At 33.3% G+C, this 54357-nt stretch carries 86 protein-coding genes and 2 pseudogenes (2 of these 88 only partly in view); 80 read left to right on the top strand and 8 right to left on the bottom strand.

Annotated features, from left to right (window positions below):
- The 9 genes from ASG46_RS10590 to ASG46_RS10555 form a co-directional block, all read left to right on the top strand.
- Positions 1-1378, top strand: partial view of a DUF4942 domain-containing protein gene (locus ASG46_RS10590; protein ID WP_056704519.1) — the 3' portion only. 230 nt of this gene lie to the left of the window's left edge; 1378 of the gene's 1608 nt are visible here — the last part of the coding sequence; the start codon falls outside the window, past its left edge; it ends in the stop codon at positions 1376-1378.
- A 122-nt stretch (positions 1379-1500) separates the two neighbouring features.
- On the top strand, positions 1501-1734 hold the full coding sequence (locus ASG46_RS10585) for a hypothetical protein (protein WP_056704517.1): 234 nt from the start codon (positions 1501-1503) through the stop codon (positions 1732-1734).
- A gap of 33 nt (positions 1735-1767) precedes the next feature.
- Complete coding sequence (locus ASG46_RS10580; RefSeq protein ID WP_056704515.1) at positions 1768-2040, top strand: hypothetical protein; 273 nt, start codon at positions 1768-1770, stop codon at positions 2038-2040.
- 222 nt (positions 2041-2262) lie between these two features.
- Entirely contained in the window at positions 2263-2502 is a 240-nt protein-coding gene (locus ASG46_RS10575; protein WP_056704514.1) for a hypothetical protein, read from the top strand.
- Positions 2503-2609: 107 nt separating this feature from the next.
- Positions 2610-3203, top strand: coding sequence for a hypothetical protein (locus ASG46_RS10570; RefSeq protein ID WP_156376666.1), 594 nt, complete (start codon positions 2610-2612; stop codon positions 3201-3203).
- Between the two features lie 222 nt (positions 3204-3425).
- The gene (locus ASG46_RS10565) at positions 3426-3662 is read left to right on the top strand and encodes a hypothetical protein (RefSeq protein ID WP_056704510.1); all 237 of its coding nucleotides are present in this window, start codon (positions 3426-3428) and stop codon (positions 3660-3662) included.
- A gap of 134 nt (positions 3663-3796) precedes the next feature.
- Positions 3797-3955 carry a hypothetical protein gene (locus ASG46_RS20970; protein WP_156376665.1) on the top strand — a complete coding sequence of 53 codons (159 nt, stop codon included), beginning with the start codon at positions 3797-3799 and terminating at the stop codon, positions 3953-3955.
- Positions 3956-4224: 269 nt separating this feature from the next.
- Positions 4225-4449, top strand: coding sequence for a hypothetical protein (locus ASG46_RS10560; RefSeq protein ID WP_056704509.1), 225 nt, complete (start codon positions 4225-4227; stop codon positions 4447-4449).
- Between the two features lie 30 nt (positions 4450-4479).
- Positions 4480-5109: a hypothetical protein gene (locus tag ASG46_RS10555; protein ID WP_056704507.1), complete on the top strand. Its 630-nt coding sequence runs from the start codon at positions 4480-4482 to the stop codon at positions 5107-5109.
- A gap of 158 nt (positions 5110-5267) precedes the next feature.
- On the opposite strand, the gene ASG46_RS21120 is transcribed toward ASG46_RS10555, so the two are convergent.
- Entirely contained in the window at positions 5268-5432 is a 165-nt protein-coding gene (locus ASG46_RS21120; protein ID WP_186365687.1) for a hypothetical protein, read from the bottom strand.
- A 151-nt stretch (positions 5433-5583) separates the two neighbouring features.
- On the opposite strand from ASG46_RS21120, the gene ASG46_RS10550 reads away from it, so the two are divergent.
- The 8 genes from ASG46_RS10550 (at position 5584) to ASG46_RS10520 (ending at position 11497) form a co-directional block, all read left to right on the top strand.
- Positions 5584-6741, top strand: a complete 1158-nt coding sequence (locus tag ASG46_RS10550) for an AimR family lysis-lysogeny pheromone receptor (protein WP_056704505.1) — start codon at positions 5584-5586, stop codon at positions 6739-6741.
- 28 nt (positions 6742-6769) lie between these two features.
- Positions 6770-6895 (top strand): hypothetical protein, encoded by a 126-nt coding sequence (locus tag ASG46_RS21450; protein ID WP_254966001.1) that lies wholly within the window; start codon positions 6770-6772, stop codon positions 6893-6895.
- Between the two features lie 291 nt (positions 6896-7186).
- The gene (locus tag ASG46_RS10545) at positions 7187-7372 is read left to right on the top strand and encodes a hypothetical protein (RefSeq protein ID WP_024428225.1); all 186 of its coding nucleotides are present in this window, start codon (positions 7187-7189) and stop codon (positions 7370-7372) included.
- A gap of 12 nt (positions 7373-7384) precedes the next feature.
- Complete coding sequence (locus ASG46_RS10540) at positions 7385-7693, top strand: hypothetical protein (RefSeq protein ID WP_056704503.1); 309 nt, start codon at positions 7385-7387, stop codon at positions 7691-7693.
- Between the two features lie 58 nt (positions 7694-7751).
- Positions 7752-7934 carry a helix-turn-helix domain-containing protein gene (locus tag ASG46_RS10535; protein WP_056704500.1) on the top strand — a complete coding sequence of 61 codons (183 nt, stop codon included), beginning with the start codon at positions 7752-7754 and terminating at the stop codon, positions 7932-7934.
- Between the two features lie 13 nt (positions 7935-7947).
- Positions 7948-9030 carry a tyrosine-type recombinase/integrase gene (locus ASG46_RS10530; RefSeq protein ID WP_056704498.1) on the top strand — a complete coding sequence of 361 codons (1083 nt, stop codon included), beginning with the start codon at positions 7948-7950 and terminating at the stop codon, positions 9028-9030.
- A gap of 86 nt (positions 9031-9116) precedes the next feature.
- Positions 9117-10505, top strand: a complete 1389-nt coding sequence (locus ASG46_RS10525) for a DNA sulfur modification protein DndB (RefSeq protein WP_056704495.1) — start codon at positions 9117-9119, stop codon at positions 10503-10505.
- A 2-nt stretch (positions 10506-10507) separates the two neighbouring features.
- Positions 10508-11497, top strand: coding sequence for a tyrosine-type recombinase/integrase (locus ASG46_RS10520; RefSeq protein ID WP_056704493.1), 990 nt, complete (start codon positions 10508-10510; stop codon positions 11495-11497).
- Between the two features lie 154 nt (positions 11498-11651).
- Here the strand turns inward: ASG46_RS10520 and ASG46_RS10515 are convergent, their stop codons facing one another.
- Positions 11652-11870 carry a helix-turn-helix transcriptional regulator gene (locus ASG46_RS10515; protein WP_056704490.1) on the bottom strand — a complete coding sequence of 73 codons (219 nt, stop codon included), beginning with the start codon at positions 11868-11870 and terminating at the stop codon, positions 11652-11654.
- A gap of 186 nt (positions 11871-12056) precedes the next feature.
- Between ASG46_RS10515 and ASG46_RS10510 the strand changes: the two genes are divergently transcribed.
- From ASG46_RS10510 to ASG46_RS10435, 18 genes are all read left to right on the top strand, one after another.
- On the top strand, positions 12057-12275 hold the full coding sequence (locus ASG46_RS10510; RefSeq protein ID WP_056704489.1) for a hypothetical protein: 219 nt from the start codon (positions 12057-12059) through the stop codon (positions 12273-12275).
- Positions 12276-12669: 394 nt separating this feature from the next.
- Entirely contained in the window at positions 12670-12840 is a 171-nt protein-coding gene (locus ASG46_RS20965; RefSeq protein ID WP_156376663.1) for a hypothetical protein, read from the top strand.
- Between the two features lie 212 nt (positions 12841-13052).
- Complete coding sequence (locus ASG46_RS10500) at positions 13053-13199, top strand: hypothetical protein (protein ID WP_156376662.1); 147 nt, start codon at positions 13053-13055, stop codon at positions 13197-13199.
- The gene (locus tag ASG46_RS10495) at positions 13174-14370 is read left to right on the top strand and encodes an ATP-dependent DNA helicase (RefSeq protein WP_082515486.1); all 1197 of its coding nucleotides are present in this window, start codon (positions 13174-13176) and stop codon (positions 14368-14370) included. Before ASG46_RS10500 ends, ASG46_RS10495 begins: the two co-directional genes overlap by 26 nt.
- A gap of 17 nt (positions 14371-14387) precedes the next feature.
- Entirely contained in the window at positions 14388-14837 is a 450-nt protein-coding gene (rnhA, locus tag ASG46_RS10490; RefSeq protein WP_056704480.1) for a ribonuclease HI, read from the top strand.
- A 34-nt stretch (positions 14838-14871) separates the two neighbouring features.
- Positions 14872-15087, top strand: coding sequence for a hypothetical protein (locus ASG46_RS10485; RefSeq protein ID WP_056704478.1), 216 nt, complete (start codon positions 14872-14874; stop codon positions 15085-15087).
- Positions 15084-15332 (top strand): hypothetical protein, encoded by a 249-nt coding sequence (locus ASG46_RS10480; RefSeq protein WP_056704476.1) that lies wholly within the window; start codon positions 15084-15086, stop codon positions 15330-15332. Before ASG46_RS10485 ends, ASG46_RS10480 begins: the two co-directional genes overlap by 4 nt.
- Positions 15333-15407: 75 nt before the next feature.
- Entirely contained in the window at positions 15408-15818 is a 411-nt protein-coding gene (locus ASG46_RS10475) for a hypothetical protein (RefSeq protein ID WP_056704474.1), read from the top strand.
- A 48-nt stretch (positions 15819-15866) separates the two neighbouring features.
- Positions 15867-16460: a hypothetical protein gene (locus tag ASG46_RS10470; RefSeq protein ID WP_056704472.1), complete on the top strand. Its 594-nt coding sequence runs from the start codon at positions 15867-15869 to the stop codon at positions 16458-16460.
- A 35-nt stretch (positions 16461-16495) separates the two neighbouring features.
- On the top strand, positions 16496-17170 hold the full coding sequence (locus ASG46_RS10465; RefSeq protein WP_082515481.1) for an SLOG family protein: 675 nt from the start codon (positions 16496-16498) through the stop codon (positions 17168-17170).
- 46 nt (positions 17171-17216) lie between these two features.
- Complete coding sequence (locus ASG46_RS20960; protein WP_156376661.1) at positions 17217-17381, top strand: hypothetical protein; 165 nt, start codon at positions 17217-17219, stop codon at positions 17379-17381.
- A gap of 55 nt (positions 17382-17436) precedes the next feature.
- Complete coding sequence (locus ASG46_RS10460; RefSeq protein WP_056704470.1) at positions 17437-17631, top strand: hypothetical protein; 195 nt, start codon at positions 17437-17439, stop codon at positions 17629-17631.
- A 23-nt stretch (positions 17632-17654) separates the two neighbouring features.
- Positions 17655-18263 (top strand): hypothetical protein, encoded by a 609-nt coding sequence (locus ASG46_RS10455; RefSeq protein ID WP_056704469.1) that lies wholly within the window; start codon positions 17655-17657, stop codon positions 18261-18263.
- A 152-nt stretch (positions 18264-18415) separates the two neighbouring features.
- Positions 18416-18607, top strand: a complete 192-nt coding sequence (locus ASG46_RS10450) for a hypothetical protein (protein ID WP_056704467.1) — start codon at positions 18416-18418, stop codon at positions 18605-18607.
- A gap of 26 nt (positions 18608-18633) precedes the next feature.
- Positions 18634-18792 carry a hypothetical protein gene (locus ASG46_RS20955; protein WP_156376660.1) on the top strand — a complete coding sequence of 53 codons (159 nt, stop codon included), beginning with the start codon at positions 18634-18636 and terminating at the stop codon, positions 18790-18792.
- 32 nt (positions 18793-18824) lie between these two features.
- On the top strand, positions 18825-19043 hold the full coding sequence (locus tag ASG46_RS10445; RefSeq protein WP_056704465.1) for a hypothetical protein: 219 nt from the start codon (positions 18825-18827) through the stop codon (positions 19041-19043).
- Positions 19009-19335: a hypothetical protein gene (locus tag ASG46_RS10440; protein ID WP_156376659.1), complete on the top strand. Its 327-nt coding sequence runs from the start codon at positions 19009-19011 to the stop codon at positions 19333-19335. Before ASG46_RS10445 ends, ASG46_RS10440 begins: the two co-directional genes overlap by 35 nt.
- Before the next feature lie 32 nt (positions 19336-19367).
- Entirely contained in the window at positions 19368-19760 is a 393-nt protein-coding gene (locus ASG46_RS10435; RefSeq protein ID WP_056704461.1) for a hypothetical protein, read from the top strand.
- A 34-nt stretch (positions 19761-19794) separates the two neighbouring features.
- Here ASG46_RS10435 and ASG46_RS10430 read toward each other — a convergent pair whose 3' ends face one another.
- Positions 19795-20607, bottom strand: a complete 813-nt coding sequence (locus ASG46_RS10430; protein ID WP_056704459.1) for an ATP-dependent DNA ligase — start codon at positions 20605-20607, stop codon at positions 19795-19797.
- Between the two features lie 135 nt (positions 20608-20742).
- On the opposite strand from ASG46_RS10430, the gene ASG46_RS10425 reads away from it, so the two are divergent.
- The 7 genes from ASG46_RS10425 (at position 20743) to ASG46_RS20950 (ending at position 24189) form a co-directional block, all read left to right on the top strand.
- A complete protein-coding gene (locus ASG46_RS10425; RefSeq protein ID WP_056704458.1) occupies positions 20743-20958 on the top strand; it encodes a hypothetical protein in 216 nt (71 codons plus the stop codon).
- A 53-nt stretch (positions 20959-21011) separates the two neighbouring features.
- Complete coding sequence (locus ASG46_RS10420) at positions 21012-21683, top strand: hypothetical protein (protein WP_056704456.1); 672 nt, start codon at positions 21012-21014, stop codon at positions 21681-21683.
- A 284-nt stretch (positions 21684-21967) separates the two neighbouring features.
- A complete protein-coding gene (locus ASG46_RS21340) occupies positions 21968-22306 on the top strand; it encodes a hypothetical protein (protein WP_235562231.1) in 339 nt (112 codons plus the stop codon).
- A 190-nt stretch (positions 22307-22496) separates the two neighbouring features.
- Entirely contained in the window at positions 22497-22802 is a 306-nt protein-coding gene (locus ASG46_RS10410; protein WP_056704454.1) for a hypothetical protein, read from the top strand.
- A 2-nt stretch (positions 22803-22804) separates the two neighbouring features.
- Positions 22805-23194, top strand: a complete 390-nt coding sequence (locus ASG46_RS10405; protein ID WP_056704452.1) for a hypothetical protein — start codon at positions 22805-22807, stop codon at positions 23192-23194.
- A 57-nt stretch (positions 23195-23251) separates the two neighbouring features.
- Entirely contained in the window at positions 23252-24031 is a 780-nt protein-coding gene (locus tag ASG46_RS10400; protein ID WP_056704451.1) for a hypothetical protein, read from the top strand.
- A gap of 11 nt (positions 24032-24042) precedes the next feature.
- Positions 24043-24189 carry a hypothetical protein gene (locus ASG46_RS20950; protein ID WP_156376658.1) on the top strand — a complete coding sequence of 49 codons (147 nt, stop codon included), beginning with the start codon at positions 24043-24045 and terminating at the stop codon, positions 24187-24189.
- 147 nt (positions 24190-24336) lie between these two features.
- Here the strand turns inward: ASG46_RS20950 and ASG46_RS10395 are convergent, their stop codons facing one another.
- On the bottom strand, positions 24337-24927 hold the full coding sequence (locus tag ASG46_RS10395; protein WP_056704449.1) for a hypothetical protein: 591 nt from the start codon (positions 24925-24927) through the stop codon (positions 24337-24339).
- Between the two features lie 120 nt (positions 24928-25047).
- On the opposite strand from ASG46_RS10395, the gene ASG46_RS10390 reads away from it, so the two are divergent.
- The 32 genes and pseudogenes from ASG46_RS10390 to ASG46_RS10240 all read left to right on the top strand — a co-directional run.
- Positions 25048-25761 carry a metallophosphoesterase family protein gene (locus ASG46_RS10390; protein ID WP_056704448.1) on the top strand — a complete coding sequence of 238 codons (714 nt, stop codon included), beginning with the start codon at positions 25048-25050 and terminating at the stop codon, positions 25759-25761.
- Positions 25762-25771: 10 nt separating this feature from the next.
- On the top strand, positions 25772-26164 hold the full coding sequence (locus tag ASG46_RS10385; RefSeq protein WP_056704447.1) for a hypothetical protein: 393 nt from the start codon (positions 25772-25774) through the stop codon (positions 26162-26164).
- Positions 26157-26717 carry a guanylate kinase gene (locus tag ASG46_RS10380; protein ID WP_056704445.1) on the top strand — a complete coding sequence of 187 codons (561 nt, stop codon included), beginning with the start codon at positions 26157-26159 and terminating at the stop codon, positions 26715-26717. The genes ASG46_RS10385 and ASG46_RS10380 overlap by 8 nt, the downstream gene beginning before the upstream one ends.
- A gap of 110 nt (positions 26718-26827) precedes the next feature.
- Positions 26828-27631, top strand: coding sequence for a hypothetical protein (locus ASG46_RS10375; RefSeq protein ID WP_056704443.1), 804 nt, complete (start codon positions 26828-26830; stop codon positions 27629-27631).
- Between the two features lie 388 nt (positions 27632-28019).
- Positions 28020-28331, top strand: a complete 312-nt coding sequence (locus tag ASG46_RS10365) for a hypothetical protein (protein ID WP_056704441.1) — start codon at positions 28020-28022, stop codon at positions 28329-28331.
- Between the two features lie 28 nt (positions 28332-28359).
- Complete coding sequence (locus ASG46_RS10360) at positions 28360-29277, top strand: hypothetical protein (RefSeq protein WP_056704439.1); 918 nt, start codon at positions 28360-28362, stop codon at positions 29275-29277.
- Between the two features lie 49 nt (positions 29278-29326).
- Entirely contained in the window at positions 29327-30298 is a 972-nt protein-coding gene (locus ASG46_RS10355) for an ATP-binding protein (protein WP_056704438.1), read from the top strand.
- Positions 30299-30345: 47 nt separating this feature from the next.
- Positions 30346-30813 carry a hypothetical protein gene (locus ASG46_RS10350; protein ID WP_056704436.1) on the top strand — a complete coding sequence of 156 codons (468 nt, stop codon included), beginning with the start codon at positions 30346-30348 and terminating at the stop codon, positions 30811-30813.
- Positions 30814-30827: 14 nt separating this feature from the next.
- Positions 30828-32351: a replicative DNA helicase gene (locus ASG46_RS10345; protein ID WP_056704434.1), complete on the top strand. Its 1524-nt coding sequence runs from the start codon at positions 30828-30830 to the stop codon at positions 32349-32351.
- A gap of 14 nt (positions 32352-32365) precedes the next feature.
- Positions 32366-33493, top strand: coding sequence for a hypothetical protein (locus tag ASG46_RS10340; RefSeq protein ID WP_056704432.1), 1128 nt, complete (start codon positions 32366-32368; stop codon positions 33491-33493).
- Complete coding sequence (locus tag ASG46_RS10335; RefSeq protein WP_056704431.1) at positions 33494-35218, top strand: DHH family phosphoesterase; 1725 nt, start codon at positions 33494-33496, stop codon at positions 35216-35218. It abuts the gene before it with no gap.
- Positions 35219-35228: 10 nt separating this feature from the next.
- Complete coding sequence (gene dnaE, locus ASG46_RS10330) at positions 35229-39143, top strand: DNA polymerase III subunit alpha (RefSeq protein WP_056704429.1); 3915 nt, start codon at positions 35229-35231, stop codon at positions 39141-39143.
- Positions 39143-39823, top strand: coding sequence for a 3D domain-containing protein (locus ASG46_RS10325; protein ID WP_056704426.1), 681 nt, complete (start codon positions 39143-39145; stop codon positions 39821-39823). Before dnaE ends, ASG46_RS10325 begins: the two co-directional genes overlap by 1 nt.
- A 17-nt stretch (positions 39824-39840) precedes the next feature.
- The gene (locus tag ASG46_RS20945) at positions 39841-39996 is read left to right on the top strand and encodes a hypothetical protein (protein ID WP_156376657.1); all 156 of its coding nucleotides are present in this window, start codon (positions 39841-39843) and stop codon (positions 39994-39996) included.
- 159 nt (positions 39997-40155) lie between these two features.
- Positions 40156-40662, top strand: a complete 507-nt coding sequence (locus ASG46_RS10320) for a deoxynucleoside kinase (protein ID WP_056704425.1) — start codon at positions 40156-40158, stop codon at positions 40660-40662.
- Between the two features lie 33 nt (positions 40663-40695).
- Positions 40696-40977, top strand: a complete 282-nt coding sequence (locus ASG46_RS10315; protein ID WP_056704423.1) for a hypothetical protein — start codon at positions 40696-40698, stop codon at positions 40975-40977.
- Positions 40978-41186: 209 nt separating this feature from the next.
- Entirely contained in the window at positions 41187-41396 is a 210-nt protein-coding gene (locus ASG46_RS10310; RefSeq protein WP_056704421.1) for a hypothetical protein, read from the top strand.
- Positions 41393-41764, top strand: coding sequence for a hypothetical protein (locus ASG46_RS10305; protein WP_056704420.1), 372 nt, complete (start codon positions 41393-41395; stop codon positions 41762-41764). The genes ASG46_RS10310 and ASG46_RS10305 overlap by 4 nt, the downstream gene beginning before the upstream one ends.
- Positions 41765-41778: 14 nt before the next feature.
- Positions 41779-42096, top strand: a complete 318-nt coding sequence (locus ASG46_RS10300; RefSeq protein ID WP_056704418.1) for an IDEAL domain-containing protein — start codon at positions 41779-41781, stop codon at positions 42094-42096.
- 216 nt (positions 42097-42312) lie between these two features.
- On the top strand, positions 42313-42474 hold the full coding sequence (locus tag ASG46_RS20940) for a hypothetical protein (RefSeq protein ID WP_156376656.1): 162 nt from the start codon (positions 42313-42315) through the stop codon (positions 42472-42474).
- 81 nt (positions 42475-42555) lie between these two features.
- The gene (locus ASG46_RS21030; protein ID WP_056704416.1) at positions 42556-42783 is read left to right on the top strand and encodes a hypothetical protein; all 228 of its coding nucleotides are present in this window, start codon (positions 42556-42558) and stop codon (positions 42781-42783) included.
- 309 nt (positions 42784-43092) lie between these two features.
- Positions 43093-43404, top strand: coding sequence for a hypothetical protein (locus tag ASG46_RS10290; protein ID WP_056704415.1), 312 nt, complete (start codon positions 43093-43095; stop codon positions 43402-43404).
- Between the two features lie 182 nt (positions 43405-43586).
- Positions 43587-44372, top strand: a complete 786-nt coding sequence (locus ASG46_RS10285) for a DNA-methyltransferase (RefSeq protein ID WP_056704412.1) — start codon at positions 43587-43589, stop codon at positions 44370-44372.
- Positions 44373-44480: 108 nt separating this feature from the next.
- Complete coding sequence (locus tag ASG46_RS10280; protein ID WP_056704410.1) at positions 44481-44843, top strand: hypothetical protein; 363 nt, start codon at positions 44481-44483, stop codon at positions 44841-44843.
- Between the two features lie 20 nt (positions 44844-44863).
- On the top strand, positions 44864-45055 hold the full coding sequence (locus ASG46_RS10275; protein ID WP_056704409.1) for a hypothetical protein: 192 nt from the start codon (positions 44864-44866) through the stop codon (positions 45053-45055).
- Between the two features lie 34 nt (positions 45056-45089).
- Entirely contained in the window at positions 45090-45293 is a 204-nt protein-coding gene (locus ASG46_RS10270; RefSeq protein WP_235562230.1) for a DUF1653 domain-containing protein, read from the top strand.
- Positions 45294-45609: 316 nt separating this feature from the next.
- Positions 45610-45876 (top strand): hypothetical protein, encoded by a 267-nt coding sequence (locus tag ASG46_RS10265; RefSeq protein WP_056704407.1) that lies wholly within the window; start codon positions 45610-45612, stop codon positions 45874-45876.
- Between the two features lie 39 nt (positions 45877-45915).
- Complete coding sequence (locus ASG46_RS10260; RefSeq protein ID WP_056704405.1) at positions 45916-46275, top strand: hypothetical protein; 360 nt, start codon at positions 45916-45918, stop codon at positions 46273-46275.
- A complete protein-coding gene (gene nrdI, locus ASG46_RS10255; RefSeq protein WP_056704403.1) occupies positions 46275-46661 on the top strand; it encodes a class Ib ribonucleoside-diphosphate reductase assembly flavoprotein NrdI in 387 nt (128 codons plus the stop codon). The genes ASG46_RS10260 and nrdI overlap by 1 nt, the downstream gene beginning before the upstream one ends.
- A pseudogene (locus ASG46_RS10250) lies at positions 46639-47361 on the top strand (ribonucleotide reductase N-terminal alpha domain-containing protein); the annotation flags it as partial. The gene nrdI and the pseudogene ASG46_RS10250, both read left to right, overlap by 23 nt.
- 101 nt (positions 47362-47462) lie before the next feature.
- The gene (locus tag ASG46_RS10245) at positions 47463-48146 is read left to right on the top strand and encodes an HNH endonuclease (RefSeq protein WP_082515479.1); all 684 of its coding nucleotides are present in this window, start codon (positions 47463-47465) and stop codon (positions 48144-48146) included.
- Between the two features lie 154 nt (positions 48147-48300).
- Positions 48301-49680: pseudogene (locus tag ASG46_RS10240) on the top strand (ribonucleoside-diphosphate reductase subunit alpha); the annotation flags it as partial.
- Here the strand turns inward: ASG46_RS10240 and ASG46_RS10235 are convergent.
- Positions 49664-50002 carry a hypothetical protein gene (locus ASG46_RS10235; protein WP_056704401.1) on the bottom strand — a complete coding sequence of 113 codons (339 nt, stop codon included), beginning with the start codon at positions 50000-50002 and terminating at the stop codon, positions 49664-49666. The pseudogene ASG46_RS10240 and the gene ASG46_RS10235 overlap by 17 nt on opposite strands.
- Positions 50003-50081: 79 nt before the next feature.
- Here ASG46_RS10235 and nrdF point away from each other — a divergent pair, with 79 nt between their 5' ends.
- The 4 genes from nrdF (at position 50082) to ASG46_RS10215 (ending at position 52184) form a co-directional block, all read left to right on the top strand.
- On the top strand, positions 50082-51059 hold the full coding sequence (gene nrdF, locus ASG46_RS10230) for a class 1b ribonucleoside-diphosphate reductase subunit beta (protein WP_056704400.1): 978 nt from the start codon (positions 50082-50084) through the stop codon (positions 51057-51059).
- A gap of 83 nt (positions 51060-51142) precedes the next feature.
- Complete coding sequence (locus ASG46_RS10225; RefSeq protein ID WP_056704398.1) at positions 51143-51361, top strand: hypothetical protein; 219 nt, start codon at positions 51143-51145, stop codon at positions 51359-51361.
- On the top strand, positions 51361-51726 hold the full coding sequence (locus ASG46_RS10220; protein ID WP_056704396.1) for a hypothetical protein: 366 nt from the start codon (positions 51361-51363) through the stop codon (positions 51724-51726). Before ASG46_RS10225 ends, ASG46_RS10220 begins: the two co-directional genes overlap by 1 nt.
- 29 nt (positions 51727-51755) lie before the next feature.
- Positions 51756-52184 (top strand): dUTP diphosphatase, encoded by a 429-nt coding sequence (locus tag ASG46_RS10215; RefSeq protein ID WP_056704394.1) that lies wholly within the window; start codon positions 51756-51758, stop codon positions 52182-52184.
- A 62-nt stretch (positions 52185-52246) separates the two neighbouring features.
- On the opposite strand, the gene ASG46_RS10210 is transcribed toward ASG46_RS10215, so the two are convergent.
- Both ASG46_RS10210 and ASG46_RS10205 read right to left on the bottom strand, forming a co-directional pair.
- Positions 52247-52678, bottom strand: a complete 432-nt coding sequence (locus ASG46_RS10210) for a hypothetical protein (RefSeq protein ID WP_056704391.1) — start codon at positions 52676-52678, stop codon at positions 52247-52249.
- A gap of 162 nt (positions 52679-52840) precedes the next feature.
- Positions 52841-53119, bottom strand: coding sequence for a hypothetical protein (locus ASG46_RS10205; protein ID WP_056704389.1), 279 nt, complete (start codon positions 53117-53119; stop codon positions 52841-52843).
- A 112-nt stretch (positions 53120-53231) separates the two neighbouring features.
- Between ASG46_RS10205 and ASG46_RS10200 the strand changes: the two genes are divergently transcribed.
- Complete coding sequence (locus ASG46_RS10200) at positions 53232-53489, top strand: hypothetical protein (protein ID WP_056704387.1); 258 nt, start codon at positions 53232-53234, stop codon at positions 53487-53489.
- Here ASG46_RS10200 and ASG46_RS10195 read toward each other — a convergent pair.
- Entirely contained in the window at positions 53479-54153 is a 675-nt protein-coding gene (locus ASG46_RS10195) for a DUF1643 domain-containing protein (RefSeq protein WP_056704385.1), read from the bottom strand. The two genes, ASG46_RS10200 and ASG46_RS10195, sit on opposite strands and share 11 nt — an antisense overlap.
- On the opposite strand from ASG46_RS10195, the gene ASG46_RS10190 reads away from it, so the two are divergent.
- On the top strand, positions 54135-54357 hold the start of the coding sequence (locus ASG46_RS10190; RefSeq protein WP_327019551.1) for a thymidylate synthase. It continues 662 nt past the right edge of the window; 223 of the gene's 885 nt are visible here — the first part of the coding sequence; the start codon lies at positions 54135-54137; its stop codon lies off the right edge, out of view. The two genes, ASG46_RS10195 and ASG46_RS10190, sit on opposite strands and share 19 nt — an antisense overlap.

Below are 54357 nucleotides of genomic sequence, written 5' to 3'. Positions count from 1 at the left end.
AGGTAAAGATTTCAGAGTTATTTCAGATGATTTTCTAACTTTTAATACATACAAGAAATATGATCTTATATTTATGAATCCGCCGTTCAGCAATGGGGAAAAGCATTTATTAAAGGCCATTAATTTAATTGAATCACAACATAGAACGGGTCAGATAGTCTGTTTACTAAACGCTGAAACATTAAATAACCCTTATTCTAATGACAGGAAATATCTCGTTAGAAAGTTGACCGAGCTTGATGCAGATGTCGAATTTATAAAAGATGCCTTTGTTAGTTCTGAAAGAAAGACAAGTGTAGAGACAGCTTTAGTTTATATAAAAATTGATAACGGTGAATATAACAGTGTTCTTTTAAATGAATTGAAAAAGGATGAAAGCCACATACTTAAAAATGATTATAAATCAACTCAATTAATTGATTCTGATTACATAAGGGGAATTGTTGAGCAATTTAACTATGAGCTTAAAGCAGGCTTGAAACTTATAAATGAATACAATAGCATGAAACCGTTAATCTTAAATAGCTTTAAAGAAACTTCTAAACCGATACTAAAATTAGAATTGGATTCTTCTGCAAATAACTATACAGAAGATATGGAAAACGAATTTATTAAAAGTGTAAGGCAAAAGTATTGGAATACACTGTTTAATAATGCTGAATTCATGAGTCTTTTTACAAGCAATCTAAAGCAAAAATATTTGCAGCATGTCGAAGAGTTAAAGGATTATGATTTCTCTTTATTCAACATATACACATTAAGAATACAAATGAGTAAAGAAATGATTCAAGGAGTCGAAGAAACCATTCTAAATTTGTTTGAAGAGTTCAGCCATAAACACTATTATGATAAAACATCAAAAAATGTTCACTTATATAACGGATGGAAAACAAACAAATCTTATAAAATAAACAAAAAAGTTGTAATTCCACTAAATGGTTATGGTACTTGGGATGGTAATTATGATCCAACTTACTATACTGTTATGGATAAACTCAAAGATATCGAAAAAGTGTTTAACTACCTAGACAATGGCCTTACTGAAGATGTTAATATTGATGAAGTTCTAAAAATGTCTAAACACTATGGAGAAACGAAAAAAATTGATTTGAAGTATTTTTATTTAACGTTTTACAAAAAAGGGACATGTCATATTGAATTTAAAAATGATGAGATTTTAAAAAAGTTCAATATTTTCGGAAGTCAGAAAAAAGGGTGGTTGCCACCATCATACGGTAATACAGAGTTTACTGAAATGAACGAAGAGGAAAGAGCGGTTATCAATGAATTCGAAGGTGAGAGAGAATATAACAAGACAATGAAAAACAAAGGTTATTATATGTTAGATACATCAAAAGTTTTAATGCTAGGAAATTAAAGTACAAATAACACACATTTTTTATTGATTAAAGTACAAATAACATATATAATATAGTTATAAGATACAACGGAAACGGTTGATAAAAATTCTAGCGTTTTAAAAAAGGGGATGTAAAAATTATGGAGCAAGTAATTAAAAGAATTTTAGATGCAGATGTTGATGGTTTAAAAGGAACGGTAAAATACTCAATAAATGAAATGTATGATGTAATTGACGAGGAAGGAGTCGGTGAAATCAATTTTAGACTTATTGATGAGTTCACAATGACATTTAAAGAGATTGGTGAAGAAGAAGAGCGGCAAGGGCATAGTATGAAAGAAGAAATATACAAAGCATATGGAATAGTCGAATAAAATTCTAATTTTATGCAGGAAAGAGGAGAAGTGATGTTAAAAATAAGTCTTTATAAAGATGGAAGAATTGAGAAAGAAGAGGTTGATCGATCTGATTATGAAAAATGGATGAAAAATCAACATGTTGGAGGTCTTTACAATTTCAATACATCTAAGGGTGATCGTGAAATAATTCTTCTAGATGGAGACGACAAGAAAAGAGATTTTGAAAGGGTTATGAAATCGAAGTTTAAAAGAATAGATGAGGAAATAAAGAAGCTTAATGATCGTAAAAAGAGAATATTAGATTTAAGTCTAACACTTTAACCAATGTGTTTAAATAATTTTAAATACGAAAAAGGGCACTGTGTGATGATTAACAGTTTTACATATGTAGTCCTTAAATCATCTGATAAAGAAGTATACCTAACGCATATAAGTGATCCGAAAGGAAGAAATGGTCGATGGATTGATATTAATAAATTACCCAATCCTCACGCAAAAATTAATATAAAATGTTGATTTTCTACAGAAAGGAGAATGGAAAATATGACAAAAGAAAATAAAAACTTAGTTATGCTTGAAGCAGAAAGAGAGATTGCTAAAAATAGATTGCAAGAACAGATTATTATTATTAAAAGAACATTGGACAATCTTGAATTTAAGCTAAAGAAAGATGACAAGTATTTATTTTCGGCTGACGGGCTGATGGATAATAGTATTGATATCTATTTAAATCAAGTTGTTGCATACGATCGAGCAATTGAATTATTGAAAATTGAAAGTTAAATAAAATGTTTCTTTTATTTAATCCTTTATAAGAAATGAGCAAATTAATGGAAATATTATCAACATTTGTTTATAGTCTTAGTATAAAAATGAAAAGGAATGAGAAAATGAAAAGATTTATTATGAAGATTGGAAGTGTTTTGGGTAAAGAGCAAAGTTTTCCTATAGAGAATTTCGAAGCTTATTTCAAAGAAAAGTGGAATGATAATCCTAATTTTAAAAGATTTATGATTGGTTTCATAAGAAGGGACAAGAACGCTCCTGGGAATGTTCTTGAAGCAATGGGACACGGTGAACCGATATTTTTTTCTAGAAGAATGGATAATGATAATAGACTTTTTGTTCAAACAGATAGCGAAATCTTCTTAAGTTTTACAAATGAAGAACTTGATTTTGTTGAAATACCGAAACCTTTAAAGAAGTTTGAATCATTTATCTACTCCTCTAATTTAGAATCTGTAAATAAATTAGTATTAGATAGCATATTCACATTTGTTAATTCAAGAATAACAAATTATTTTTCTGTTCCTGAATTGCAAACCTTTAAACACATCAGAGATCAGCTAAATGAATTAAATGAGATGCTGACAGAAGTAAGTGGCCAAATCTCTTTAGAATTATCACCAATTAAAGAACAAATATTAGAGATACTCCCAGCTTTAAAAGAATGGGTTGATGTAGAAGAATCTAAGTATTTTTAAACCTATAAGGCTGAGTCGTCTTATGACGACTTCCTTTTAAATAATCACAAAAATTACATATACGTTAAAGTATTCGAAGTTTAGAAGTTAAGTGTATTGTTAATAGATTAAAATTAAATTAGGTTTCTTTGTACGTAGTACACAAGAGAAGTGTATATTACAAATTAAATAAAACATGAGTTTTAAACAAATAAATAACATATACTAAAAGGGGCGTTAATTATGGATTACAAAAAAATGTTTGAAGTGAAAGAAGAGATTAGAAAAAGTTTAGAGGACGTAGCTGAAAGAGCGGCAAGGAGTGTATTTGCAAAAGTTGATAAACAATCCCTAGAAGGCGCAGTTATAACAGGCCATATCGCAAAACAAGAATTTTTAGATGCATTTGATCTTGAGTATATGTTCTTGTTTAATCAATATGATGAAATTGAAACTGATGTTGTAAGTGGAAAAGAATGAAAACGATCCAAGAGAGGTTACTAAAACGGCGGGATGATTTGATCAGTATTGCTGTATTTAGTCTATTGGCCATTATGCTGCTTTGTGCATTTATTTATTCTGGATAAATTACATATACGTAAGGGGTGGATGATATGCGAGAATTAATTAAGAAAGAACTTTCAAAACCAAACATGCACAATATGTTTAAATGTTGGGCTGATCAGGAACAAATTTTAGATGAACTTGAAGTAGGGTATATAGGTTTTGATGGCAGCGTAGAGGAATACTTAAACAACAAATTAAATTATTGAGACTGTACATAAAAGAAGGTACTGTATTCTAAAAGCGTGTTGCATCCTGTAACGTGCATTATGATTGATTACAGGCCAAATAAAATGATGTTTTTAACATGAGCTAAGAGTGGGATTCCTTCCCTCATTGAAATAGCAGTTAATAAAAGACATCATAATTTAGTACTTAATGTGAAATTCAGATCATATGCAAAGGGAAATAAAATGAAAAAATGGTGAGTATTGATTAACCGTATGATAAAATAATCCTATTGAAAAGGGGTGTAGTGATGAATTTAAATACGATTATTTTTGGCGGGGGATTTGCAGTTTGGCTGGTATTCATCCTATTCGGCCCAATTATGGGCGTGCCAGTAATGTTTGTATACATGTATGCTATCTTCAATAAAATAACTGGTGGAAGACAAGCGCAAAATCAACAGTATGAAGAGTACATTGCAGAATTAGAGGAAGAGAATAGAAGATTAAAAGAGAGACAAAAGTTTTTCGAATGAAATCATTCTTCTAATGAAAGGCGAGATCAAATGAAATTTACATTATTAGATAATGCTGTAGATTCCCTTAACGCAACGCATAGTTCAATTCAGGTAATGATGGAATTGACTGAGGGACACGATCATAGAATTAAAGATGCAATACTATCCATAAATCATGCTGCTGAATTGCTTTTTAAATATTTATTAAAAAGTAAGAACGAATATCTAGTCTTCAAAGACCTTACTTCATATATGAAAGCAAAAGAAGAAATGATTAAACAAAAGAAAAATAGCATTTTTGAAGTCTCCCCCAATATACAAACTGTTGGTTTTTCTGAAGCGATTAGGAGACTTGAACTTCTTTGCGATATAGAAGTGCCCCCAAAATTAAAAGAGGCAATGACATATCTAAACAAAAAGAGAAATGAAATTATGCATTATGAAATTAATTTGAGTATGGAAGAAGCAGTAAAAGTATACATCCAATTAATAAATTGTTATGAGCTATCAATTGAATATTTTTCAAAACATATTCCTAACTTGGCAGATATGGTCGGTGAAGCAAGGTTTGAGTTGCATAATGATGACTTATTTGATGAGCCAGATGTTGAAGCAATGGTTAAAGATGCATATTATGATAGTCTTGATGAGCGGTCAGGAGAGAATGTAAAAGAGTAATGCTTAATCTAATTTGATAAGTTGGATTTGTAATAAAAGAAGTATTTCATTTAGAAGGTGGTTGAAAATGATTATTGAAGCAATTAAAGTAGGAGGCTAATAGGGGGAGGTGAGTTAATGGCTGATATTCGTCCAGGAGGATAAGAGTGGAGGAGGGATTAAACCCTCTTTTTCATTCCACATTTGGCACATTGACGAATAAATTCTCCTTTGGAAATTGTAGACTTGAATTGTGCTGTGTCGCAATTATCGCAGCGGCCACTATGTTTATCAGGATATTCTCGTATGTCGTAAATCTTATCAAGATCAATTTCTTTCAACATGATTTAATTTCTCCTTAGATACAGTATTCAAGTGTTTATTATAGTATATGATCAAACAAAATTAAACTCCTTATAATAAACAACAAATAACAAATATTTAGTTGACAATGAATTGAAATTATAGTAAATTTATTGTAGGGAGTGGGGTCATATGAATCTTAAAACATACATAAAAAATAAATGTGAAGATGATTCTTCTTTGGCTATGAAACTAGCTAAGATAGCGGGCTATTCGGATAGAACTGGCCTTTACAAATTTTTAAATAGCTCTAACAAAGAGATGGATGACTTGAGCAATCTTATAAATTTAGTTAGAGAAGTTGATCAAGAAAGAGAAATTGAAATAATTAGCACCTATATCACAACACTCGACCCTAACAAGTCAGCTGCTAGACAAGCTGTAGAATATTTAGATGCTAATCAACTTGGGGAAGAAACAGATGAACTTGTTGATAAATTATGCAACGCCAGCAACGCATTAAGCAAAGAGTGGGGGAATGTATATCGCATACATAGAATGCTCACAAAAGGTGAAATTGATTTAACTTCTGCTATCAAAGAAACTGGTACTATAAAAATCAAGAGTGAAGAAATGTTTGTGTTTGCAAGGATGATGACATTGTATGAATACCTAAACTCAGGTGAGTTTGGTCTAATGAAGAGTACATCAGCATATATTGATCTTTCTAATTTAAAAAAGGGTTATGTTAAAGACTCTTTTAGTTCAAGGTATTTGCTGCTTATGGCCAACGTGTTTTTAAATGACAACAATTTAAAGCCTCTCAGAGACTACTGTGATCAAATTATAACTGAAGATGTTAAGGTGAATCGATTTCAAGTGTTTGCTCATCTTACCTGCGGTAATTCTTATGTGTTTGATGATTATAAGAAAGCAAAAACATATTATATCAACGGTTTGAAATTCGCAAAAAATAGCTTCCATAAATATAAACTTACATCAGCTTTGGCATTCTTAGAAAACATTTGGGGAGTAAAAGAAAATAAATACCTCGAACAGGAACCGAAAAATGATTCTGATTTTATAGAACTTGCACATCACTTTATGCTTAATGATCAGGCAGATAAAATGATGGATGTGTTTAATAAATTAGACTCAACTACTATGCATGATAATGATTTAGGGTTCCTTTACTATGTTAAAGGTATATTCTATAAAGACAAAGGGTGCTTCTTGAAATCAGTTAAACATTTCAAGAAATCAGATGATAAATATTTTGTTAAACTGCCTTTAATTAAATTAAAGAATATGGGCGTAGAAAATGAAATTTTAGAACTTTTAGCTATTTGAGTTTTAAGCTTGAAAGGGGGTGAGATATATGAAGAAATTAGTTATGGCTTTAGTTTTAGTTGCAGCAGTAGCAGGCGTATTCTCTGGTACACAGCAATCAATTGCTATGGATGCTGAAAAAGTGTCAACATCATCTGCTTCTAGAGGAGCTTAGTAATCGTTTGTAGTCAAGGGATAGAAATATCCCCTTTTTCTTGAAATTTTAAGAATGACAATATATAATCTAATGAATAATTGTTGTACATAATATGACGTATAACCCTTTAGGGGTTTGCGTCATTTTGTATTTTTACGACAATATGCCAATTTTTCCGAAATTGAATAATGATCTTACAAAAGCACATTGAAAATGTGCTATTTGTCGTGAAAAAAGCTTTACATATAAGTTTTTATCCATTAAACTATAAATAAGACATACGGAAATATGTAATTTAGGAGGAGAATTATGTTAGCTGCTAGAAAAGACAATGTTATAAATTTCAATAAAACTGTTTATGCTCGTAAGATAGATAAATTCGGTGGAGAATGGTTTAATCACCAAGAAAACAAAAATAACATAGATAAAGAAATCAAAAAAGAACAAATTAGAAGATCGATGATTTCAGGATATTTGAAATTATTGAATAGTTAGGAGGTAAGGCCAGTGATTGCATCACCAGAAAAAAGCTGTGCGGACATTGAGTATCAATACGAAATAATTAACAGCTTAAAAGAAGAACTTGTATATTTACGCAGCCTAAGTTTATCAATTAATTCACCAGTTGATCTATATAAGGTTAAACAAGCTGTATTTGAGTATTTAAAACAAATAGATGAGTTTTCTTTTAATCAAACCGTATTGACAAACACTTACACTGGAGATCTTCTCGCAGCCTACCGTAAGAGAATGGAATTCATAAAAGAACTTCGCAAATCCGTTGAGTATGAATTTGAATATTTTATCACTACATAAAATTAACACCAATGGCCAGGGCATCTAAGATACATAAGCATTTGAAGGAGATGTGCCAGTGCCTAATAACTTACTAAATATTATAGAACAATCGAACAAAACTATAGATAGTGTAGCTGCTGAATCAGGTATTTCAGTGAAAAGACTAGAACAAATTATATCTAATCCTGAAGAGGCTAGGTTAATTGAAATGGCAAAAATAGCGATTGTTCTTAATTCAACAATTGAAGAATTAATGTGAAGGAGGGAGAAAAATGAAGACTAAACCAGTTCCACTTAAGGAATACACTGTATATAACGATATCATGACTTATCTAAAAAAGATTGATGATGAGGGATCAGTTGGAAATATTGATGTTTTTTCTAAAACAAAGCGGAGACATAAATTGTTTGAGACAAATACAGCAGTTAATTATTATGGTGATATTAAACAATTCTTTGGCTTTCTTAAACCCAATATTGGAATAGAGTTTCTAACTCCCGAAGATATTGAAATCACCTCAATTGACTTAATAAACTTTAGGAAACATCTGAAAGAAGAAGGTTTAGCCAATTCAACAATCAACCGTAAAGTGATATCAGTTAAAGGCTTATACAAGTTTCTTAAGACGGTGAGTACTTATTCTTCTTTAATTGATTTAAGTCAATTTGGATCAACAAAGAAACTAAAAGAAATATCTAAGAGTTACGGTAAAACAACTCAAACTGAAGCAGAAAGAATTGCGGATAACATGTTGCTAGAGCGTGAGAATGGATTGAAAAAAAAGCTGCTCACCAAATTTTTAATTCGTACTTCTTTTAGAATTGAGTATGCACTTACTGTTAGATGGATGGACATTAAAAAGGTTGACGGCGAATTTTATAAAGTAGAATCCTTGAATAAAGGGGCTTATGTAGTTTCTACAGGCCTTCATGAAAATTTTTTAAATGAGCTGAGACAATTAAAAAAACAAAACAGTAAGGATAATGATTTAGTGTTTAGCGGTTTAACATCAAGATCCTTTCGAGAATCCTTCAATAGAGCTCTGGATAGATTAGGTATATCAGCCTCAAGAAACCTTAAACCTCACTCTTTAAAAGGCGTAGGGATTGATATAGCGTATGAAGAGTCTGGCAATGATATAAGGGTTGCTATGGCTCAGGGAAATCACAAAGATCCTAAGACCCCAATGAGATATTTAACTAAAAATGACAATATAGAAAATTCCGCAGGTATATTGATGGATAGAGAAGTAGATTTTTCATTGATTGAAAGTGCAACAAAAGAGGATTTTGTCAATTTTTTTCGTAAAGCAGATAGGGGAACTGTGCAAAAATTCCTAGAATTTGTGAGGTAAGTTTACATTTAGATTAATTTTTTGACTAAAAATTGATTTAATATAATATGTTTGTTATTTTTGTTTTAGAAGAGGTGTGTATTTGTATGAATAACTTAGTGATTTTTGATGATGAAAAAGATGCGCTTCTAAACGAAACTATAGAAGTGTTATTGCAAAAAAATAAACATGATAAAAATTTTAGGGAAAGACTTCAAAACATTCTTTCTCATAAAGGTGTTTCACCTGGGGAAACAATGAATCTAATAATAAGATTTGGGAGACAGGAAGCACTTCGAAAAGAAGAAAAATACCTTCTAGCTTCAGGTATGTATGAAGTGACTAAAGATGAAAAGATTAATCCAGCAAATTATTTCCCCGAAAGAATAATTCAAGAAATTGAAACAACTTGGGAAGGTTTCTCACAGAATAATGACAATGAGTTGATTTTTCCTATAACATTTAAGGATGTTACTAAAGTAGATGACAACAACTACACATTCTTACTTAAAAGAAGCGAAATAGCAAAAATGTATGAAAACCATTTGCTTCAATACAACCCAAGAACTCAAAGAACTAGCGAGACTAAAAATTTTGAGTTCTTGGGTGGAGAAATACCTATTCCTGAGCTTAATCAAGAAGCGGTAGAACAGATTTCTCAAAAAGCAATTGATGGTACATTAATAAGCTCAACATTAATATTTAATGCAAGATTTGGTTCATCATCTGAGGGTATTGAGATATCTTATGATACAAATGAGAGAAGCTTAACGGTGATGAAAGATACACTTGTTGATGTAATTGATGGTTATCACCGTATTGTTGGTATTTCTAAAGCGGTAAGGTCTGGCAGCTTTGATGATAAATTCATGAAAGTGGACTTTTACAACGTAACTCAAAAAGTTGCAAGGCAGTTATTTGGTCAGCATAACACTATGACACCAGTTAGACTATCGAAACTAAAAGAAATGAACGAAGAAAATCCAGTGAACAAAGTTGTTACTCATATTCGAGACAACAGTGTAATTGGTCAAAGAATAAGTTTAGATCATGATGTGATTGCAACTCAATCAGATTATCTATATTCCTTAAATGATGTAGCAAGTGCAATGGAGGCAACAAAATTCCCTAGGTTGCTGAAAGATCAAATAGCTGTAAGGAAAATTGGTGTCTTTTTGGTTGAATTCTTTGATGAATTAACTGAGCTGTACTATGAAGAATTTCTAGGAGACAAATTTGAGCAAGCCAAAAAAACTATCGTAATAAATAAAAATATTTTGGTTGGGTTCATGGAAATTGCATATTTTATGTACACATCAGGTATTAGCGCAAAAATGGCGCAACAAATAATTAAAAAAATGAAACTTAGCTTTGTTAGAAATAATCCAGAGTTAAAAGAACACAAAATCTTAAATAAAAAGAATGAAGTAACTCATAGTAAAAACCATGTTATTAAATATTTCCAATACAAATTGAATGAAGTAGAAGGTGTATAGCTTTGTGGTATAACGAGGAGTTTAAGAAAACTTATTTAGATACATTGAGTAGTGACAGTCTACAAAAGCAAGCCTCTCTTTTATTTAATCATTCAAAAAAAGAAGAAGAAATAAGGGATAAAGATTTATTTGATTTTACAACAGATGAAATTTTGAATGTGCTGAGAGCAATGTACTCAACTTCTCTTGCATCTTTGGAAACATTCTTATACACCATGATAACCTATATAGATTGGTCAATTGCAAATGGTGTTACTAAGGGTAGTAATAATTTAGCTAGGTTGATAAAAACCAATGATCTATTGTTATGTATAGATTCATCTTTAAAATTATATATAACTAAAAATGAATTAGAAAAAATGTGTGCAGAGTTAATAAATGCTCAAGATAGGGCATTATTTAGATTGCTTTTTGAGGGCATATTAGGTTACGAGGCAAGTGAAATGACTAGTCTTAAAAGAAGTGACATAGAAAAAGCATTAAATAATAACAATATGCTTACTGTGCATGATTCGAAATTTGGAGAAAGAACAATACAAGTAGACAAAGCAACTTTGCAAGACTGTCTTGAAGCAAACCTTGAAACAGAATATAGACCATTGAATGGGAAACCAGGGCTAAGAAAGCCATCATTAAGTTTAGTTGATAATGAATATGTAATAAAAACAAAACAGACTAATGCAATTGGGCAAGGACAAGCTTCGAGAACTGTAGTTAGTTCTACTTTTAGAAACCTTAAAGAAATTTTTGGTTTTTCATTTTTAAGACCTATAGGTATAGTTAAGTCAGGCCTTCTATATGAGGGTTATAAGGTAATATTAAAAGGGGGAGAGTTGGACAGAAAAGCTCTTAATGAAATATATGAAGATAGAAAAGTTCAGGCAAATGATTTAAATCAAAAAATTATCTCAGACCGACGAGAATTCATGAATGAGGAAACCATAAGAAAATATTACGCAGATGAACTTAAAGAAGAAGGCAAATCTATATGATTTGTCTTCTTTTTATGAAAAATTCTAAATAATTTCCCTATTCGACAAAAAAAGACAAAATATTGTGTATACAACCTGTTATGCTTATAGTAGTATAGTCTTATCAGTGAATTCGCTGATAATGGAGGTGCACTGAGACCATTGTCTCAGTTAATCAATGTCTTATCCTAAACTCGAACAAATCGTCAATCCTGCAGCCTAATGCCATAGCGATCTTAGCTGCTGTTTTAATACGGATGTCTACAGGTTGATTGATTATTTGGAAGATGGTTTGCGGTGTCAGGCCAGTGGCTCTTGCCAAATCAGCCTGTGTCCAGTTTTTTTCCTTTAGCAGTTTAGGAATATGACATTGCCCGATCTCTACATTTAACATCGGACAACCTCCAATTTTGTTGTTAAAATGTACAAGCTCTATTACATATCATACCAATCAATGTGAAATAAAAAAAGAAAAAAATATTGTAGCTAATATTAGAGCTAAGATGTATAATTAAAACAAGAAACAGAACACATGTTCCTTTTATGTTGCAGGAGACTAATCAGATAGGGAGAAATGAGTATGGCTAAGTTTAGAACCTGCTTCGTTATAAGCGCTGATACATTCTTAGAAATTGAAGATGTTGAAAATACTGAGGCTGCGTATAAAAAAGCGGAATTGGTAATCTCACCGTTCGAGTTAACACAAGATATCATATTAAAAATTGGTGACAGGGAAATAAAATTAGAAACTGGATGTTTGGATATCACATTATTAGATGATGTTGAAGAAATAGATTAAACCTAAAATAACATAAATCCTACATCTAAGATTGCGAGCAACTTGCTTTTGGATTGGAAAGAAGATAGCTAAATATGGCAAATGTCATTATCAAAAGAAAAGACTACCAGGATATTAATCTAACAATCAATGTGGACAAACTAAGTGAAATGGAGTTTACCTTCGAGCTGATATTTTCAGGGAAAAACAATAATATTGCAATAACAATGAATCCCTCAGACTTAATACAGCTGAGGGATAAAATTAATGAAATAATTTATAAGCTGTCATAAGAGCAAATAATGCTCTTATTTTTATGTTGAAACAAAAATAACAATTATCTATTGACAGTGAAAGGAAGAGTATCGTACTATTAAAATACAAATAACATATATAATTACGAAAGGAGTTCTGATTGGAAATATTAGAATCAAAGTTAGAAAAGATTGAGTGTTCGATTTCTAATTTCAAAAGAAACTTGGAAAAAGGTAAGACTGAAGCTATTGGAGATATTCACTCAATAATTGAGTACGGATATGAATTGCTCTACATATATGAAGCAGCAACTAAAGAAGATAAAATGTAAGTTTTATTTAGACTCTAGGAGGTGAATGCTATATCGTAAATGATCATTTATTCGAAATTAAAGATACAAATTACACACATTTAAAAGAAATGATATCTGAAATGTTTCACATTAAAAAGGGTGAAGCTAAAAGTAGGGATACATTGATTAAGTCAATTAGATTTATTGATGATGGTGTCTCATATTCCATTGGAGATAGTGTGGAGGACTTCTTGGGCGCTAAGGTATATTTTATCTATGACTATCGTGAAGAGCCAGAGAAAGCATTCTGGATTCATTTAGATAACGGTGATCATTTCTTTGTAAATAAGGGGAAAGTAATTGTTGAACATTATGAAGGAGGAGAGTATATCGACTAAGAAATTTGAGTTATCAGAGATGCAACAAGAAGCTGTAAGGATTATTGAAGACAGGTTTAAGAATTCAAAAAAGAAATCATTTTTCCTGGCAGGGTATGCTGGAACAGGAAAAACAACATTGGTTGAGTACATAATTAAAACAATGCGATTGAAAGATAGTGAAGTGGCATTTGCTTGTTATACAGGTAAAGCGTCCTTGGTAGTAACAAGAAAAGCAAATGGAAAGTATGCAGCGAGTACAATACATAAACTTATTTATAACGTGAGAACAGATAGAAATGGTGACTTACATTCTGAGAAAAAATCTAAAGATGAGTTATCTCATTTAAAACTGATAGTGATTGATGAAGCTTCAATGGTGGATGGAAAGATAATGAAAGACCTAAAATCGTTTGGCATCAAAATTTTGTTTATTGGTGATACAGGACAATTGCCACCAGTTTCTCAAAACGGAATTGATGATTTTATGATCATGTTCAACAATCCAGACTTCACTCTTACAGAGATTCATAGACAAGCAGCTGAAAATCCGATTATTAAATTGTCTATGCTGGCTAGAACAAAACAAGCTATTGCACCTGGAACATATGGAGAGAACAAAGAAGTTGTTGTCATTGATAAAGTAACATGGGAAGCACATAAAAACAGACTATATAAAACTGCTGATCAAATCATTTGTGGATATAACAAAACAAGGTCATATATCAATGATGAAATTAGAGAGCTGCTAGGCTTTGTATCTAAATACCCTATGGTGGGGGATAAAATGATTTGCTTGAAAAATGATTGGGAAAAAGCTGTGAGTGACTACGCATTAGTGAATGGAATGACTGGTTATGTTGATAAGGTGTATGAAGAAAATGAGACTCAAAAAGAACTAAAGCATGAATCAACGACTATTGATTTTAGGCCAGATTTCACTGAGGAATGTTTTAAAGAGCTTTATATTCCAAATGAATCATTAACCAATCCTACATTTAAAATGCTTCCCTGGGAAGAGTCAGATTACAATCGTTTTGACTTTGGGTACGCAATCACTTGTCATAAATCCCAAGGATCTCAATGGGACAATGTTGTAGTAATAAATGAAGTATTAAATCATGAAACACACCATAGATGGCTTTATACAGCTATCACTAGAGCAGCTGAAAAACTTATACTTGTTGTTTAATTAAGGAGGAGAGAGCTATGGATAAAGTAATAGTATACACTGATGGCGGTTGTAGAGGAAATCAAAATGAAACAAATGTTGGTGGCTGGGGAGCAGTCTTATCATATAAAGGGAAAGAGATTGAATTGAAAGGCGGCAAGCTAAACACAACTAACAATGTGATGGAACTGACAGGAGTAATTGAAGCTTTAAAGTACATAAAAACAAATAACATACATATTGAAGTTTATGCTGACTCTGCATACGTGGTTAACGGCATGAATAGTTGGGTGAAGAATTGGATTAAAAACAATTGGCGTAAATCAAACAAGAAACCAGTCGAAAACAAGGAACTTTGGATGGAATTAAACGAACTTGTTAATAATCAAGCGTCAGTCACATTCTTAAAAGTAAAAGGACATAGTGGAGATGCAGGGAATGAAAAGGCAGATGAGTTGGCCAACAAAGCAATGGATGAGCTTGAATAGTAAATAAAAGATGCATTTTAAAGGGAGTGATTATTTGCATAAAAAAGAGTTAATACAGGCACTTGAATATAACACCAAGAATGCAGGGCAACAGCTTCTGAAGATTTCTAATGATTGGAATGTACATATTAACAATTTGGAAAAGAAAGAGATGATAGATACTGTTCGAAGCATTGCCATACATTTACTTGAGCAATGGCAAAAGTTTGAATATCTTGATGAAGTCAATACAAAGGAGATAAACGCATGATTATTGGAGACAAGGCGAAGCATGGATTAAGTCAGTATCGTTTAAACCAAGCAAAAAATTATATGAAATCTTTTTCAGATAAAATAGCAAAAATTGAATTTATGTATCAGTTGTCAGTGGAAGAAGGTATTGATTCCGAAATCGCAGAAAATTACATAAGCAACAGCATAAAAGAAATAGAGATAGAATGGGAAGAATTCAGACGATATATCAAACAGAGAGATGATATGAGGGAATTAGATTAAAATAAAAATTACATATTGACAACAGAATGAATAACAGCTTATATTCAGCCTATAAAATTATAGGAGGTCAATACAATGACAAATAAGAATGAATATAATGCAGTATATCTGAAAAATGATTTTGGAAAAGGGCAACATTCAGAATTGATTAGATACGAGGTGCTTTTAGATGAAAAGCGTGTCATTAAAATTGATTTGAATGAATTCCCTGCTGATGTTGAGAAATTCTATGCTTTTATATGTTTGTATTATCTAAAACATTACAGCAAGAATGGAAAAATAAGCGCAGCGTACTTAAAGAATGTTAGTAAAGAATATGTTAAAGGTGAAAATCATCTAAGAATGGAATCGCCACCTCTTCTCAAATTAAGAATTGAAAGTATAGTCGAAAAGTACAAAAACGTAGAAGATGATGTTCTAAGAATCAATCAATTTAATGAAGACTCTTTAACATGCACAATAGATTATTATGCAGTGCGGTGCTAGGGGGATTCCCTAGCAAACTCTTTTATTAAAGAAGGGAAGTATTAAATTATGCCGACAGGATATACAAGTGAAATTTACAATGGAGAATCTGTGTCTCCAAAAGATTATTTAATTACATGTGCAAGAGCGTTTGGAGCAACAGTATCGATGAGAGAAGAACCATTATCCGCTGAAATACCTGAATTTAAGCCTAGTAATTTTTATGAAAGAGCACTTAACTCCGAATTAAAACGATTGGATAGATATCTGAATATGTCACTGGAGGAAGCATCTATAGAAGTGGAGAATCAATACCAAAATAAGTTGGTTCAACATAATAAGGAGATCGAAGAGCGGAAGCATCGGCTAAAACGATACAATGACACATTAAATGGAGTAGAAAAGTGGAATCCTCCTACTTCAGAACATTTCAATCTTAAAGAATTCGCAATAGACCAATTAAAACAAAGTATAAAAGCTGATTGCGAAGGATTTTCAAGAACAGTAGTTAAGGAGGATCCAAAAGAGTATTTAGAAATGCGAATTAATATGTCGAATGAAAATATCGATCGGTACAAAAAAATGCATCAAGAAGAAATTGATAAAGTGAACAAGAGGAATGAGTGGGTAAATAAATTGAAGGAAAGCTTAAATGATTTGTGATAAAAAGACTGTTTTAAAAGAAAGGGGTTGGTCAATTGGCTATTGATTTTAAAAAGTTTTCTGATCCAGAGTGGATAAAGAAGCAAAGGGAAAAAAGAGAAGAAGAACTACGCATCTTTGAAGAAAGTGAAAAAATAAGACATAAAACAGTGTGCTTCACAGGTCATCGTCCACAAAAATTGGGTGGGTATGACATGAAAAACCCAACAATGTTGAAGCTAAAAGAAAAGCTTCTCGAAGTGATTGAAATATTGATTGTAGAGAATGAAAGCGAACGATTTATAACTGGTGGAGCTTTAGGTGCTGACACTGCTGCATTCTGGTGTGTACATATTTTGAAAGAAAAGTACCCTCATATCAAAAATATTGTTGCGGTGCCTTTTGAAAATCAGGATAAGAAATGGTCAACAGAGCAACAGGCCTGGTATAGAAAGATGCTTGATAAAGCAGATGAAGTAATCAAGGTTGATGAAACTGAAAATTACAAAGATGGTTCAGTTCCTATTGGAGAATATTCAGTCGCAAAACTAAGTAGAAGAAATGAGTACATGGTGGATCACAGTAAGAGTATTGTAGCGATTTATGATGGGAGCAGGAGCGGTACATCAAACTGCTTATACTATGCTCAGAATAGATATTTAGGCCATGAAATTTGGAGACTGTATCCGCAATATGATTTTCAATTAGACATTTACTATACACCGAGTTGAGGAGGAGAAAATTATTAAAGAATATATTCTAGGATTAACTGAGAATTTGAGTGAACAAGTTTTATCCGAACTCAGAGAAATTGATGTAGAAGTTTTTGGAGCAAGCCGAGCACTGCCCCACATTGCTTATGTAAGATCAAACAAGACGAAAGAAGAGCTATTAGAATTTTGGTTGATTGATAGGGTTACTGTAAATCAACATATGATTTAAAAAAAGCACAGGTTTTTAATAAAAGGATTATTTCGAAGGAATTGGGAGGGGAAGCATGAAAACAGTTGTAACAAACTTAATGGCCAGAGATATTATTTTAGACATTATCGATGAAAAAACATCAATTAGAACTCCAGAGGAGTTGGCAGATTATCTTTTAAAACATAAAGATAATGAAACTATTTTTATTAAAGGATGGGAAAGTACGGCTGATTTAGAACCGTTTGATGATTCTGAGTGGGAAGACTAAAAAACAAAAAGGAGATTAATAATATGAACAAAAACTATATTAAATCAGTATTTTCTAAAGCAGAAACGCTTTTTTCAAATCATGTTTACACATATTCCATTTATCATCAGTATGATATTAATCCGAAGGAAGACATAGTTGCTGTAGAATCAAGTATTCCACCAAACAAATTTGAGTTATTATTGGCTCACTTGCTGTTCAAAGCTGTAGAATTGACAGGAATAGAAGAAACAGAGCTGCATCAAAAAGAAATTAGAGAAATTATATCTGAGAAATTCGAAGACAAGCAATTGCAAAATAAACCTAAAAGTTTTATTTTAAATTATCCTCTCGATCTTTATGAAGTGTGGGAGAAATGGTGTTCAAACTCAACATACCTAGATGTCTTAAATATTAGAGAGTTCCAAGTTGAAGGACTGAATGAAATCATTCTGGATACACTCCTTAAAAGAAAAGACTCAGAAACAAATTACATTCTTAGGAATTTTAAAGCGTTGAGTTACCTAGAAAAAGCTGCTGAACAATTTCGTTTTACAGATGAAGAAGCCTACAAATTTGATGTAATTGATGTAGTATGCAAGATCGAAGATATCAAGAAGATCATTAAAGGAAATGAGCGTGCTAACAGTTAGAATGATAAATTACATATATCACGTATGCAAAACAGCGAAGTTTAATCTTATCTGGTATAAGATGCATCTCAAAGCAGACATAAACATCTTTGAGAACTGCACCTGGAACTCATATATCGCCCATAGGCAAATTAAGAAGGATGGTGAAAGGCATGGACTCAGTAATCTTTAAGAAAGACATAGCTTTTGCAGACGATTCGAACAACCCAGTGTTTAAAAAGAACAATGCATACGAAATCCTAAACGAAGATAAAGAATTCATTTATGTTGGTTATAAACCAAATTCAAATGAATGCTCACAGATACCAAAGACTGATGAAGGGATATTATTTGAATATAAATAACATACATCTTGAGGGAGATAATACATATGAGCAATATGAAGAAATTGATTAAAGAAAACGTTAAGTTGAAAATGAAGCTAGCAGCTAATGAAGAGGCCATTCTTAAAGAGAAAGAGGAAATGAGAAATAACAAATTGATTAAAATCATGATGAATGATAGACACTCTGGTTATCAATTTAGATGAAATCGTGATTTTAAGCAGAAAGAGGAGCGAAAATGGATTCTAATATCATATCTCGGCTAAAAGACACACAAGAAAAAATACAGAGATTGCAAGAGCAAATTAATGAGTTAAAAACTGAACTAATTGGAGCAGTAATTACATATAAAAATCGTGATGCCGTTATTATTCATGTCGACTGGGCAAATGATTCAATACTATTGAATGTAGATGAAACTTATGAAGAAGATGAAGAATGGGTTTCATTTAAATAAAGCTAGTGGTAGAGAGGGGTGTATCATAAATATGGCGTTTAGAAGCAAAAAAATAAAGAATGAACAAGGGGATTTTATTGATAAGCCGAAACAGTGTTCTTTTTGTGGGGAAACTCAAGCTTTTCATTCTGTACACGGCGGACATGTAGGGTTTAAATACGGTGGCGGGAAAAAAGCGTGTCAAGCTTGCATTAAAATAATGCGAAAAGAAGAAGATAAGCTGCAAGAGAAAGAATGGGGATACAGATCATCAGGAGAGAGACAAGCGATGCGGAGTTTTGGCATTAGGTAAAAGAAGATATCAATTTAAGGAGGATGAGAAGATTGGAATGTGAAAAAATTATAGTTGATGCTAATTTGAAGCGTTTCAGCTTAAATTTCAAAAATCATTGGAAACAAGCAGTTGGTCACGAAGTGATGGTCGGAGGATATAGTTTTTGTGTGACACCAATAGATGATACCTTGAAGGTTTCAGAGGTAACAACAGGAGCATTAGTTATGGACTTACCGATACCTAAAATGGGCATGACTAAAAATGAGTCTATGAAAATATTAGAGCAAATAGGGGAACAGTTACTTGAAAAATTAATGAAATCGAAAAATTTATCAATAGCATTTAAACAAATGCGACAAAAATCATATGCCTTATTAGGATCAACTCCGCCGCCAGAGCCATTTAATTTTGAGGGTGATGGAGTTGTGCAATATTTCAAATAAAAGATAGTTTTTAAGGAGTTATGTAACGGAGAGATTAAACTCCCCATGATTCGAAGGATGGTATACGGAGCTTTCCGTTCTTGGTTTTAAATTTGTGCTTTACCTTACATGAAATAGGATCAATAATTACATATTCGTCAGATTCGGACTTTACTTGTTTCATAGAGTGGAATTTACTTCGTTCTTCACGTGGCATGAATTCCATAAATCCAGCTGATGATCCATCTGGATAGGAAAGAAGAAATTTCATATCTTCTTTTGTATAGCCCGTAATGAGAACTTCAGTGTATTCATAATTAATGACTTTAAGCCAATTACGAGACCGTTTATTTATTTCATAAGGAGAGTCAGCTCTTTTGAGTACAATTCCCTCTAAGTTCTTTTCTTTAGTCAGATTAAAACATTCGGATGCATTACCTTTAATGCCTTCGATTACATAAACGTTTGGGTGAATCAGATTAAGTGAATACAGAAGGTTCTTACGCTCACTGAGCGGTTTAGCTGCTATAGAATCGCCATCTTTAAAAATAACATCAAAGACACAGTAAACAATACTATGATCTGATTTTTTGGACATAAAGCGTTCCATCATAGCCTCAAAATCAGCAGCGCCATCTCGAGCAGCAACAATAACTTCACCATCGAGAACTGTACCATTTGGGATATCTAAATCCAAGAGCTCTGGGAATTTGCTTGTTACTTCGTTGTTATGTCGGGTGAATAGCTTTATCTGATCATTAAATTTAGAAAGAATGAGTCTTATTCCATCAAATTTAAGCTCTGTAATATAACTATCATCATTGAATGGTTCTTTGATCGAATGCAATAACATTGGCGATACGAACAAAATATCACCTCCTACATATATCATATTAACTAAGAGAAGGAGTTATATAAAGCGAAAGGGCAGTGGTACTTACTGGGATTTGTATGTGCATTAGCGATTGTGAATAATACGAAAAATTAAAAAGGAAGTGATGCAATGTCTGTAGTCGGAACTGAACAGGTGCATGTGTATGTTGAGGGAACGTGGATTAAACAGTCATTTGAAAATTTGAAGAGTGGGCAAATCTTTAAAATGCTGCATGAAGAAGGTATCGGTGTTTATACTGCGGTTAGCAACGCCTGGTACGATGAGCTATACGAACAGTGGATGGTACATATCAAAGAAGATCATGGTGGATTAATTAAAAAATAACATATATCAATTAGAGTAAAACAGAGATTTCATATAAATCGAGGAGGATTGAAATGGACTATTTTTATGAGGAAGAATTTTATAATGAGCCAAATGAGTTTGAAAAACAAATCAATGAATTTAAGGAAAGTTTATTGAAATCAGTAAAACAAGAATATTTGAGTGAAATGGAGCAACTGAAAAAGGAAAACAAAGAACTCCAAGTAGTAAGAGAGAATTTAGATACTATTGAAAAAGAATATAAAGAAAAATCAAGAAGGTTAGACAGGGAACGCCACAACATGGAAATGGAGTTGAAAAACAAAAGACTCTCAGAACTAATGAATGGTTCTGAAGTTATTATGTACAAAGCTCACCCGTCAGGAGTAGCGCAAGATAAGTGTTCTCAGTGTAATGAAAATAGGCAGATAGAATATATTACGCCTCTTGGCAATAAAGCATTTGAAAATTGCTCTTGTTCTATTAAAAAAAGAGTTTATATCCCAGAAGAATACATACGCTATTCTTTTTCACTTGTGAACTCAGGTGGCCATCGATATGTAAATGCCTTTTACAGAAAGAACAGGAGTGATCATGATGAGTATTTCTCTTATGACGATAACATTCGAGCTGAAAATATTTATAGCTTAGAGATGAAGTTTGATCAATTGAATAGTTATAATACGTTTTTCAAAACTGTTGATGAGTGTCAAAGCTATTGTGATTTTTTAAATAAAACTCAATAAAAGTAATTTTTTAAACAAATTTAATAGAGCAGGATTAAATGACCCTGCTCATCTGAAGAAAATAGAATAAATTAATGCCATAGGAAGTCCAATATAAAAGAAAATCTTGATAAGCAGAGTTTTAGAGTAGCCTGCAATAGAATCTATGAGATCCTCAATATAATATTTCAAAACATCACCACCATCCTTAGTAATTTTATCAGATTATGTTAGGTTATTTTATTAAAAGAAAATTACGGAATGGTTACAAATAAATAGAAGACAAGTGGCTTAGGAGGAATGGAATGAAAGAAGCTATTCAATTTTTAAAAGAACTTCAGCAAGAATTGAACACACAGGATGTTGATTGTCAGGCTGCACCACGTTTTTGGGTTGTAGGTGACTATGAGTGGGTTGAAGCAAATGAAGGAAACGCTGAGCGATATTCTGTTTACTTACCTAATGCAGCAGAATCTTATCCTGTTGAAGATTACATCGAAAGTGCAAAAGAGGACGGTGAATTCAGTTCTGAACAATTAAAGGAACTGGATGAATGCAATAATGACTACGATGAAATTTTAGAATGGATACAAAAATATGAGGATGAAGGAGCAGAACTCTTTCCAGAGAAAAAATGCACATAAAAAAAGACAGCACATTCTTTATCACAAAAGAAGAAGCCAAAAAACATATTAAGGCGAACAGTCATCATTACACTAGTGAAGCGCACACTTACGCAATGACAGCATGGAGAGCTACGAAAGTCGCTAAATTGTGGAAGATACTACAAGAATTTGATTGGGAGAGTGTGGAGATTAAAAAGGAGGAAGCGCAGTGAGTCTCAGTGATAAACAGCGAAAATGTCTCGATGAATTGAGTAAAAGGAAATGGGATGTTCCAAAATCCATAAAGGATTCTGTAAAAGAGATGGTAAAAGCCTTTCATGATTCTGAAGATAAAATGCATACTTTTCAAAAACGATATGACTATCATATCTCACAAAAATATGAAGCAATGGCAGGGAATTATGATGGATGGAGTAGCAGTGCAGATGCTGTAAAACATCATGCATTATGTGCAAGCCTTGTTTACCAGGATGCATTAACGGCAGGGATTAGATTGAAAGTGGAAGGGGAATGAAGATGAAAAAGAAATTGTTAGCATTATTTGTTGGGATTATTGTGATTATGGCTGGATGTAGTGAGGCTGATACAGTATCACAAAATATTTCTAAATCGTCTGACTCATTTGAGGTACAGAGAAGGATCGTTTTCTTTAATGGGATCACAGACAAATACTTACTCACTGTAGAAGGGCTTTGTGCTCTTGGAAACGATGACAGTGATCTAAGAATGACAGTAACATGCAAGATTGGTAAGGATGAATACAAAAAGCATTATCTTGGTTTAAGTGACAACGTTAGTTTCTTTGCAGAACAACTTGAGGCTAACAAAGAAGACCCCTTTCATTACAAAATTCTGTTCAGGCCAGAAAACATTATTCCAGATATTGAGCTACAGACGAGTAAATGACAAATACAATACATAGATTCAGATAAAAACAACCTTTTAACGAAAGTGAGGAATCTAATGTTAAGCGAATTAAAGCAGGCCACATTAAATAAACAAGCTGATTTAGATTACTTGTGTAATGCATATTCAACCATTCTCAAGGAAAAAGACAATGTTTTAAGCAACCTAAATACATACTTAGCAAGTCTAACCATTGTCCAAAAGAATTTATTTAATGCTTTAGACAAGGAAGCAAAGAGTAAGTTTTCAATAGATATTAGACAGCGAGTTTTGCAGCTTCTTAATGAGTATGTGGGAAACATATACGATGGATGCAGTGTCAAAATATCTACTGCAAATTTAAACCCCTTTGCAATTATCAGTGATAAAGGCAGTGTTCTTAGAGTAAATTGGGAATCAAAAATATACGGACGAACTGTTGACTGGTCTTCAGAAAAGCACTACAAGAGAATGGAACAAGACCTTGAAAATAGAATTCGAGAGTTTGAAGTTGATATTAAACGATACACAGAAGTTTTAAAAAGTCCCTTAATTGGACTTTTAAAAGATAACAACCGATTCATTAAGAACCCCTTTAAGTACATAGCAATTCAATGTTCCACGTTACTGGTTCATCCATTTAAAAAGAATGAATACATAGGCATGCTACAAAAATTAATTAAAAACCATGAAGATGGAATTAAATCTTATCACAAAGAAATCAAAAGGAATCATGAGACATGGGAAAAACAGAGAGAGTTAAAGCCTGAAATAGACAAGATATTTAAAGTTTGGGAAGAACATTTAAAAGGGCTCGGCTATAAAAAGGTAAAGTCTAACTCACCTGAGCTTTATTAGGAGGAAACGTGTTGAACGCTGAAGCATTGATTAACAAATTACAAGTAGATAACAGAATGTTGAGAATCGAAAATGAGAAATTGAAACAACTTCTAAGCAATATTGAACATCGTGGAATGGAAAAAGATATCAAACTAAAAAGAAAGCAAATATATTGAGGAGGAATTGTATTGACTAAAATTAAGTTTAAGACTGAGAAACGTAAGGGTGGTGAATGCGAATGAGTAGTGTTCTTAGAGATACAATTGAAGGTCATAAAGAAACGTCCAAAGCAATTCAGTCGTTTATGTGGGAAGGGAAGCCGTTTAAAAGTAGCAAAAAGGAACGTACAACGGAAGAATTAGAGGAGTTTTTGGAGATGATTCGAAGAAATTCTTCGAGATTTTACGATGACGGAGCAACTGAACTAGGTTGGAAATAGGAAAGGGGCGCTCAAAAAAAGAATAGCGTTTAGCTACTCTTAAAGGTTCATATCCATAGTTTTCATAAATTGATTCTAGATTAGAAAGAGAGGCCTCGATAGAGTTAATTGTAGATGAAGTATTTACATCCTCAACGCCCATTGACTCAGCAGCATTAAAAATTGATAGGTTTCCTAGTAGTTGCTTAATTAATTGATAGTGGCTAATAAGTAGTGCTTCTTCACTCGATTCATCTTCAGGGTCATAATTAGCATCGATCCAGTCATTAAATTCTGACTGGCTTTCAAAATTTGATTTAATTGCTTTGTCAACCTCTTCACCGTCATTTATTGATTCAAGCACAGATTTGATTGATTTAAAGTAATCAAATGATTCTTTAATATAATCTGGAGAGTCACTTTCAACACCTTCAGATGAGCACGCAACAAGAGAAAATAACAAGGTAATAAATATCATTAATGACTTCTTTTTCATAAAATCCCTCCTAGAAGTCAAAAGTATAGCATGTTATGGGTTTATAAATCTATATAACTTTCATTTTTATCCATACAAGTCTTTTGTGAAGCGACTAAAATTAAAAGGAAATGATGATCATTGAAATACTATAAAACATTCGTTTTAAGCGATATACACGGTGAATTGGCAAAGTTTAAGGAGCTGCTCCAGTATTGGAAACCGAATGAAGAAAACTTGGTTATCCTTGGTGACCTAATTGATAGAGGTGAACACTCTCTAGAGGTCGTCCAACTGGCTATGGATTTAAAGAACACATACAATGAGCAGGTTGTTGTGTTAAAAGGAAATCACGAAGACATGCTTTCGATTTTCTTATCTGAAAAGGATTATGAAACAGGAGATTGGTATTTTAATAATGGTGGGAATAGAACATGCGAAAGCTTCACACAGTATAGTTTTCCATTGTATTTTCACAGTTATGAAGAGAGAGCTAATAATATGCTGCAAGTGTCTAACAAGGAAATTCAATTCCTTAAACAGTTGCCTCTATTTTATGAATTTGGAGATACGCTTTTTGTACATGCAGGGATTAATCCTCATTTAAACGATTGGAGAAAATCAGTTGAGAAAGATTTCCTGTGGACTAGAGGTCATTGGAACCATCCAAATGAAACAGGAAAGACAATCATTTTTGGCCATACCCCAGTTAGACATATTCATGATAGTGATGAAGTCTGGGTAAGTATATGCAAGTCTTACATAGGCATTGATGGTGGAGCCGTTTTTAACGGGCAGTTAAATGGTATTGTGATCGATAAAAAAGGTCAAATTTTAGAAAAATATAAAGTATAGGGGTGGAAAAATGACAGTTGTTTTAAGTCCAGAGATTCACGAGGCAGTTGAATACTTCAAGAAAAATCTTGGCTATTCAGATAAACATCTTTATTTGGGATTAGTTCAATTTGATGTAATGAAAGATAAGAACCCTGAGTTTGCAGAAGTGATTTACAATTTCTATAAAGAAAAACCTGAAAGTTTTATTGCTGCTTTTAAGCATGGGTATGTGGTTGAGCGGCCAATTGAATTCAACCAGGCCATTGTTAGATTCTTCAATAAGGAAGAATTAAGCGTCAAACATAAAAATTCAGGAAAGCGTTATAAAGTTCATCTGGAGATGAAGAAATATCCTGCAGACTTTGAACTGAGAACGTTGGGCATGTGGTATTGGAGTGAGGTTACAGCAAGTAATGAATAAACTCATTGTGTTATCAGGTCATAGCGGCAGTGGTAAAACCAGTTTAATGCGTCAAGTCATGAAGAATGAGGTCGTATCATTTACCACCAGGAAACCGAGACAAGGTGAAATTGATGGTGTGGACTATAAATTTATTAGCTTTGAGAAATTCAAGGAGTTAAAGGAACAGGGCAAGCTAATCGAACAAGTTGAATACAGTGGACATTATTATGGAATTGATCAAGAAGAATTTGAAAATAAACTGGGTATTGGGAGTGCTTTTGTTATTGTTGACTACCATGGAATGCAGCAGATCAAAAAGGTCTATTCTAATTGTGTCACGTTGTTTTTGTACACTCCTTACGACCAGGCATATAATCAAATGATTCAAAGGGGAGATACATTAGATAAAGTTGAACAAAGATTGAGTACATACCATCATGAGATGAAAAATAAAGAGCACTACGACTATGTAGTAAGGAATAATTCAGGAAAGTTTAATGATTCTATAAAAGTTCTAACAAGTATTATTGAATCTGAGGTATCGGAATTACATAGCATAAGAACTACATAAAGGGAAAGTTTAGTCACAAGGTCTCAGATTTTGTGATTTTTCCATTTTACCCTTGATTTAACAAATGTAAGTGCTATCATTGCAGTTGAGTTAAAAAAGGGAGTGATTACTTGTTAAAAAAATCAATTTTCACATTCGTAAGTTTAGTTATGGTGATTTCAATCATGATAACGGGGAAAGTATCAGCAGCAGTTTCAGACGAAAGTAAATATGAAAATGCTATTAAAGAGATCAAAAAGTCCCAAGAAAGCTTTTTGAAGTATTTAAAAGACGCTGCACCGAAGAATGAAGAGGAAGCAAGTGACATTGCTGAAGAGTATTATTCAGATAATAAATTGAATGATGAACTTTTAGGCAGCTATTATGAGAAGAAAAGAAACTTGTTGCCAGGGATTGAATCTGGAGACAGTTTTGATATTGGCAAGTACATAGAAAAGAATGTGACTTCAGATGAATTTGAAGCACACGAAATTGGCAACGGAATCAAAGTTGTTTTTACTGATTCTCCAACATACTTCATTACTTATGCTGGTGAGAAGAAAGCAGAGAGTGGAGAAATTTCAACAAGTGCAACTTCAAAAGAATATGAGTTTATTTACAGAGCTAAAAATATGTTCGGACTGCAGTTGTTTAGGGTTTATAACTCTGCATATTTTGTCTATGGGGGCAAAGAACCGAGAGCAACCCAAACAGATGCATATTATAAAAGAGGTCAAACAGCTACATGGAAAGCTGAAAACTGGAAAAAAGGAACAAAGAAAGTTAGTGGTAAAGCTGTAGCCTACGCTCAAGGGAACTTTACAACAGGCTTTTCATTTGGAGGATTTGACCTTATAATGGAAGAATGGCATATTAGTAATGAAATCCATTGTAATAATAAAGGGAAAGTTTCATTCTACGGAAATAGACTATAGGAGAAGATAAAATGACAATGTTAAAATCAAAATTGTTTCGTGTTGTGTTTTCAATATGCTTTTTATTAACACTCATGATTTGTCTTTTTAACATGGCCGTGTTCCCTGGAACACCAGCATCATATTATGTGGTGCTAATAAGCAAATTTATTGGTGTGAGCTTGTTTAATGGTGTATTTTATGGAACATTGTTCTACTTGGTAATAACATTGATTAATTATCTCATTTCAAAAACGTCTAAACAAAATTAGCGGAGAGCGGCTTAAAGCCGTTCTTTTTTTGTTTCAGATAAAACTGTCATTTTAAATTAAAAATAACATACAAAATGTGTTGACTAAAATACAAATAACATATATTATAGAATTACAGTTAAAGAGGAGGTGAACATATGAAGCTATTGAAAGTGAGTAAAACAGCTGCTGATACCTATAGGCATACTGTAAAAGGTAATTACAAATTAACAGATAAGAAAATTCAACAAAAACTCAACCGACACATTATTTGCTTGCAAGAAAGAGAACCTGATAGAGTTATCAAACAAGGTTTACTGGGTAAGGTTTACCTTTACGGTAATTTAATGATTAAAGTGAGATGGGGAAAGATTGTAGATGTTATTAATCTACCTCACAAACTAAGAATTGAAAAACGTTTAGAAGATAGCGTATTCCAAGCAATTGAAAAGCAATTAAATAATAAATAACATATATAAAGGAGAATGGATAATACATATGGCGAACACTGAATTAAGAGAAGCATTGAACAAGGTAGTAGTAGAAGGAACATTGGCTGAGGTTAGATCAAATGAATGGGGTAATAAAAAGGGGATTAATATTGAACTTGATATTGAGACAGATGAATTCTCTGTACATACATTAAAAGGAATGTCTTCATACACAACTAAAGATGGAAACGAGAGCAAAAAGGCAAAAGCCTTTAAGACCATGATTGATGAATACAAATCAATCGCAAACTCATCTAGAGAGGAAGCAGACAAGATTAGAGCAGAAGGCAAACTTGGTTTAAATGAATATTTTGCGAATGATGAATTGAAATCTTACCCTGAATTATCTTTAAACTTTGCTAGAAGACAGTCGATTGACGAATTTGAACCACAAGCTACTTTTGATGTTGAGATGTTTGTAGAGAATGTTGCACAAGAAAGAGCAAATGGTGAAGAAACAGGTAGAGCAGTATTAAATGGACATATCCCACTATATGGTGGCAAGGTTATTCCTTTTTCGTTTGTTGTGACTGAAGAAGGTTCTGAATTTGTAGCTGACAACTATGAGAAAAATTCTACAGTAAATGTTTATGGAGAAATTGTAAATTATAAAGAAAGAACTGAGAAAGAGAAAGAAAGTGCTTTTGGCAAGCCTAAAGTGGAAGTGAAAACAAAAACGAAAAGAGAGTTTTTGGTTACTGCTGGTCAAGACCCTTATGAGGAAGAAAACAAAGATGCGTATAACCCTGAAATCATTGAAAAAGCACTAAATGAAAGAGAAATCGAACTAGATCAGAAGAAACAAGAAGCCAATAACAATGGAAATAGCAAAAGTAACAAGAAAAAAGGTGGATTTGGCGGAGGAAAGCCAGCAACTTCAAATAACAAACCTGTAACCATTGCAGACGACGATCTTCCATTTTAAAGAACAAAACAACGAATAAAATATAAATTACATATAAGGAGCGGGTTATTTGTCAGGATTAGATATTTTTAAGCCAGAAGTTTCAGTAATTGCAAAAGGAATTGAAGGTAAGGTTGTCACTATTTATGGTTCTAACAACTTAGGTAAAAGCAAGCAATCATCAAGAATGACTAAACCATTGTACTTACCTTTTGAAAAAGGATTAAATGCAATTGCTGGTGTAAATTTTATGCCAATCAATAGTTGGGGAGACTTTAAAAAGGTAAACAAGCAGCTTTCCAAAAACGTTGAAAAAGCAAAGGAAATGTATCAAACAATTGTTGTAGACGAGGTTGATGCATTTGCAAAGTATGCGACCAGATATGTTTGTAATCAATACAATGTTGAAAGAATTAAAGATGGAAACGATGGCTTTGGATTGTGGAAAGAGTATGAAAATGAAGTTTGGGATGAGATTAATAAATTAATCAGCAATGGTTTTACTGTTGTTTTCATCGCACATGCAGAAGCAGATAAATCAGGCAAAATCTATCCTAAAGGTGATAAACGTGCATTAGCTCCAGTAATTGATAATAGTGACATTGTTGTTTACTTAGAATCCAATGGAGTAGACGAGAATAAGAATGTTATCAAATCAAGTGCGTGGTTGGCCGAAACAGATGAATTTTTTGCTCGATCTCGATTTGATTATATTGATACATATTTAGAGGAGTTCACTGCTGAGAATCTTAACCAAGCCATCGTTGAAGCGGTTGAGAGACAAGAAGCAGCTGAGGGGATCACAGCTGTTACATATGATCAACAAAAAGAGGTTAACTCATCAGGGAGTCAAAATTTCGATGATTTAATGAGTAGCATTAAAGAGACTGGTAAACAGCTTAATGCTGAAGGGAAACTCGAAAAATTGAATGAAGTAGTTGAAAAACATTTGGGCAAAGACAAGAAAGTAACTGAGTGCACACCAAAGCAGTTAGATGTCATGTCGGTAATCCTTGATGATCTAAATGATTTATTAGATTAATAGAGAGGGGTATCTCCCTCTCTTGATTTTAAAAAAAGGGGGATTTAATGGGTAGACAAGTAAAATGTCCCTATTGTGAGCAGTCTTTAGACAAGGATGAAGCTTTACCTTATAAAAAGAGGTATTATCATACAGCCTGTTTTAATACATGGCAAAGAGAAACTGAGGACAGAAAAGATTTGTACGAGTATATTTGCAAATTGTATAACCTTGATGTTCCTACAGGCATGATACGAAAACAAATCAAGGACTTCCAAGAAGAATATAGATACAAGCTTAAAGGCATCGAATTGGCACTTAAATACTTCTATGAGATTCTAGGTAACAATCCTCAAGAAGACGGTGGTATTGGTATTGTGCCTTATATCTATGAGGATGCAAAAAGAAATTACATAGAAGAAAAAAGAATTGTAGATGCCGCATCTAAATGTGAAGAAAGAACAGAATTGTATTTCACTATAAAGGAAGTTAAAGATGAAGCTCCAAGAGATTTAATTGATATTGCTCAACTCTAGAAAGGAGGATGCTATTGTTACAAGATAAACAAACAATAATGCAAGTTTTGGGATGTATTTTAAAAGATCCTTCAATTGTTGCTGAAAGCAGTAAATACAAACTTGTGCCTGAAGATTTTCCTGAGAAATTTCACAGGATAATTTTTTCAGTCATGCGAAATCTGCAGCGACAAGGAGTCGAAGATCTTAACTTAATAGAGATTGTAGGCTATCTTCAAGAATATCCAAATCAATATGAGTTATTTGAAGATGCTAATGGGGATGAATACATTGAGAAAGTTCAGGAATTCCCCTCATTAGAGAATTTTGACTACTATTATGAAAAGTTGAAAAAGTTCAGTTTGCTTAGAGAAATGCAAGGTATCGGATTTGATATCAGTGGAATCTATGACGAAACATTGATTGATCCTAAAGAACAAGAAGAAATGCAGTCGAACTTTGATTCAACCTCAGTTGAAGAGATTTTGAAAATTTATGAAAATAATATTGTTGAAATCAAAGAGAAATTTAAAGAATCGTCAGAAAGTAGTAGCATCCAGGGTGGAGAAGGTGTCAACAAATTATTAGAAAGAATAAAAAAATCTCCTGAAATTGGTGCCCCGATGAATAGTGAAATGCTTACTTCTCTTTTTAGGGGATCTAGATTGAAAAAATTCTATCTTCGTTCAGGTACAACTGGAGTTGGAAAGACTCGAAACATGGTTGCTGATGCATGTGTTTTAAGTGCAACAATGCTTTATGACACAAAAAAGAGGGAATGGATCGAAAATAAATGGGGCAAACATTCGAACGTAACTTCAACAGAAATGTTACAAGAAGAATTGCAAACCATTGCGTTGGCATTCATTAGTGATGTAAACGAAGAAAAGATTCAATTAAACAATATGAACGAAGATGAAGAAGCAAGGGTAATTAAAGCAGCTGAAATTCTAAGTGATTCCCCAATTTGGTTTGATTATTTGCCAGACTTTAATATTCAAGAGATTGAGAGAACAATTGAAAGGAATGTAGTTAAAAATAGGGTTCAGTATTATTTCTATGATTACATACATACATCAGTTTCAATTTTTGCTGAAATGGCAAAAGGGAGTGGGATAAAACTTAGGGAAGATCAGGTATTGCTCGTAATATCGGATAAACTAAAAACATTAGCCAATAAGTACGGAATTTTCCTTTCATCTGCGACACAACTCAATGGAGAGTGGAAAGAAGCATGGAAGAAAGGTGAAGTAATTGATGGCCAATATTTAAGTGGAAGTAAAGCAGTAGCAAACAAAATTGATGCTGGGATGATTATATTGCCACTTAGCAACAAAGAAAAGAAAGCAGTTGAAAAAATTATGACTGCCAGTGGTAGTTTCGGAGGAAGAGAACCTAACTTCGTAGTTCATGTGTATAAGAATCGTGGAAATAGACATGTGAACGTAAAAGTCTTTACATACATAAACATGGGAACTATGCGAATTAAAGATTGCTTTGTTACTAATGTTGACAATGAAATTGTTAATGTAGATAAACTTGTTATTCAGGCAGGATAGGGGTGTATTAACCCTTGCGTTTTGATAAAGATAAAATAAAAGATAGCTTAACGATAGACGAAATACATAAGATAATGCGGGAACTGGGAAGCGAAAAGAATCTATGGCAGAATGGTCATCCAGTATATAGAACTGTGTGTCACAACGCATCAGGTGGGAGCTTCAAGTTGTATTATTACAATGAAAGCAAACAGTTCAAATGTTATACAGAATGCGGTGACAGCTTTGATGTATTTGAGCTTGTTATTAGAGCGAAAAAACAAAAGGGCGTTAGTTTTACTTTTAGTCAGGCAATTGAATACATAGTAAGTATAACTGGGAAAAGGTTTGGCTTTGGAGGCTCAAGCGCTTCAAAAAAACAAACCTTAGAAGAAGATTGGGCAATATTTGACCGATTCAAAAGAACACCAAAACAGAACACAGACCTCCCTATATTTAACGAAAAAGTACTCAATGTATTTATTCCTTACCATCATACAGAGTGGCTTAGAGAAGGCATAAGCCACTCTACGATGGAAACATTTGAGATAGGGTACTATTTCAGATCTCATACAGAAGGTATTTCAATTCCTCATAGAGACTTACATGGTAATTTGGTGGGGATTAGAAAGAGATCGATGATTAAAGAAGAAATAGAACAAGGATTTAAATACATGCCTTTGAAAATAGAAAACACTCTGTACAATCATCCAACAATGTTGAATTTGTATGGGTTGCATATAACAAAATCAGCAGTTAAGCGACTGAAAAAAGCGGTTCTATTTGAATCAGAAAAATCGGTTTTAAAATGCAACGATTTTTATGGTGACGATAACTTCACTTGTGCGGTGTGTTCTAGTAATATCTCAGTTTATCATCGAGATATATTGCTATCACTGGGAGTTGAAGAAGTAATTATTGGATTAGATAAATTCAGGCCGCAAAAAGAAGATGAGGCTGATGATATATATGCTGAAAAATTAATGGAGTATGAGAAGAAAATTGTGAAGCTGGCAAGTAAATTCACCCCATACATGAGAGTATTTGCACTTTGGGATTACAATGATCTTTTGGATTACAGAGACAGCCCAGCAGATAAAGGGAAACAAATATTGGAGGAGTTGATGAAAAATAAAATAGAGATCACAACGAGGGAGGAATAAATGGAGTACAAACTTATTGGTAGTAATGACTACCTCAAGAATCCGATTAAAACAATCCTAGTTAATAGAGGGATTACTAATCCAAGTGGTTTTATTGATGTGGGAAAAAGCAGTGAATTGAATTATTCCTTATTAAACAATATTGATAAAGTTGCTGAATTAATTATTCAACATTTAGAAAACAAAAATAACATATTTATTCAAGTGGATTGTGATGCGGATGGCTACACTTCATCAGCCATTTTAATTGGGTACATTAAGAAAGCGTACCCTAGAGCGAAAATTACCTATAGATTGCAAGAAGGTAAGCAACATGGAATCAATCCAGATGATGTTCCATCAAATACGGATTTAGTAATCATTCCTGATGCAGGATCTAATCAATATGATGAACATAAAGTACTTAGGTATAGAGGGTTTGACACTATAGTGATTGATCACCATGACTGTGACATTGAATCTGAAGACGCTCTTATTGTTAATAACCAGTTGTCTCCTGGATATAAAAACAAGTCTCTTACAGGAGCAGGGATCGTCTATAAGGTATGCCAGGCATTGGATGCAAAACTCAATAAAGATATAGCCAAACAGTTTGTCGATTTAGTTTCTATCGGTAATATTGCTGATTCAGCGGATTCACGTGAATTAGAAACGAGATATTACATGAATTTAGGATTGAATGAGCTAAAAAATCCATTGCTTAGAAAGTTGTTTAAAAAGCAAGAGTATTCTACGGGTGGTAATAAGACAATTCAATGCACACAATTTTACATCAATCCTTTGATAAATGCGGCGATAAGAGTTGGCAGCAGAGAAGAAAAAGAACAAATGTTTAAAGCTTTACTTGGATCAAAAGAGAAAGTGCCATACAAAAAAAGAGGCTCAGATACTGAAGAATTGGTTTCTATTCAGGATGATACAGTAAGGATGCTTACCAATCTGAAAGGGAAACAAAAAAGATTGGTTGATAAAGCTACAGAAGAGATTGAAATTAGAATTGAAAGCAAGGGTTTGTTAGATAACAAAGTGCTCATTGTGTATGTGGAAGGTATCTTGGATAAAGACTTAACAGGACTTGTGGCAAATAAATTGGCAGATTCCTATAAAAGACCTGTTTTATTGGCTAGGAAAGATGAAGAAGAAGGGATGCTTACAGGTTCTATTAGAGGATATGACAAAGGTGAGATCAAGGATTTTAAAGAATTGCTTTTGTCTACAGGCCAATTTGAATTTGTAGAAGGTCATCCTAATGCTGCTGGCTTTAAAATTAAAAGAGATAGATTAGCAGTTGTTAATGATGAACTGAATGAAAGATTAAAGGAAATTGCACACAACGATTGCTTTGAAGTGGATTTTGAAATCCCATCAAATGAGTTAACCAAAGATTTTATATTTACAATCGATAATCATAAATTTTTATGGGGATACAAAGTTGAAGAACCTTTGATTTCTATTACAAACATTGAAATTGCAGCAGAAGGTATCGAACACATAGGGAAAAAGAATAAAAATACTATTAAGTTCAAGTGTGATGACATTGAATACATACGTTTTAAAAGTGATACAGAGTTTTATGAAAACCTAACACCAAACAAGGGTAAATTACTTGTTTTAAACATTATTGGAAAAGCAAAGGCAAATGAATATATGGGAAGAAAAACAGCTCAGTTTGAAATTGTTGAACTGGAGGTGGTTAAGACCAAAGAAAAAGAACTCGTGTTCTAGGAGGGGTTAAATGATTGGCTGTCATTGTCATACTGACAAAAGTAATATCAGATTATTAGACTCTACTAACCAGGTTAAACAGTTGCTAAAAACAGCATTAGATCAGGGTTACAAAGGTTTAGCAATTACAGATCATGAAGTATTGTCGGCGCACTTAGAAGCAATCCAAACTGTGAAAAAAATGAAGGATTCTGGTGAAATGCCAGAAGACTTCAAGCTAATTCTGGGGAATGAAGCTTATCTGGTGGATTCACTGGAAGAGGTTAGAGATAACTATAAGTCTGGAGTCACTAAATTTCCTCACTTTTTAATGTTGGCCAAAAATCAATTTGGTCATGAGCAACTAAGAATTTTGTCCTCGATGGCCTGGGAGAACTCTTTTTACACTGGAACAATGGAAAGGGTGCCAACGTTAAAAAAAGATGTAGAGAAAATTGTTAGGCAGAATCCAGGTAATCTGATAGCTACCACAGCTTGCTTGGGTTCTGAAGTTAACATTCAATTGCTAAAAATTAGAGAAGTTGAAGTTAACAATGAGATAGAAGAGATTAAGCGATTGAAACTAAAAATTCACGACTTTATGACATGGTGTATAGATGTATTTGGTAAAGAGAATTTCTTTGTGGAACTGCAGCCAGCTTATTCCGATGAGCAGGTTTATTGCAATAAGAAATTGATTGATATTGCTAACGGTTATGGATTAAAAATGATTGTGACAACTGATGCTCATTACCTTAGACCAGAAGACAGAGCAATTCATCAGGCATTTCTCAACGCAAAAGACGGAGAAAGAGAAGTTGATTCCTTTTATGAGGCTTGCTTTGTTCAAAATATAGGTGAAATATATGAAAGAATGAGCTATATAGAAAAAAATGTTGTAAGTGAAGCAATCGAAAATACAATGCTTATTGGAAGCATGGTTGATGACTACACAATTGAACATGAACCATATATTCCAAAAATTGAACTACCTGTTTTTGAGCTATCACACATATTTAAACCAGGATATGAAAAGTATGAATACATTGGTAAAATGGCTAATTCAAACGATGAGCAAGACAGGTATCTGATAAAGCTAATTGAAGATGGGTTCAATGAAAAGTTAAAAAGACCAGACTTAACTAGAGAACAGTTTCATGAAATTCTTAAAAGAATTAATGTTGAATTAGGGGAACTATGGGAAATCAGCCAAAAGCTTAATCAAGCAATGTCATCTTACTATGTAACAGTTAGAGAAATCATTAACACCATTTGGGATGATGAATGTGGTGGAGATAGTCTGGTTGGTGTTGCAAGGGGATCAGCAGCAGGATTTTTAGTTAACTACCTACTTGATATCACTCAAATTAACCCAATGCAATACAACTTGCCACATTGGAGACATATACATAAATCAAGACCAGATTTACCTGATATTGATATAGATACTGAGGGTTCCAAGCGACCTAAAATTTTGAAAGCTCTACGTGATAAGTTTGGTGAAAAGAGAGTACTTCAGATTTGTACCTTTGGTACAGAAAAATCTAAATCTGCTTTACAAACTGCATGTCGTGGGTTGGGAATCGATAATGACATCTCACAATATCTAAGTGGAATGATACCATTTGAAAGAGGAGCAAACTGGACGCTTAACGATTGTTTCTTTGGAAATGAGGAATTAGATAGAAAGCCAATTAAAGAATTTATTAGGGAAGTTGAGTCGTATCCAAATTTAAAAGATACTTGTCTTAAAATTGAAGGTCTTACAAATAAGCGTTCTTCACATGCTGCAGGAGTACTTATCTTTAATGAAGACTATACTAAGTCCAATGCTATGATGAGAACTCCTAAAGGAGTTTATATAACCCAATTTGATATGGGCGACAGCGAATCAATGGGATCAACAAAGTTTGATTTATTAACCATTGAAGCTTTAGATAAAATGAGGGTTACTTTAGATCATTTGATTGAAAGTGGGGAAATTAAATCCTTAGAAAATTTGAAAAAAACATATAATAATTATCTTCATCCTGATGTGATCGAGTATGAAGATCCAAAACTATGGGAAATGGTGGGCAGAGGTGAAATTATTGATTTGTTTCAGTTTTCTACAGAAGTGGGTCAACAAGCTGCAATCAAGGTTGCTCCAAAGAGTTTGCTGGAGGCTTCAGTCACTAACTCTCTAATGAGACTAATGTCAGATGGTGAAGAACAACCTGTAGACGTTTATACAAAACATAAATTAAACATTGAGATTTGGATAAATGAAATGAAGCAATACGGTCTTAATGAAAATGAAATCCAAGTTCTCTCAAGGCATCTCAAAAGCATATATGGAGTTGCTGATACCCAAGAAGTAGTTATGCAAATGTCAATGGATAAAGAAATATCAGGGTTCTCAATTGAAGAAAGCAATCATCTGCGAAAAGCAATTGCAAAAAAGAAAGACGATGTTTTAAAGAAAGTTCAATCTTTATTTTTTGAAAAAGGCGAAAAGCTAGGCACTAGAAGAGTAATGCTTGATTATGTCTGGAATGTTCAGTTTAAGAGGCAATTCGGATATTCTTTCTCACTGCTTCACACTTTGGCATATTCAGTGATTGCTCTACAAGAACAAAACCTAAATTACAAATATGACCCATTATATTGGAACACTGCTTGTCTCACAGTAAACAGTGGTGGCATTGATTCTGAGGAAGATGATAAGAAAGCTTCAACCAACTATGGGAAGATTGCAAGTGCTATCGGCAATATGAGGCAAAGAGGAGTTAAAGTTGATCTGCCTGATATTAATAAAGCTAAGTTTAGTTTTAAAGCGGACAAAGATTCAGGAAGCATTCTTTTCGGCTTGAAAGGTATGAATGGCATTGGAGATGATGTTGTTCATAAAATTGTTGCAGCAAGGCCATATAGAAGCTTTGATGACTTTGTAAAGAGAATGTTCATTGAAGGAGAACTAAAAAAAGGACAGATTATACAACTCATAAAAGGTGGCGCATTTGATTCTTTCGGTGAAAGAAAACAACTGATGAAAGAATTTATTACGCTGATATCAGAACCTAAGACAAAGCTAACAATGGCAAATACAAGAATGCTGTTAAATCATAATCTTATTCCAAAAGAGTATCATACAGAGACACGCTACTATAAATTCAGAGAATACATAATGAAAAACGTTTATAAGACAATTAATAAACCCAAGGATAAATTACTCCTTTTAAATGATGTGGCATCTGATTTTCTAAACAATCATTACGATGAATCATGTATAGTCGATTTTGATAACGGTCTGCCAATAGTATCCTTACAAAATTTTGATAAGCAGCAAGAAAGAAAGATACAACCCTTAAAAGATTGGATAACATCAGAAGAGGCACTATTGCGATTAAATAATGCTCTGCTTGAATCTGAATGGATAAAGTATGCTGACGGCTCGTATAGCAAATGGGAAATGGAGTCGCTGAGTTTCTATTACGGTGATCATGAGTTGAAGCATGTAGACGAGGTAAAGTATGGCATCAAAAATTTCTTTGAACTTCCAGAAGAGCCTGTTAAGGGAAGGCCATATCAGTGGAAAGGCAAAACATTATATGAGCACGAGTTATGTAGAATTGCTGGAACTGTATTAGATAGAGATAAGAATAAGCACACCATTACACTACTAACTAAGGATGGAGTTGTAAACGTTAAGCAATGGAGCAATTCATTCGGTCACTATAATAAACAAATATCAAAACCTATTGGGAATGGGAAAAAAGAGATTGTAGAAAAATCTTGGTATACCAGAGGTACCCTTTTAATGGTTACTGGTTTTAGAAGAGGGAATAACTTCATTCCAAAAGTATATAAAAACAGTGTGTACAACCATACAATTTCAAAAATCGATCATATCGATGAGGACGGTTCTCTGATCCTTACAACCCAAAGAAAAAATCCTGAGGAGTGATGAGAATTATCAAAAAATTTGTAGACAAAAATACAAATAACATATATTATAAAGTTAACCCAAAGGTCTTGATAATTTTAACAGGATGGCTGCTAACATTCTCGTTTATTAAGATGGAAACGAGTTTAATCCAGGACAAGCCGAGTGAAAAGGTAAATAAGACAAAGTTAGCTGAAGGTTTTCCAATGAAACATATCCAGTTACATGTACCATTACCAAAGCAAGATAGCAAAAAAGAAATAACTGAGAAATTACAAAAGAAATATCTGAAAATCAAAGTTGAACCAGTTCAAGAGAAAGCTAAAAAAGTTAAAAAGAAGAAAGGAGATAAAAATGTCAAGCAAACAAAGAAAACTGTGGAACAAAAGAGTCAAACGCGCAAAATGGTTGTTACAGCTTACACAAACGGTTACGAAAGCACAGGTAAGCATCCAGGACACGCTGACTATGGAACAACAGCAAGCGGTGTGACTACAAAGCAAGGCATTACAATTGCTTGTCCACCATACATGAAATTTGGAACAAAATTATACATAGAAGATGTCGGACTAAGAGTTTGTCAAGATAGAGGTGGAGACATAAAAGGAAATAGATTAGATGTCTTTATTGAAAATCTTCAAAAGGCAAGAGAGTTCGGGAGGCAAACACTAACAGTCAAAGAAGTTAAAAATAACACATAAAGAAGAGAGTGACTTGATTGAACAAGCTTACTTTAGGACAAAGAGTTCTTACTTTATACGGAGTAGGAACAGTAGTGGAAGTACATAAGAACGAACAATATGGAGTTGCTGATGATGAGTACAACATGATTGAACTTTATGACAGAAGTGAATTAGCTGAATTAAGGAGGTGATATCATGTTTGAGGTAAACGACACAGTAATAGTTAACCATAATAAAGAAAGGGCAGTAGTGGCTACAGTGTCAACTCGATACTCACAACTTGAAGTGCGATATGAGGACGGATCTCATGAAGTAATGGGATTTCACAAAGTTGCAAAGGAGGATGATAAATGATCATTATTTTAGAGGGGTGTGACTGCTGCTATAAATCTACAGTAGCAAAGCAGCTGTCAAAAACGCTAGATTGCAAAACACTACGAGGTTCGTCGTTTGAATTAGCTAAAGGAAGTCAGGACAGCCTATATGATTATTGTTTTGAACTAACAGAACACGACAACTTGATTATAGATAGATACATATATTCCAACCTTGTTTATGCAACGATGTTTCCTGGTCATGCAAAGCTTTCAGATGAGCAAGTAAGCAATATTGAGGACAAATTATTGAGCAAGGCCAAGTTAATCTATCTGTATGCAAGACCTGAAGTAATTAAAGAAAGGATTCTCAGCAGAGGAGATGATCAGGTTAACACGAAAGACGTTGAACCAATTGTGGAACTTTATAATGAGGTGATTCCAAAATCAAAATTACATACATACTCGTTTGACACAGAGAAGTACGACAGCAATGAAATTGTTGAGGACATTATCTACTTGGTCAGTGAGGAAGGCTTATAAATTTAAAATAAGACATATTCAGGGAGTGGAAGAATGGAACTTAATTTTTGGATTGATCAAAAGATTGCCCAACTAAAAGAGAATTATAAAGAGGTTGAATTTCAATCTGCCAAAGACGTGGAATTAGTACTTCATGGTGTAAGTCAAGATTTCTTAGCAAATGACACAGATATGAACACAGAAGTTATAGAGATTGATATACATACTATTCCTGAAAACGAAAAGTATCGGGGTTCTGAAATACTATTTAACGTAAAAAGGCCAAGAAAAAGAAAATTTGATAGTCATTCAGTCTACGTTAGGATTGTTGATTAAAACTTACAGTAAAATATCTCATTTATTTAGAAATTAGAAAGGAGCAAACTTTGGAAGACTTCATTAAAAGATTGAGTGAGGCATGTGAATCAACAATTCATAACAAAGCATACCTAATGATGATCGAAGCAGAAGCCGAAATTGAGAAAGTGCTAAATAAATTTCGATGAAAGATCAATTTCATTTAGAAAAGAAAAGGAAGGTGAAATATGACTGAAAACGAAATTATTGTCTCAAAATTCAAGAAAAGTGTTGAGGACTATCGTAAAAAACTAGCTTCTGGAAGAGAGGCGCACCCAGAAAAATTTATTCAATATTTAGCATCTGAAATCCAGGCTTTAAACAATCTGAAAAATGCATATCAAGATGGGATGAATTTAATCATCGCTGAATTGAAGAAACTTGGAACGGGAAAATGAAAAGTATCCTAGAGCAAATCAATTCATTGAAAGTCGTACATATTGATTTAGATAACTACGCTATTTACGTTAAGCAAAGTGCCCAAGTAATTCAAATACTACATACTGTAATTAAGGATATGACTTTAGAAGAATACATACATAGTTTTAGTAAAGATGATTTAATCGACCTGATTCCTGCTGTAATTGGTACTGGCCTAGCAGATGGATATAAACAAGGCAAGGGATTTGTATCTGAACCTAAGCAGTTCTACATGCAGCGGTGCCTAGAGTTGAACAGCAGAATTGAACATCTTGAGAATATGGTTAAGTCACTTGGCGGACATCCTAAAATGCAAATCGTTAACGAGAATAATTTAATCCACTAGAGAGGAAGAAAGGAATGAAATTTAAAATTGGACAGAGTGTTCTGATTTCTTCAAGAGGTGTTGTTGGTAAAGTTATTAAAGCAACACACCATGTATCAATTGAAAAAGGGAAAGAATTGAGTGTTATTAAATATAAAGTTGAAGTGGATGGGCTTTTGTACGCCCAGGAATTTGATGAATCATTGCTTGCATATGAAGATAAAGAATTTAGAAAGATTAAAACTGCTGAGATAAATTCACTAATTGATCTAGCATTAGATACAAAAAATAAGGATTGGTTTGATGATTTAATCCAACAAAGAAAAACTTTAGAAGAAGGGTTAGTGGAGTAGATAGAGAATTATTTTCGAGTATTATGGAACGGGACAAGAGTTCCAAAAAAGTTTATCACCAAAGCAAAAGCAGAAGTGTTTGTTAGACGCAGAAAAGGATTCACTTGTGAAATACAAGAACGTACATACGATAACAAATTTATAGATAGTTGGACGTACCACATTCCATTGCATTAAGGAGGAGGCGATAGCCTGAGAGAACGGGATAAAGCTATGATGGAAGATGAGTTGGAAGCGGTACATAGTAACCTAGATTATATACATACGACGCTGGAAGAAGCTGCTTCAATTGACGATGAAACGTGGAAATTAATTGAGCCTAAGATTTTAAATTCATGGATCTTGCTAGAGAGATTAAAGAAGAACATATGGTCATAATAAAAACATAAATAACATATAAAAAGTGTTGATTAAAATACAAATAACATATATAATCAATATAACAGCTAAGGAGATTCAATGGACTACATATGCGAGATTTGTAACGAAGGGGTTGAGAAATACCCCTTATGCTTAAGATTAACAGAAGAAAATGCAAAAAGCATGGAAGACAGAATTGAGTTCAATTGCTGCAGTAAATGTGCTGAAAAATTGAGCAAGAAAATTCGAGAGAAATGCGAGGGGATGAATGTAAAGAAGACATTAAAAGTACTTGGGATCGATCATATTAAGCCTTATAAAGATTAAAACAAAGGAGAGCGCAAACTGTGAAAAACATAGATGCATCAAAATGGTTTGGTGTAATTGGCAGCGTTGGAATGTTTGTACTTGCTATCCTGGGAGAAGTATTTAAATAAAATTCAAGTTTTATAGAGAATGGTGGGTGAGCACATTATTGAAAAAGAATAAGCGGTTGGATAAGAAATTCTGGTTAACACTAATTAAATGGTCATTAGCTGCATTCTTAGCAGGATACCTGATTGGTTTTCTGTTGCCAACTACAGTTTTATCAAAATAAAATATAAATTACATATATTAAAAGGAGAGTATTTAAGAATGGTTATAGAACAACTTAAAATCATTTCTATTGATGACAATAAATGGCTACCAAATACTTCAGAAGACATTCTAATTGCTGAAAAGGTTGAAGTAGAGGAAGTGTCTGATGGCATAGAATTTATAAAAAGAAATGATGATGCCCTTAACAAAGAGGAATGTTATAAGCTCATTTTTAAGAATAAGGCTACAAAAGACTGTTTTGTTCAGCTCCGTTCAGAAGGTCAGAAAAAGCATTATAAAATTTTAAAAGTTGAAACAAGATCGGATTATTTTCAGGGAACAATTATTAAGCTTATTTTAGAAAATTGATCATTAAAATGTATCGATTTACTCAGTCAAGGAACTAAATAAAAGTTTTATTTTATTGAAACATTAATAGTGGATATTGGATCAAGTTCAAGCATCGTCGAAAAAATAGAAACAACAAATGTTCATATAGGGATTAACTATAACTAGAATTTCTAAAAATCAAAGTTGAAATAGGTGATTTGATGGGGAAAGAGCTATTAGGAAGCATACAACTTAACAAAGCGTACCAATTGGATTGTTTAGAGGGGATGAAACTCCTACCAGACAAATCAATAGATATGATTCTCTGTGATTTGCCATACGGAACAACTCAAAATAAATGGGATTCCATAATACCTTTAGATAAATTATGGGAACAATATGAACGGATAATTAAGGATAATGGCGCTATTGTTCTTACTGCCCAAACACCTTTCGATAAAGTATTAGGAGGTAGTAATTTAAAACTTCTAAAATACGAGTGGATATGGGAGAAAAACAGAGGAACAGGACACTTAAACGCAAAAAAGATGCCTATGAAAAACCACGAAAACATTTTAGTATTTTACAAAAAACTCCCGACATACAATCCTCAAATGAGAGAAGGTGAACCATATCAGAGGTTAAATTGTTCCAAAAACGCACTTAACAAAGGCAATTACGGTAAAACAAAAGATTCACACAGCACAGTAAGTGATGGGAAGAGATACCCTCTTTCAGTGCTTGACTTTGCTGTTGTCGAAAGAACAATACATCCAACACAAAAGCCAGTTGAATTATTTGAGTATTTGATTAAAACTTACACAAATGAAGGAGAAGTTGTTCTTGATAATTGCCTTGGAAGTGGGACAACAGCGATTGCTTGTGAGTTGGCTAAACGAAAATGGCTAGGTTTTGAAACAGAACCAAAATACATAGAAATCATTAATAAACGCCTTGATTCTATTCAATTAAATTATAATTTAGAAGATTTAAATGGGTTAACATAATCCAGCAGCAAAGAAGAATGCATGTTGAACACCTAAGACTGAGGAAGGGCACCGCCAAATTATAAATTTAAGTAAAAGGATGATTTCAAACAAATTGGAGGGGATAAAGTGGAATATACAAATCATGGAGACAATGTAAAAGGCTATATAACATATGATCTTTATTTTGAAAGTTTTGATTATCAAGAAGATAGTGTGTTAGAACAAAAAGCATTCACTACAGTTAAAGAATTGTTTGATATGATGCAACCGCAATATTTTGAGGAGTTAAAAGAAGAGAACAACGCAGATCGGATTGAAGTACACGATGTTACTTTTACTGCTAAAGAAGATGGCACAGAAACTTTCATTACCATGTTCGACAACTCAGGAACTTATCGAATTTCAGTAAATCTTGATGCAAGTGGCTTTAACAATGAATATAGGACAGTATTGAAGGACATTAAAGAAATTGTTGATAGGAAACTATAGAGAAAAGGGGGAAATTCTAAATGGCATATGATGAGTTTAAAGGAAAGTTAAGTAAACCAAAAGTAAGTGATGTAATCAAAGCATTACAAGATCAACTTGATTTTTATGGAGATACACCTGTTAGCTTTAGGGTTGATGGGGAAGCAACAAGCGATGAGATTCAACTAGATCCATATAAAAATGTTCTTGTATTGAATTTAGAGGAAGCTTAAGGAGGAGAATTCAATAGATATACTTGAGCATATCATGTGTAACTTCAAACATTATAAGGGTGGAACCTATAAACTCGTTGGAGAAGTCATTCATACAGAAACAGAAGAAGAGCTTGTTGTTTACCATGATATGGACGGCACTGTATTGTGGGCAAGACCTAAAGAGATGTTCTTTGGAAAAGTTGTTGTTAATGGGAAAGAGATAGACAGGTTCACAAAAATCAATAAGAAGATATGAAGGATTGAAGATAACTTAAGCCATCTCCTAACCAACATACCTCAATACAGTTACTTTCTTTTAGCCTTAGCTTGAGAGAGAACTGATCCAGCTAAACTCTTTGCTGTCTTACTTGAAGATTTAGAATTAAGCACTTTAGAAGCTTTTGTTGCAAGTTTTGAAGATGAGACTCTTCTGCTACTAGACTTTGCCAAGGAAATCACCGCCTATCGTGGGAAAGTGTGTTCTATTTAACTAAATATAGTATACAGTATTCTTGATAGAATACAAGATGTTGATTTGATTTTAAATATAATTGAAAAATGGAGGAATATAGATGAAATTTTTTGAAGTGAGCAACCCATATTATGCATTAATTAAAGCAAATACAAAAGAAAAGGCTATGGAACTTTATAAAAAGGATTCTGCTGATGATGAAGGAGATTTATCTAAAGAACTGATTGAAGTTGGAGATATTTACGCTGCTATGAGATATGGGAGAGCGCCAGGAGAGGACAAAAATTTAATTCCACTTAAAGAGGTATTAAAAGATATCACAAGCGATGAAGAAATGGTATTGCTTACTGATGGAGATTTACTATAAAATCACAGTTTCATATAAATAAAAATTGGGGGAAATATAATGGGAGCAGCTGTAAGAAAATTAAAAAAACCGTATGTACATAGCAGACATCTAGTAGACCTTGAAGTAGTTGAAACAGCGACAACTGTTCATAATCCTGATGGAACATCGTACATCGTAGAACCTGGTGATGTGCTGTCTGTAAATGAGTATGGGGAAAAGAATCTTGTTCCTGAAAATCATTTATTGCATTACTTTGAGGTTGGGAAGCTTGAAAAAACAAGTTTTTATGATCAAATGGCCAAGGGATATGAAGAAATGGCAAGGATTAATTCTGAGATTTCAAATGAGAGTGAATATCTAGAATCAGAAGCTGATTTTAGTACAGCAAAGTTTGTTACGGGTAAAAACCATTTGTAATGTTAATCACTTACGATACTTTGACAGGAAACGTTCAACGATTCATTGATAAAATTACAAATAACAACTATTTAAACGTCGAGAAAATAACTGAGGATACGATGATAACTGAACCATTCATACATATTACATACACAATCGGTTTTGGCGAAGTGCCAAAGTTTACTCAGGAATTTATACATAACAACAAAGAATTGCTAAGAGGAATATGTTCAAGTGGTAATAAGAATTGGGGCAATAATTTTGGACTAGCTGCAGATAAGATAGCAAACCAATACAATGTTCCAATCTTGCTCAAGTTCGAATTAGCTGGTACAGATTCTGATGTAGCTAAGTTTATACAGGAGGTTAAATTTATTGACAATCAGCACAAACAATATTCCTAAATGGATTCAATTGAACAACGAGATCATGATTCAGAAGGATGGAAAGTTCCAATTTGAGAAGGACAAGGAAGCTGTAAAGAGTTACTTTATTGATTATGTTAATCAAAATATGGTTTTCTTTCATGATCTTGAGGAGAAATTAGATTATTTAAAGGAGCATGATTATTACGAAGAAGAATTTTTAAGTCTCTACAGCAAAGAGGATATCAAAAAGGTATTCAAGTTTGCTTATAGTTTTAAATTCAGATTTCCATCATTTATGAGTGCGTTTAAGTTCTACAATGACTATGCACTGAAAACAAATAATAAAAAGAAAATCCTTGAGCGTTACGAAGATCGCATCTCAATTGTTGCCCTATTTTTGGCAAAGGGAAATATTGATAAAGCAATGGGATATGTTGAATCCATGATTAAGCAAGAATACCAGCCAGCAACTCCAACATTTATGAATGCTGGACGAAAGCGAAGAGGAGAAATGGTTAGCTGCTTCTTAATCGAAGTTGGGGATAGCTTGAATGACATCTCTAAAGCAGTAGATATCTCAATGCAACTCTCTAAATTAGGAGGTGGCGTAGCCCTTAATTTAAGTAAAATCAGAGCTAAAGGTGAAGCGATTAAAGACATTGATAACTCTACTAAAGGTGTAGTAGGTGTTATGAAGCTTTTAGATAATGCATTCAGATATGCAGATCAGATGGGTTAAATTGGCCCCTTTCGTCAGTAATGGCGTTTGAAAAACCTCTTTAATTCATGGGAACTCCTTCTTGACGATCGGGGTACAAAAGTCAAAGGAGGACAATCATGAGCGAAGCAAGACAACCGCATAACAAATTAGAAGTTGATGAAGATTTTATTCGTAAGCATTACCACTCTATGACTGCAAAAGAAATCGGCAATAGTTTGGGTGTATCTAGAGAGACAATTAACCATAGAGTAATAGCTATGGGCTTAAGAAAAACTCAGTCTCCGTATATTCCTGAGGAAGGAGAGATTTGTATACCCCTTAAAGAATATGAAGGGTATGGAATTACCAATAAAAGTCGAGTGGTTAAACTAAAAAATAATACAGTTCTTAAGACAAAAATAGATGCAAAAGGTTACGTCAAAGCTACGATGTTTGTAGACGGTGTTCGCAAAGAAAAAAGAGTGCATAGGCTAGTGGCAGAATACTTCATTGATAATCCTGGTAATTTGCCCGTTGTAAACCATTTAGATGGTAATAAAGCTAATCCAGATATATCTAACTTGGAATGGGTAACTGTAAAGGGAAATGCTGAACATGCATCTAAGCACGGTTTGCTTAGAAAAGGAGAAGACAGTCCTAATGCAAAAATAACAAATGCACAAGCAAAAGAGATACTGCAACAATATAAACAGGGCGTTCCTATTAAAAAACTGAAAAAATTACATACATATGCTAGCGAATCAATCATTACGAAAATTTGTTATAGACACAGGTGGAAACACTTGGATCAAACGTCTTGAACGTGCAACGACTAGCCGAAAGGCGTAGGCTGCAAGCGATTGGCAGTCGAAACAGGAGGCATCCTTAATAGGATGAAGATATAGTCTAATCTTCGTGGTAACACGGAGCAGTCAATTGACGGGGTGTGAATAGCGAACATGCCTGAATAGTCTGCAAAGACAAGGGAGCGGAGCTGCTTATCTGACAGTATTTCATCCAGATATCAACGAGTTTTTGGATGTAAAAAAAATATCAGCAGATGAAGATGTAAGAGCTAAAACGCTATCCATTGGAGTAGTTGTTCCAGACAAATTCATTGAGCTTGCAAGAGAAGACAAAGATTATTATATGTTTTATCCTCATACGGTCTATAAGGAATATGGACAACATTTAGATGAGATGGACATCAATGAAATGTACGATGAATTAATTAATAATCCAAATGTAAGAAAAGCTAAAGGAAGTGCTCGTAAACTTCTTGAGAAGCTGGCTATTCTTAGATATGAATCAGGCTATCCATATATCATGTTCCAGGATAACGTAAACAAGGTTCATGCAAATAACCATATATCACAGGTTAAATTTTCCAATCTTTGCAGCGAGGTGCTTGAGTCCTCTAAAGTATCAAAGTATACAGACTACGATCAAGAAGATGAAATTGGTTTGGATATTTCATGCAACTTAGGTTCAATGAACATCCTGAATGTGATGAATAATCAATCAATCGAGAAGACAGTTAGAACTGCAGTAGACGCTCTTACAAGGATTTCTGATGCAACTAATATTGTTAATGCTCCAGCAGTTAATAAAGCAAATAAAACAATGAAATCAATTGGTTTAGGTCAGATGAATTTACATGGATATCTAGCTCAAAACGGTATCCCTTATGAATCAGAAGCAGCAATTGATTTTGCTAATACATATTTTATGATGGTCAATTTTTATTCTCTGAAGCGTTCAATGGAAATTGCAAAAGAGACTGGTGAAACGTATTACATGTTTGAAGGATCTACATATAAATCAGGAAGCTTTTTTGATAAGTATTTAAGTATTGATTATTCACCGAAGCTTGAGAAGGTAACCAAACTGTTTAAGGAACAGCATATTCCTTCAATTGAAGATTGGAAACAGCTAAAAAGCGATGTACAGAAACATGGACTCTATCACAGTTATAGACAAGCTGTAGCACCTACTGGAAGCATTTCATATGTACAGTCATCTACCGCAGGCGTAATGCCTATCATGGAAAGAATTGAGGAAAGAACCTACGGAAACAGTAAGACTTATTATCCTATGCCTGGGCTGTCTCCGAACAATTGGTTCCTATACAAAGAAGCATATGATATGGATATGTTCAAGGTTATTGACTTAATTTCAACTATTCAAACTCATGTTGATCAAGGCATCTCGTTTACATTGTTCCTCAAAGACACTATGACAACACGAGATTTGAATAGAATTGATCTATATGCACATCACAAAGGAATCAAGACACTTTACTATGCACGCACAAAAGATACTGGTCAGGATAGTTGTCTTAGCTGCGTTGTTTAAGATAATGATCTCTTTCTTCATCTGATGGGGCAACTTTATATACAATATAGCCATTTTTATCTTTATGCATATGTTCTGGCCAAGGAAGGTCTTCATACGCTTGAGAAATAGTTAAAGGATCTCCACTTTTTACATAGTCTAGTCCAGATCTATGTCCGTTTCTAGATCTAGGCTTTACTATGTAAGCAATTTCGGATTCATCACAATACAACATAAAGACAATAGATTTTTTATCCTGGATATTCAAAATATCCATAGCAATTGGATAAATAATGCTGTTTCCACAAGGAGTGGTTGAAGGGAGTGCACCTGATAGCAACATATAAACACCGGCTTCCATATTTTTTATAATTATAGCACATGGAAATAAATTCTGAGCAAAAAAGAGAGGAAATGATAAATTGACAAATTACACTGCTGCAGATTGGTCAAGACATGATGATGAATTCACTCAAATGTTTTACAACCAAAACACTAAACAATTCTGGCTACCTGAGGAGATATCATTACAAGGGGATTTGTTAGCTTGGAGAATGCTTGGTGAAAAAGAGCAAGATACGTACATGAAGGTACTTGCTGGGCTTACCTTACTTGATACAGAACAAGGGAATACAGGAATGCCGATTGTCGCTGAACATGTGGACGGCCATCAGCGTAAAGCGGTGTTAAACTTTATGGCGATGATGGAAAATGCGGTGCATGCGAAATCATACTCAAATATTTTCATGACACTGGCACCAACTGAAACGATCAGCGAAGTGTTTGAATGGACTAAAAATAACAAATATCTTCAGAAGAAGGCAGACCTGATTGTATCTGAATATAGAAATATCAAGAAAGGCGATCCCATCTCCCTTTATAAAGGAATGGCTGCATCAGTAATGTTGGAAAGTTTTCTTTTCTATAGTGGCTTTTATTATCCTCTGTTCTTTTATGGTCAAGGTAAGATGATGCAATCAGGGGAAATTATTAACTTAATTTTAAGAGATGAGGCTATTCATGGTGTATATGTAGGGTTGCTCGCTCAGGAAATCTATAATAAGCAGCCAGATAATGTACAAGATGAATTACATAAGTGGACTATTAATCTATTGAGTGCTCTATATGAAAATGAATGCGACTACACAGAAGACGTATACGATCAGGTAGGACTATCAAGCGATGTGAAAAAGTTCATTCGTTACAATGCCAATAAAGCGTTAATGAACCTTGGGTTTGCCCCTTACTTTGAAGAAGAAGAGATTAACCCGATTGTATTGAATGGACTCAATACAAAGACAAAGTCACAAGACTTCTTCTCAATGAAGGGTGTTAGTTATAAGAAAGCAACAGTCGAATCACTTAAAGATGAGGATTTTGTCTTTGGAAATTTGAATTAATAAAAGAATCTAATTGGGGTCAAAAAAGCTGCATTCGATCTGTATGAAATGGTAATTTTATGGCAATAGGAAAGGAGAGAAAAATGAATATATATAATATGAGAGTAAGGGATCTTCTAAGTAATGTTGCAACAGGCACTAAAGTCAGAATTGAAAATGGTGTATTCGATATTCATTATTTTGATGGGACAGTTAAAGATTATCTTTCAAGTGAGATACCCGAAACCGAAAGAGATTTAAAAGTATTTTGTGTAAGAGTTTGGAACGACACGATGATTATCCAAGCAGTTAATTATAGCTAATGGATAAGTGGCTAATCGATGATTTCATCAATGAGAATATAGGCGACCTGGCAGAAACAATGTTTTATACAGAGACAATAATGAACATTTTGGGTATAGACAGAGAAACTACATTTGAGAGATTATTTTATTTAGCTTCTCAATCTAAGCTTGATGCTTTCTTAGTGTGGGAACAAAAAGATGGAAGCGAAGAAAAGCAGATTGCACTATGTGAGGAAGGGAAATTTGATTTAAATGATTTTGGAGGGGCAGAACATCCGCCCTTGGATGAACTCTATGTAAAGTTTAAAGTAAGTAAAGAATATAAGGAATTCAGAGATGAGTGGAAAAAACGTAAAAAGTTCGAAAAAAGAAAATATAAATAACAAATACACTTAAGGTGGAATGCTACATAATGAAAATTAAAATCAAATACCTAGACGATACACAAACAAGAATCAGCAAAATCGAAAAGGGGGATTGGATTGATCTTCGTGCAGCTGAGGATATTGTAATGAGCGAAGACGAATTTAAACTTATTCCATTAGGAGTTGCGATGGAGCTACCAGAAGGTTATGAAGCGCATATTGTTCCTAGATCAAGCACATATAAACACTTCGGAATCATTCAAACAAACTCCAAGGGAGTTATTGATGAATCATTCAAAGGAGACAATGATTTCTGGTTCTTCCCAGCTTATGCTCTACGAAACACTGAAGTTAAAAAGGGAGAGCGTATCTGTCAATTTAGAATCATTGAGAAAATGCCAGAGGTTGAATTGATTGAAGTAGATCATCTTGGTAACGATGATCGTGGAGGACATGGATCAACGGGTACTAAGTAAGTTATAAGTCCCTGATTGCTGAATTATGTTTGAACAATTAGGGACTTATAATTAGAGTTTAACTAAGCTTCTTGCTTTAACTTATCACAATACAACCTATAAACTTCTGAATCAGCCCATCCAGTAAATTCACTGTTCTTAGGATTAAATGCGCAAATGTCTATGTTTCTGCCGTTATTGCCAGTGTGGAATCCAAGAAGCTCATCAACTTCCGTATAAATTATGACTTTTTTGAACGGAGATCTTGGTGAGATGGAATTTTTAATGACTTCTAAGATTCTACTTACACCAGTTTTATTTGGCTCAAGAGTTTCTTTAAGTAATGAGATAACCTCTTCAATGCAGTTGATAGCAGACGTACTGTTGTGTTTAAGAGTGTCGTAAACGTGTAGAATTTCTTTGTCAGCTTCATAGGTATAGGTAAACTCACTTTTATTAGTAAATCCTACACCTTCAATAGAGCCTTGAATAATTGCATTTTGAGTAATGTTCAAAAATAATTACCACCTTTTCTAAATATTTGTAACAACTTTATTATATCATTTTTTAGGAAATATTTGATAAAAGAAGACTTTTAAAGTGATTTAAAAGGGACATAAGGTCGCAAACCAGTTTCCTTGGATATGCGACCTTTCAATATTTACAAACTTTATTCATTATGTTTCCAGAATCATCTTAGAGTCTCCATGTTTCTTTTTTAGATCGTTCAAAGCTTTATATACACGTTCAAAATCATCAGTATCTGCAAGGAAAGAAGGACATTGACGGCCTCTAGCCCTACCATCTACACACATCTGAACTTTATATACCCTATGGATATCACCATTCTTCCATTTTTCTGATCCTACTGAAACCTTATATTCAACAATTGTGTTAGGGTAATCCCTAGTAGCCTGTACCATTATTGATTCCTCAGGAGTAAAAACTCTTGACATAATAAATCAATCCTTTCTTTTGATAGGTTAATAGTATTATAGCCAATATTTGAAAATTGCATACTAATCTATTTAAATTTTATTCAATAAAGAACAGAGGAGGTGGTAATACTTGATTAATTTAAAAACAATACATGAATCACTGGAGAAAATCGAGAAACAAATTAAAGTATACGAGCTCATAGATGAGCCTGAGATGAAAATGAAAACATTAGATAACATGATTAAAGAGTTTGATTTGATTGGAGATACAGCGTTAGAGGGAATTAAAGATGCTACCACTTTACTGAAGAAAATAGGTAGTGCAGATATTGAAAATAGGATAGGAGAATTAATAGAAAATAAAAGCCAAGAAAATATTATTTCTTAGCTTGATCTTTCTTACACTTAATTATAAATTTTTTAATTGGTTTATCAGGATCAATTGGTAAGCGTTGAGGGTGCAGAGGGACACTTTTATCAGTATTGAAACTTTTTAATTTATCAGAAGGATACTCTTGAAGTAAAATCTCAATTTTTTTGAGATTATCTTTATTGCCAATACCCTTTCCATATGCACAAATTATTTTTGGTTTTACATCTGTATTGTTAATAATATTCTCTATTTTATTTAAATTTTTATCTAAAATATCTTTGTATTCCTTCTTTTCATCCAGTTCTTTGTTTTTCATTTCATTATCGAAAATTGAAAGTTTCCTAGAATCTGTTATATAAAAAGGAAAAACATTTATGAAAGTTATTTTTGAAACGTTAATGTATTTCGTGTTGTACAAGTCATTGATAACTTTATTTATTGTTCTGTCCGAGTTCTTTTCGGTGGCTCGGCTAGGGTTTTTTAATAGGACAATTAATTCTTCTGGGGCTCTTTCTTTGTGTGAATGATGATTTGATTGTTTGAACTCAACTACAAGACTAAATCTTGCTTTTACAGGTTCATTATTAAAAGTTATCCCAGTGTTTACACAGTCGCACTTAATGCTGTCTTTATATACGCAACTAGGATAGTTAATTTGTTTTGTCTTTTTATACTGCATTTTATTTTCATCCCTTCAAATTTCATAAGCATAATTATAACTTAAGGAGAGATAAATTGGAAAAAGAATATTTGAAATTATTACAAAAAATCTATACATATGGTCATGATACAGGAGATAGAACAGAAACAGGAATGAGAAGCCTATTCGGAGAGACAATGGAGTTTAATATGTCTGAAGGGTTTCCTTTGGTTACAACTAAGA

This window comes from Bacillus sp. Leaf49 (assembly GCF_001426125.1).
Lineage (GTDB): Bacteria > Bacillota > Bacilli > Bacillales > Bacillaceae > Bacillus > Bacillus altitudinis.
This window is presented reverse-complemented; position numbering and strand designations above follow the sequence as displayed.

Coding starts and splice junctions, on each gene's coding strand:
- ASG46_RS10565 (WP_056704510.1), top strand. CDS start 3,426: ATGGATTACAAAAAAATGTTTGAAGTGAAAGAAGAGATTAGAAAAAGT.
- ASG46_RS10475 (WP_056704474.1), top strand. CDS start 15,408: ATGACAAATAAGAATGAATATAATGCAGTATATCTGAAAAATGATTTT.
- ASG46_RS10285 (WP_056704412.1), top strand. CDS start 43,587: ATGGGGAAAGAGCTATTAGGAAGCATACAACTTAACAAAGCGTACCAA.
- ASG46_RS21450 (WP_254966001.1), top strand. CDS start 6,770: ATGAAGAAATTAGTTATGGCTTTAGTTTTAGTTGCAGCAGTAGCAGGC.
- ASG46_RS10305 (WP_056704420.1), top strand. CDS start 41,393: ATGAAAAGTATCCTAGAGCAAATCAATTCATTGAAAGTCGTACATATT.
- ASG46_RS10235 (WP_056704401.1), bottom strand. CDS start 50,002: ATGTTGCTATCAGGTGCACTCCCTTCAACCACTCCTTGTGGAAACAGC.
- ASG46_RS20970 (WP_156376665.1), top strand. CDS start 3,797: ATGCGAGAATTAATTAAGAAAGAACTTTCAAAACCAAACATGCACAAT.
- ASG46_RS10265 (WP_056704407.1), top strand. CDS start 45,610: ATGAAATTTTTTGAAGTGAGCAACCCATATTATGCATTAATTAAAGCA.
- ASG46_RS10275 (WP_056704409.1), top strand. CDS start 44,864: ATGGCATATGATGAGTTTAAAGGAAAGTTAAGTAAACCAAAAGTAAGT.
- ASG46_RS10585 (WP_056704517.1), top strand. CDS start 1,501: ATGGAGCAAGTAATTAAAAGAATTTTAGATGCAGATGTTGATGGTTTA.
- ASG46_RS21120 (WP_186365687.1), bottom strand. CDS start 5,432: ATGTTGAAAGAAATTGATCTTGATAAGATTTACGACATACGAGAATAT.
- ASG46_RS10400 (WP_056704451.1), top strand. CDS start 23,252: ATGTTAAGCGAATTAAAGCAGGCCACATTAAATAAACAAGCTGATTTA.
- ASG46_RS10260 (WP_056704405.1), top strand. CDS start 45,916: ATGGGAGCAGCTGTAAGAAAATTAAAAAAACCGTATGTACATAGCAGA.
- ASG46_RS10450 (WP_056704467.1), top strand. CDS start 18,416: ATGGACTCAGTAATCTTTAAGAAAGACATAGCTTTTGCAGACGATTCG.
- ASG46_RS21030 (WP_056704416.1), top strand. CDS start 42,556: ATGGACTACATATGCGAGATTTGTAACGAAGGGGTTGAGAAATACCCC.
- ASG46_RS10195 (WP_056704385.1), bottom strand. CDS start 54,153: ATGCAGTATAAAAAGACAAAACAAATTAACTATCCTAGTTGCGTATAT.
- dnaE (WP_056704429.1), top strand. CDS start 35,229: ATGATTGGCTGTCATTGTCATACTGACAAAAGTAATATCAGATTATTA.
- ASG46_RS10300 (WP_056704418.1), top strand. CDS start 41,779: ATGAAATTTAAAATTGGACAGAGTGTTCTGATTTCTTCAAGAGGTGTT.
- ASG46_RS10495 (WP_082515486.1), top strand. CDS start 13,174: ATGAAGGAGGAGAGTATATCGACTAAGAAATTTGAGTTATCAGAGATG.
- ASG46_RS10515 (WP_056704490.1), bottom strand. CDS start 11,870: ATGTTAAATGTAGAGATCGGGCAATGTCATATTCCTAAACTGCTAAAG.
- ASG46_RS10360 (WP_056704439.1), top strand. CDS start 28,360: ATGGCGAACACTGAATTAAGAGAAGCATTGAACAAGGTAGTAGTAGAA.
- ASG46_RS10460 (WP_056704470.1), top strand. CDS start 17,437: ATGAAAACAGTTGTAACAAACTTAATGGCCAGAGATATTATTTTAGAC.
- ASG46_RS10310 (WP_056704421.1), top strand. CDS start 41,187: ATGACTGAAAACGAAATTATTGTCTCAAAATTCAAGAAAAGTGTTGAG.
- ASG46_RS20940 (WP_156376656.1), top strand. CDS start 42,313: ATGGAAGATGAGTTGGAAGCGGTACATAGTAACCTAGATTATATACAT.
- ASG46_RS10220 (WP_056704396.1), top strand. CDS start 51,361: ATGGATAAGTGGCTAATCGATGATTTCATCAATGAGAATATAGGCGAC.
- ASG46_RS10550 (WP_056704505.1), top strand. CDS start 5,584: ATGAATCTTAAAACATACATAAAAAATAAATGTGAAGATGATTCTTCT.
- ASG46_RS10270 (WP_235562230.1), top strand. CDS start 45,090: ATGTGTAACTTCAAACATTATAAGGGTGGAACCTATAAACTCGTTGGA.
- ASG46_RS10215 (WP_056704394.1), top strand. CDS start 51,756: ATGAAAATTAAAATCAAATACCTAGACGATACACAAACAAGAATCAGC.
- ASG46_RS10555 (WP_056704507.1), top strand. CDS start 4,480: ATGAAATTTACATTATTAGATAATGCTGTAGATTCCCTTAACGCAACG.
- ASG46_RS10225 (WP_056704398.1), top strand. CDS start 51,143: ATGAATATATATAATATGAGAGTAAGGGATCTTCTAAGTAATGTTGCA.
- ASG46_RS10470 (WP_056704472.1), top strand. CDS start 15,867: ATGCCGACAGGATATACAAGTGAAATTTACAATGGAGAATCTGTGTCT.
- ASG46_RS10320 (WP_056704425.1), top strand. CDS start 40,156: ATGATCATTATTTTAGAGGGGTGTGACTGCTGCTATAAATCTACAGTA.
- ASG46_RS10545 (WP_024428225.1), top strand. CDS start 7,187: ATGTTAGCTGCTAGAAAAGACAATGTTATAAATTTCAATAAAACTGTT.
- nrdI (WP_056704403.1), top strand. CDS start 46,275: ATGTTAATCACTTACGATACTTTGACAGGAAACGTTCAACGATTCATT.
- ASG46_RS20955 (WP_156376660.1), top strand. CDS start 18,634: ATGAGCAATATGAAGAAATTGATTAAAGAAAACGTTAAGTTGAAAATG.
- ASG46_RS10445 (WP_056704465.1), top strand. CDS start 18,825: ATGGATTCTAATATCATATCTCGGCTAAAAGACACACAAGAAAAAATA.
- ASG46_RS10575 (WP_056704514.1), top strand. CDS start 2,263: ATGACAAAAGAAAATAAAAACTTAGTTATGCTTGAAGCAGAAAGAGAG.
- ASG46_RS10440 (WP_156376659.1), top strand. CDS start 19,009: ATGAAGAAGATGAAGAATGGGTTTCATTTAAATAAAGCTAGTGGTAGA.
- ASG46_RS10395 (WP_056704449.1), bottom strand. CDS start 24,927: ATGAAAAAGAAGTCATTAATGATATTTATTACCTTGTTATTTTCTCTT.
- ASG46_RS10580 (WP_056704515.1), top strand. CDS start 1,768: ATGTTAAAAATAAGTCTTTATAAAGATGGAAGAATTGAGAAAGAAGAG.
- ASG46_RS21340 (WP_235562231.1), top strand. CDS start 21,968: ATGAAAGAAGCTATTCAATTTTTAAAAGAACTTCAGCAAGAATTGAAC.
- ASG46_RS10530 (WP_056704498.1), top strand. CDS start 7,948: ATGAAGACTAAACCAGTTCCACTTAAGGAATACACTGTATATAACGAT.
- ASG46_RS10525 (WP_056704495.1), top strand. CDS start 9,117: ATGAATAACTTAGTGATTTTTGATGATGAAAAAGATGCGCTTCTAAAC.
- ASG46_RS10560 (WP_056704509.1), top strand. CDS start 4,225: ATGAATTTAAATACGATTATTTTTGGCGGGGGATTTGCAGTTTGGCTG.
- ASG46_RS10315 (WP_056704423.1), top strand. CDS start 40,696: ATGGAACTTAATTTTTGGATTGATCAAAAGATTGCCCAACTAAAAGAG.
- ASG46_RS10365 (WP_056704441.1), top strand. CDS start 28,020: ATGAAGCTATTGAAAGTGAGTAAAACAGCTGCTGATACCTATAGGCAT.
- ASG46_RS10380 (WP_056704445.1), top strand. CDS start 26,157: ATGAATAAACTCATTGTGTTATCAGGTCATAGCGGCAGTGGTAAAACC.
- ASG46_RS10325 (WP_056704426.1), top strand. CDS start 39,143: ATGAGAATTATCAAAAAATTTGTAGACAAAAATACAAATAACATATAT.
- ASG46_RS10405 (WP_056704452.1), top strand. CDS start 22,805: ATGAAAAAGAAATTGTTAGCATTATTTGTTGGGATTATTGTGATTATG.
- ASG46_RS10420 (WP_056704456.1), top strand. CDS start 21,012: ATGGACTATTTTTATGAGGAAGAATTTTATAATGAGCCAAATGAGTTT.
- ASG46_RS10570 (WP_156376666.1), top strand. CDS start 2,610: ATGAAAAGATTTATTATGAAGATTGGAAGTGTTTTGGGTAAAGAGCAA.
- ASG46_RS10480 (WP_056704476.1), top strand. CDS start 15,084: ATGATTATTGGAGACAAGGCGAAGCATGGATTAAGTCAGTATCGTTTA.
- ASG46_RS10335 (WP_056704431.1), top strand. CDS start 33,494: ATGGAGTACAAACTTATTGGTAGTAATGACTACCTCAAGAATCCGATT.
- ASG46_RS10245 (WP_082515479.1), top strand. CDS start 47,463: ATGAGCGAAGCAAGACAACCGCATAACAAATTAGAAGTTGATGAAGAT.
- ASG46_RS10510 (WP_056704489.1), top strand. CDS start 12,057: ATGGCTAAGTTTAGAACCTGCTTCGTTATAAGCGCTGATACATTCTTA.
- ASG46_RS10385 (WP_056704447.1), top strand. CDS start 25,772: ATGACAGTTGTTTTAAGTCCAGAGATTCACGAGGCAGTTGAATACTTC.
- ASG46_RS10350 (WP_056704436.1), top strand. CDS start 30,346: ATGGGTAGACAAGTAAAATGTCCCTATTGTGAGCAGTCTTTAGACAAG.
- ASG46_RS10455 (WP_056704469.1), top strand. CDS start 17,655: ATGAACAAAAACTATATTAAATCAGTATTTTCTAAAGCAGAAACGCTT.
- ASG46_RS10425 (WP_056704458.1), top strand. CDS start 20,743: ATGTCTGTAGTCGGAACTGAACAGGTGCATGTGTATGTTGAGGGAACG.
- rnhA (WP_056704480.1), top strand. CDS start 14,388: ATGGATAAAGTAATAGTATACACTGATGGCGGTTGTAGAGGAAATCAA.
- ASG46_RS10290 (WP_056704415.1), top strand. CDS start 43,093: ATGGTTATAGAACAACTTAAAATCATTTCTATTGATGACAATAAATGG.
- ASG46_RS10205 (WP_056704389.1), bottom strand. CDS start 53,119: ATGTCAAGAGTTTTTACTCCTGAGGAATCAATAATGGTACAGGCTACT.